Origin of the sequence: Lelliottia jeotgali (genome assembly GCF_016771845.1) — a bacterium.
GTDB classification, from domain to species: domain Bacteria; phylum Pseudomonadota; class Gammaproteobacteria; order Enterobacterales; family Enterobacteriaceae; genus Enterobacter; species Enterobacter jeotgali.
In genome coordinates this window covers 1-56058 of sequence record NZ_JAENMQ010000014.1, presented here as the reverse complement: position 1 = coordinate 56058, position 56058 = coordinate 1, and the positions used below count along the sequence as shown (strand labels likewise).

57 protein-coding genes and 1 tRNA gene (1 of these 58 only partly in view) are annotated in these 56058 nt (G+C 56.5%); 29 read left to right on the top strand and 29 right to left on the bottom strand.

What is annotated here, in order from left to right:
* Nucleotides 1–1401 carry the 3' portion of a putative transporter gene (locus JBO43_RS20120; RefSeq protein WP_103947838.1) on the top strand. It extends 261 nt beyond the left edge of the window, so only the last 1401 of its 1662 coding nucleotides appear in the window; its start codon lies beyond the left edge, outside the window; its stop codon occupies nt 1399–1401.
* Here JBO43_RS20120 and JBO43_RS20115 read toward each other — a convergent pair.
* Complete coding sequence (locus JBO43_RS20115) at nt 1369–2115, bottom strand: GntR family transcriptional regulator (protein ID WP_095280001.1); 747 nt, start codon at nt 2113–2115, stop codon at nt 1369–1371. The genes JBO43_RS20120 and JBO43_RS20115 overlap by 33 nt on opposite strands.
* Before the next feature lie 221 nt (nt 2116–2336).
* Between JBO43_RS20115 and JBO43_RS20110 the strand changes: the two genes are divergently transcribed.
* The 5 genes from JBO43_RS20110 to JBO43_RS20090 all read left to right on the top strand — a co-directional run bounded on the left by JBO43_RS20110 (nt 2337) and on the right by JBO43_RS20090 (nt 6504).
* Entirely contained in the window at nt 2337–3953 is a 1617-nt protein-coding gene (locus JBO43_RS20110) for an alpha-glucoside-specific PTS transporter subunit IIBC (protein ID WP_095280003.1), read from the top strand.
* Nucleotides 3950–5272: a 6-phospho-alpha-glucosidase gene (locus JBO43_RS20105; RefSeq protein WP_103950156.1), complete on the top strand. Its 1323-nt coding sequence runs from the start codon at nt 3950–3952 to the stop codon at nt 5270–5272. Before JBO43_RS20110 ends, JBO43_RS20105 begins: the two co-directional genes overlap by 4 nt.
* 77 nt (nt 5273–5349) lie before the next feature.
* Nucleotides 5350–5697: a YidH family protein gene (locus JBO43_RS20100; RefSeq protein ID WP_103950155.1), complete on the top strand. Its 348-nt coding sequence runs from the start codon at nt 5350–5352 to the stop codon at nt 5695–5697.
* A complete protein-coding gene (locus JBO43_RS20095; RefSeq protein WP_095280009.1) occupies nt 5687–6034 on the top strand; it encodes a DUF202 domain-containing protein in 348 nt (115 codons plus the stop codon). Before JBO43_RS20100 ends, JBO43_RS20095 begins: the two co-directional genes overlap by 11 nt.
* A gap of 152 nt (nt 6035–6186) precedes the next feature.
* Nucleotides 6187–6504: a radical SAM protein gene (locus JBO43_RS20090; protein WP_237730136.1), complete on the top strand. Its 318-nt coding sequence runs from the start codon at nt 6187–6189 to the stop codon at nt 6502–6504.
* On the opposite strand, the gene dsdA is transcribed toward JBO43_RS20090, so the two are convergent.
* Both dsdA and dsdX read right to left on the bottom strand, forming a co-directional pair.
* Complete coding sequence (dsdA, locus tag JBO43_RS20085; RefSeq protein WP_202674917.1) at nt 6490–7791, bottom strand: D-serine ammonia-lyase; 1302 nt, start codon at nt 7789–7791, stop codon at nt 6490–6492. The genes JBO43_RS20090 and dsdA overlap by 15 nt on opposite strands.
* 17 nt (nt 7792–7808) lie before the next feature.
* Nucleotides 7809–9146: a D-serine transporter DsdX gene (dsdX, locus tag JBO43_RS20080; RefSeq protein WP_095280013.1), complete on the bottom strand. Its 1338-nt coding sequence runs from the start codon at nt 9144–9146 to the stop codon at nt 7809–7811.
* 215 nt (nt 9147–9361) lie between these two features.
* On the opposite strand from dsdX, the gene dsdC reads away from it, so the two are divergent.
* Nucleotides 9362–10288, top strand: a complete 927-nt coding sequence (gene dsdC / locus JBO43_RS20075) for a DNA-binding transcriptional regulator DsdC (RefSeq protein ID WP_095280015.1) — start codon at nt 9362–9364, stop codon at nt 10286–10288.
* Between the two features lie 86 nt (nt 10289–10374).
* Nucleotides 10375–11463 carry a cellulase family glycosylhydrolase gene (locus JBO43_RS20070; protein ID WP_095280017.1) on the top strand — a complete coding sequence of 363 codons (1089 nt, stop codon included), beginning with the start codon at nt 10375–10377 and terminating at the stop codon, nt 11461–11463.
* On the opposite strand, the gene emrD is transcribed toward JBO43_RS20070, so the two are convergent.
* Together emrD and tisB are read right to left on the bottom strand one after the other, a co-directional pair.
* Nucleotides 11366–12550 carry a multidrug efflux MFS transporter EmrD gene (gene emrD, locus JBO43_RS20065; protein ID WP_095284134.1) on the bottom strand — a complete coding sequence of 395 codons (1185 nt, stop codon included), beginning with the start codon at nt 12548–12550 and terminating at the stop codon, nt 11366–11368. The genes JBO43_RS20070 and emrD overlap by 98 nt on opposite strands.
* Before the next feature lie 230 nt (nt 12551–12780).
* Complete coding sequence (tisB, locus tag JBO43_RS20060) at nt 12781–12870, bottom strand: type I toxin-antitoxin system toxin TisB (RefSeq protein ID WP_095280019.1); 90 nt, start codon at nt 12868–12870, stop codon at nt 12781–12783.
* Between the two features lie 523 nt (nt 12871–13393).
* On the opposite strand from tisB, the gene ivbL reads away from it, so the two are divergent.
* The 12 genes from ivbL to JBO43_RS20000 all read left to right on the top strand — a co-directional run bounded on the left by ivbL (nt 13394) and on the right by JBO43_RS20000 (nt 24915).
* Entirely contained in the window at nt 13394–13492 is a 99-nt protein-coding gene (ivbL, locus tag JBO43_RS20055) for an ilvB operon leader peptide IvbL (RefSeq protein WP_100778255.1), read from the top strand.
* Between the two features lie 102 nt (nt 13493–13594).
* Nucleotides 13595–15283 (top strand): acetolactate synthase large subunit, encoded by a 1689-nt coding sequence (gene ilvB, locus JBO43_RS20050; protein WP_202674916.1) that lies wholly within the window; start codon nt 13595–13597, stop codon nt 15281–15283.
* A gap of 3 nt (nt 15284–15286) precedes the next feature.
* The gene (gene ilvN, locus JBO43_RS20045) at nt 15287–15574 is read left to right on the top strand and encodes an acetolactate synthase small subunit (RefSeq protein WP_095280025.1); all 288 of its coding nucleotides are present in this window, start codon (nt 15287–15289) and stop codon (nt 15572–15574) included.
* Between the two features lie 135 nt (nt 15575–15709).
* A complete protein-coding gene (uhpA, locus tag JBO43_RS20040) occupies nt 15710–16303 on the top strand; it encodes a response regulator transcription factor UhpA (protein WP_095280027.1) in 594 nt (197 codons plus the stop codon).
* On the top strand, nt 16300–17799 hold the full coding sequence (uhpB, locus tag JBO43_RS20035) for a signal transduction histidine-protein kinase/phosphatase UhpB (protein ID WP_103950150.1): 1500 nt from the start codon (nt 16300–16302) through the stop codon (nt 17797–17799). Before uhpA ends, uhpB begins: the two co-directional genes overlap by 4 nt.
* 9 nt (nt 17800–17808) lie before the next feature.
* Nucleotides 17809–19137, top strand: coding sequence for an MFS transporter (uhpC, locus tag JBO43_RS20030; protein ID WP_202674915.1), 1329 nt, complete (start codon nt 17809–17811; stop codon nt 19135–19137).
* 137 nt (nt 19138–19274) lie between these two features.
* Nucleotides 19275–20666 carry a hexose-6-phosphate:phosphate antiporter UhpT gene (uhpT, locus tag JBO43_RS20025; protein WP_103947827.1) on the top strand — a complete coding sequence of 464 codons (1392 nt, stop codon included), beginning with the start codon at nt 19275–19277 and terminating at the stop codon, nt 20664–20666.
* Between the two features lie 206 nt (nt 20667–20872).
* Entirely contained in the window at nt 20873–22411 is a 1539-nt protein-coding gene (locus JBO43_RS20020) for a phosphoethanolamine transferase (RefSeq protein ID WP_202674914.1), read from the top strand.
* A 91-nt stretch (nt 22412–22502) separates the two neighbouring features.
* Complete coding sequence (locus JBO43_RS20015) at nt 22503–22955, top strand: DUF1198 domain-containing protein (protein WP_202674913.1); 453 nt, start codon at nt 22503–22505, stop codon at nt 22953–22955.
* Between the two features lie 186 nt (nt 22956–23141).
* On the top strand, nt 23142–24332 hold the full coding sequence (nepI, locus tag JBO43_RS20010) for a purine ribonucleoside efflux pump NepI (RefSeq protein ID WP_202674912.1): 1191 nt from the start codon (nt 23142–23144) through the stop codon (nt 24330–24332).
* A 69-nt stretch (nt 24333–24401) separates the two neighbouring features.
* A complete protein-coding gene (locus JBO43_RS20005; protein ID WP_095280041.1) occupies nt 24402–24656 on the top strand; it encodes a type II toxin-antitoxin system Phd/YefM family antitoxin in 255 nt (84 codons plus the stop codon).
* The gene (locus tag JBO43_RS20000; RefSeq protein ID WP_095280043.1) at nt 24649–24915 is read left to right on the top strand and encodes a Txe/YoeB family addiction module toxin; all 267 of its coding nucleotides are present in this window, start codon (nt 24649–24651) and stop codon (nt 24913–24915) included. The genes JBO43_RS20005 and JBO43_RS20000 overlap by 8 nt, the downstream gene beginning before the upstream one ends.
* On the opposite strand, the gene JBO43_RS19995 is transcribed toward JBO43_RS20000, so the two are convergent.
* The 6 genes from JBO43_RS19995 to JBO43_RS19970 all read right to left on the bottom strand — a co-directional run bounded on the left by JBO43_RS19995 (nt 24906) and on the right by JBO43_RS19970 (nt 30835).
* A complete protein-coding gene (locus JBO43_RS19995) occupies nt 24906–25808 on the bottom strand; it encodes an EamA family transporter (RefSeq protein WP_202674911.1) in 903 nt (300 codons plus the stop codon). The two genes, JBO43_RS20000 and JBO43_RS19995, sit on opposite strands and share 10 nt — an antisense overlap.
* A gap of 132 nt (nt 25809–25940) precedes the next feature.
* Nucleotides 25941–27320, bottom strand: a complete 1380-nt coding sequence (locus tag JBO43_RS19990; RefSeq protein WP_103950146.1) for a carbohydrate porin — start codon at nt 27318–27320, stop codon at nt 25941–25943.
* Between the two features lie 146 nt (nt 27321–27466).
* The gene (locus tag JBO43_RS19985; protein ID WP_202674934.1) at nt 27467–27769 is read right to left on the bottom strand and encodes a PTS lactose/cellobiose transporter subunit IIA; all 303 of its coding nucleotides are present in this window, start codon (nt 27767–27769) and stop codon (nt 27467–27469) included.
* Between the two features lie 6 nt (nt 27770–27775).
* The gene (locus JBO43_RS19980) at nt 27776–29164 is read right to left on the bottom strand and encodes a 6-phospho-beta-glucosidase GmuD (protein WP_202674910.1); all 1389 of its coding nucleotides are present in this window, start codon (nt 29162–29164) and stop codon (nt 27776–27778) included.
* Between the two features lie 21 nt (nt 29165–29185).
* Nucleotides 29186–30508, bottom strand: coding sequence for a PTS sugar transporter subunit IIC (locus tag JBO43_RS19975; protein ID WP_095280052.1), 1323 nt, complete (start codon nt 30506–30508; stop codon nt 29186–29188).
* 12 nt (nt 30509–30520) lie between these two features.
* A complete protein-coding gene (locus tag JBO43_RS19970; RefSeq protein WP_095280054.1) occupies nt 30521–30835 on the bottom strand; it encodes a PTS sugar transporter subunit IIB in 315 nt (104 codons plus the stop codon).
* 293 nt (nt 30836–31128) lie between these two features.
* Here JBO43_RS19970 and JBO43_RS19965 point away from each other — a divergent pair, with 293 nt between their 5' ends.
* Nucleotides 31129–32079, top strand: coding sequence for a LacI family DNA-binding transcriptional regulator (locus JBO43_RS19965; RefSeq protein ID WP_103950144.1), 951 nt, complete (start codon nt 31129–31131; stop codon nt 32077–32079).
* A gap of 27 nt (nt 32080–32106) precedes the next feature.
* Here the strand turns inward: JBO43_RS19965 and JBO43_RS19960 are convergent, their stop codons facing one another.
* From JBO43_RS19960 to JBO43_RS19940, 5 genes are all read right to left on the bottom strand, one after another.
* Complete coding sequence (locus JBO43_RS19960; RefSeq protein ID WP_095280057.1) at nt 32107–32403, bottom strand: YicS family protein; 297 nt, start codon at nt 32401–32403, stop codon at nt 32107–32109.
* Nucleotides 32404–32561: 158 nt separating this feature from the next.
* Nucleotides 32562–33926 (bottom strand): efflux transporter outer membrane subunit, encoded by a 1365-nt coding sequence (locus JBO43_RS19955; RefSeq protein ID WP_202674909.1) that lies wholly within the window; start codon nt 33924–33926, stop codon nt 32562–32564.
* Between the two features lie 2 nt (nt 33927–33928).
* Nucleotides 33929–37036 carry an efflux RND transporter permease subunit gene (locus JBO43_RS19950; protein WP_202674908.1) on the bottom strand — a complete coding sequence of 1036 codons (3108 nt, stop codon included), beginning with the start codon at nt 37034–37036 and terminating at the stop codon, nt 33929–33931.
* Nucleotides 37036–38157 (bottom strand): efflux RND transporter periplasmic adaptor subunit, encoded by a 1122-nt coding sequence (locus tag JBO43_RS19945; RefSeq protein ID WP_202674907.1) that lies wholly within the window; start codon nt 38155–38157, stop codon nt 37036–37038. The genes JBO43_RS19950 and JBO43_RS19945 overlap by 1 nt, the downstream gene beginning before the upstream one ends.
* A 145-nt stretch (nt 38158–38302) precedes the next feature.
* The gene (locus JBO43_RS19940; RefSeq protein WP_202674906.1) at nt 38303–38872 is read right to left on the bottom strand and encodes a TetR/AcrR family transcriptional regulator; all 570 of its coding nucleotides are present in this window, start codon (nt 38870–38872) and stop codon (nt 38303–38305) included.
* 198 nt (nt 38873–39070) lie between these two features.
* Between JBO43_RS19940 and JBO43_RS19935 the strand changes: the two genes are divergently transcribed.
* The 4 genes from JBO43_RS19935 to nlpA all read left to right on the top strand — a co-directional run bounded on the left by JBO43_RS19935 (nt 39071) and on the right by nlpA (nt 41255).
* The gene (locus tag JBO43_RS19935) at nt 39071–39490 is read left to right on the top strand and encodes a GNAT family N-acetyltransferase (RefSeq protein WP_202674905.1); all 420 of its coding nucleotides are present in this window, start codon (nt 39071–39073) and stop codon (nt 39488–39490) included.
* A gap of 71 nt (nt 39491–39561) precedes the next feature.
* The gene (locus JBO43_RS19930; RefSeq protein ID WP_331251906.1) at nt 39562–39891 is read left to right on the top strand and encodes an antitoxin; all 330 of its coding nucleotides are present in this window, start codon (nt 39562–39564) and stop codon (nt 39889–39891) included.
* 2 nt (nt 39892–39893) lie between these two features.
* On the top strand, nt 39894–40292 hold the full coding sequence (locus tag JBO43_RS19925) for a type II toxin-antitoxin system VapC family toxin (protein ID WP_202674904.1): 399 nt from the start codon (nt 39894–39896) through the stop codon (nt 40290–40292).
* Nucleotides 40293–40445: 153 nt separating this feature from the next.
* Nucleotides 40446–41255: a lipoprotein NlpA gene (gene nlpA, locus JBO43_RS19920; protein ID WP_202674903.1), complete on the top strand. Its 810-nt coding sequence runs from the start codon at nt 40446–40448 to the stop codon at nt 41253–41255.
* 121 nt (nt 41256–41376) lie between these two features.
* On the opposite strand, the gene JBO43_RS19915 is transcribed toward nlpA, so the two are convergent.
* The 11 genes from JBO43_RS19915 to JBO43_RS19865 all read right to left on the bottom strand — a co-directional run bounded on the left by JBO43_RS19915 (nt 41377) and on the right by JBO43_RS19865 (nt 49593).
* Nucleotides 41377–42336, bottom strand: coding sequence for a YbgA family protein (locus JBO43_RS19915; protein ID WP_202674902.1), 960 nt, complete (start codon nt 42334–42336; stop codon nt 41377–41379).
* Complete coding sequence (locus JBO43_RS19910) at nt 42333–42878, bottom strand: DUF3833 domain-containing protein (protein ID WP_095280073.1); 546 nt, start codon at nt 42876–42878, stop codon at nt 42333–42335. The genes JBO43_RS19915 and JBO43_RS19910 overlap by 4 nt, the downstream gene beginning before the upstream one ends.
* On the bottom strand, nt 42875–43360 hold the full coding sequence (locus JBO43_RS19905) for a DUF2878 domain-containing protein (protein WP_103950243.1): 486 nt from the start codon (nt 43358–43360) through the stop codon (nt 42875–42877). Before JBO43_RS19905 ends, JBO43_RS19910 begins: the two co-directional genes overlap by 4 nt.
* Complete coding sequence (locus JBO43_RS19900; protein WP_202674901.1) at nt 43357–44577, bottom strand: SAM-dependent methyltransferase; 1221 nt, start codon at nt 44575–44577, stop codon at nt 43357–43359. Before JBO43_RS19900 ends, JBO43_RS19905 begins: the two co-directional genes overlap by 4 nt.
* A complete protein-coding gene (locus JBO43_RS19895) occupies nt 44574–45296 on the bottom strand; it encodes a DUF1365 domain-containing protein (RefSeq protein WP_202674900.1) in 723 nt (240 codons plus the stop codon). Before JBO43_RS19895 ends, JBO43_RS19900 begins: the two co-directional genes overlap by 4 nt.
* Nucleotides 45293–46549: an NAD(P)/FAD-dependent oxidoreductase gene (locus JBO43_RS19890; protein WP_202674899.1), complete on the bottom strand. Its 1257-nt coding sequence runs from the start codon at nt 46547–46549 to the stop codon at nt 45293–45295. Before JBO43_RS19890 ends, JBO43_RS19895 begins: the two co-directional genes overlap by 4 nt.
* The gene (locus JBO43_RS19885; RefSeq protein WP_202674898.1) at nt 46546–47265 is read right to left on the bottom strand and encodes an SDR family NAD(P)-dependent oxidoreductase; all 720 of its coding nucleotides are present in this window, start codon (nt 47263–47265) and stop codon (nt 46546–46548) included. Before JBO43_RS19885 ends, JBO43_RS19890 begins: the two co-directional genes overlap by 4 nt.
* The gene (locus JBO43_RS19880; RefSeq protein WP_095280084.1) at nt 47262–47687 is read right to left on the bottom strand and encodes a nuclear transport factor 2 family protein; all 426 of its coding nucleotides are present in this window, start codon (nt 47685–47687) and stop codon (nt 47262–47264) included. The genes JBO43_RS19885 and JBO43_RS19880 overlap by 4 nt, the downstream gene beginning before the upstream one ends.
* A gap of 182 nt (nt 47688–47869) precedes the next feature.
* Entirely contained in the window at nt 47870–48280 is a 411-nt protein-coding gene (gene uraH, locus JBO43_RS19875) for a hydroxyisourate hydrolase (RefSeq protein WP_095280086.1), read from the bottom strand.
* Between the two features lie 97 nt (nt 48281–48377).
* Nucleotides 48378–49106 carry a MerR family transcriptional regulator gene (locus JBO43_RS19870; protein WP_095280087.1) on the bottom strand — a complete coding sequence of 243 codons (729 nt, stop codon included), beginning with the start codon at nt 49104–49106 and terminating at the stop codon, nt 48378–48380.
* Nucleotides 49107–49158: 52 nt separating this feature from the next.
* Nucleotides 49159–49593 (bottom strand): hypothetical protein, encoded by a 435-nt coding sequence (locus JBO43_RS19865; protein ID WP_202674897.1) that lies wholly within the window; start codon nt 49591–49593, stop codon nt 49159–49161.
* A gap of 138 nt (nt 49594–49731) precedes the next feature.
* On the opposite strand from JBO43_RS19865, the gene JBO43_RS19860 reads away from it, so the two are divergent.
* Entirely contained in the window at nt 49732–50730 is a 999-nt protein-coding gene (locus tag JBO43_RS19860) for a class I SAM-dependent methyltransferase (RefSeq protein ID WP_202674896.1), read from the top strand.
* A 76-nt stretch (nt 50731–50806) separates the two neighbouring features.
* Here the strand turns inward: JBO43_RS19860 and JBO43_RS19855 are convergent, their stop codons facing one another.
* Nucleotides 50807–51097, bottom strand: coding sequence for a SymE family type I addiction module toxin (locus JBO43_RS19855; RefSeq protein ID WP_103947697.1), 291 nt, complete (start codon nt 51095–51097; stop codon nt 50807–50809).
* A 137-nt stretch (nt 51098–51234) separates the two neighbouring features.
* Here JBO43_RS19855 and JBO43_RS19850 point away from each other — a divergent pair, with 137 nt between their 5' ends.
* Nucleotides 51235–51426, top strand: a complete 192-nt coding sequence (locus JBO43_RS19850; RefSeq protein ID WP_103947757.1) for a toxin-antitoxin system HicB family antitoxin — start codon at nt 51235–51237, stop codon at nt 51424–51426.
* A 372-nt stretch (nt 51427–51798) separates the two neighbouring features.
* On the opposite strand, the gene JBO43_RS19845 is transcribed toward JBO43_RS19850, so the two are convergent.
* Nucleotides 51799–51893, bottom strand: a tRNA-Sec gene (locus JBO43_RS19845).
* A 282-nt stretch (nt 51894–52175) separates the two neighbouring features.
* Between JBO43_RS19845 and JBO43_RS19840 the strand changes: the two genes are divergently transcribed.
* On the top strand, nt 52176–53570 hold the full coding sequence (locus tag JBO43_RS19840) for a glycoside-pentoside-hexuronide family transporter (RefSeq protein WP_095280111.1): 1395 nt from the start codon (nt 52176–52178) through the stop codon (nt 53568–53570).
* A gap of 12 nt (nt 53571–53582) precedes the next feature.
* Nucleotides 53583–55901 carry an alpha-xylosidase gene (gene yicI, locus JBO43_RS19835; RefSeq protein ID WP_202674895.1) on the top strand — a complete coding sequence of 773 codons (2319 nt, stop codon included), beginning with the start codon at nt 53583–53585 and terminating at the stop codon, nt 55899–55901.
* Nucleotides 55902–56058 lie beyond the last annotated feature (157 nt).

The window sequence follows — 56058 nt, the reverse complement described above, 5'->3', positions numbered from 1 at the left end:
GTCTCCGGCCTGCGCCTGAATCTCTTTGCCCTCGGCATTGTAGTAATGGGCGGTCTCGTCACCGCCATTTTGCACAAACTCTTCGAAATTCCGCTTCCGGTGGTACTGGGGATTTTCTCCGGCGCAGTCACCAACACGCCAGCGCTGGGCGCCGGGCAGCAAATCCTGCGCGATCTGGGCATTGCCCCTGGCGCGGTGGATCAGATGGGGATGAGCTACGCGATGGCCTACCCGTTCGGAATTTGCGGCATTCTGCTGACCATGTGGCTGGTGCGCGTGCTGTTTCGCATCAATGTCGATGACGAGGCGAAAAAGCATGAATCCACGATTACCAACGGCCACATGCTGATAAAAACTATCAACATTCGCGTCGAAAACCCCAATCTCAACCATATGGCGATTCAGGATGTGCCGATCCTGAACAGCGTTAATATCATCTGCTCGCGCCTGAAACGCGACGAGATGCTGATGGTACCGTCGCCTGGCACGGTGATTCAGCTCGGCGATTTACTGCATCTGGTGGGGCAGCCCGGCGATCTGCACAGCGCTCAGCTGGTGATCGGTCAGGAGGTCGACACTTCGCTCTCGACGCGCGGAACCGACATGCGCGTCGAGCGCGTGGTGGTCACCAACGAGCAGGTGTTAGGCAAAAAAATCCGCGATCTGCAGGTAAAAGAGCGCTATGACGTGGTGATATCACGCCTCAATCGCGCGGGCATCGAACTGGTCGCCAGCCCGGATGCCAGCCTGCAGTTCGGCGATATCCTCAATCTGGTGGGTCGCCCGTCCTCCATCGATGCCGTCGCCGATATGGTCGGCAACGCGCAGCAAAAATTGCAGCAGGTGCAGATGCTGCCGGTGTTTATCGGTATCGGGCTGGGGGTACTGCTTGGCTCGATTCCGCTGTATGTGCCCGGCTTCCCGGTAGCGTTGAAACTCGGTCTGGCGGGCGGTCCGCTGATTATGGCGCTGATTCTGGGGCGTATCGGCTGCATCGGGAAACTGTACTGGTTCATGCCGCCGAGCGCGAATCTGGCCCTCCGCGAGCTGGGGATTGTGCTGTTTCTGTCGGTGGTGGGGCTAAAATCCGGCGGCGATTTTATCCACACCCTGACGCAGGGCGAGGGAATCAGCTGGATTGGCTACGGGATTGTCATCACGGCGGTTCCGCTGTTGACGGTCGGGATACTGGCGCGGATGTTCGCGAAGATGAACTACCTGACCCTCTGCGGGATGCTGGCCGGGTCGATGACCGATCCACCCGCGCTGGCCTTTGCCAATAACCTGCACGCCACCAGCGGCGCGGCGGCGCTCTCTTATGCCACCGTCTATCCGCTGGTGATGTTCCTGCGCATCATCACCCCGCAGCTACTGGCTGTGCTGTTCTGGGGGATAGGCTAAAAGTTCGTCCGGGTGGATGCGCCGCAGATGGTAGTCCACCTGATAATCACTGGTGTTTCGGAACATCACCGAATAATTAAGGAACTCGCCGCTGTCGTTGTAGGAAAGGGAGGTTATGCGCAGCAGCGGCGTCTGTTCCGGTAAGTTCATCAAACTCGCCATCTGGCGGTCCGCCAGCACCGGCGTCAGGCTCTCGTAATTCCCGCTGATGGTGATCCCGCACTCCTTCTCGATGTAGTCAAACTTCGACCCCTCAAGATGCGCCAGCGACAGGTTGCGAAACAGCTTCACGGGCATAAAGCTGTCCTCCAGCATCAGCGGCTTTCCTTCAACGTAACGCACCCGGCGCGAAAAGTAGATCCGCTCATCAATCTGGATGCGCAGCTGGCTGGCGATAGCGGGCGGGGCAGGCATCACTTCAAACTGCAACACCTTGCTCTGGACCTCTTTTCCCTGCTGGCGCAGCACCTCCACCAGCCCGGTCAGATTGGTGGTTTCGTGGTGCACGTCTTTGCGCGCCACAAAGGTGCCGCTGCCGTGACGGCGCACCACCAGCCCCCAGCCGACCAGCAAATCGATGGCCTTGCGAACGGTCATTCGCGCCACGCCAAACTCCTGCGCCAGCGCTTTTTCGCCGGGCAGCGGGCTACCGACGTTGTAATCAGACGAATTGAGCCGCAGACGTAATCTGTCGGCTATGGATTTGTAGATCACCTGTAGACCTCTCTGCACTGATTCATGCGGGCATCGCGTCTTAACATGTCCATATTTTGAACTGAAAGTAGACCTCAGTGAGCAAATTAAAACCATGAATGCGATCACGGAACGCAGCGGGACGCGGTGTTAGCCGATGAGTAACTTCTTATCCTCAGTTCAGGCCAGCACAAAACCAATAAGGCCAAACCCCCTACAGGTTGTTACATGAGGATTTAAAGATGCTCAGTCAAATACAACGTTTTGGCGGCGCCATGTTTACCCCGGTGCTGTTGTTCCCTTTCGCGGGCATGGTGGTCGGAATCGCCATCATGCTGCGCAATCCGCTTTTTGTGGGCGAAGCCTTAACCGCACCCGATCATCTGTTCGCGCAAATCGTCCACATTATTGAAGAGGGCGGCTGGGCGGTCTTTCGTAATATGCCGCTGATTTTCGCCGTCGGTTTACCGATTGGTCTGGCAAAACAGGCGCAGGGCCGAGCCTGTCTGGCGGTGCTGATTAGCTTCCTGACCTGGAACTACTTTATTAACGCGATGGGCATGACCTGGGGTCAGTTCTTTGGCGTGAACTTCATGGCTGAACCGACGGCGGGCAGCGGGCTGGCGATGATTGCCGGGATCAAAACCCTCGACACCAGCATCATCGGTGCGATTGTGATTTCCGGGCTGGTGACGGCCATCCACAACCGCTATTTCGATAAACAGCTGCCGGTCTTCCTGGGCATCTTCCAGGGCACCTCGTTCGTGGTGATCATCGCCTTCTTCGTGATGATTCCGTGCGCCTGGCTGACCCTGCTCGGCTGGCCAAAAGTGCAGATGGGCATCGAGTCGTTGCAGGCATTTTTACGCTCTGCCGGGGCGCTGGGCGTATGGGTTTATACCTTCCTGGAACGCATTCTGATCCCAACCGGCCTGCATCACTTCGTCTACGGTCCGTTTATTTTCGGCCCGGCGGCGGTGGAAGGCGGCATCCAGGTTTACTGGGCGCAGCATTTACAAGAGTTCAGCCAGAGCACCCTGCCGCTGAAAACCCTGTTCCCGGAAGGCGGTTTTGCCCTGCACGGTAACTCGAAAGTGTTCGGCTCCGTCGGGATTGCGCTGGCGCTGTGGTATACCGCGTCGCCGGAAAACCGCGTCAAAGTGGCGGGCCTGCTCATCCCGGCCACCCTCACCGCGATGCTGGTGGGGATCACCGAACCGCTGGAGTTCACTTTCCTGTTTATCTCCCCGCTGCTGTTCGCCGTTCACGCGGTGCTGGCGGCAACGATGGCGACCGTGATGTACATCTTCGGCGTGGTCGGCAACATGGGCGGCGGTCTGCTCGACCAGTTCCTGCCGCAAAACTGGATCCCGATGTTCCACAACCATGCCTCGATGATGTTCACCCAGATTGGCATCGGTGTGTGCTTCACCGGACTTTACTTCCTGGTCTTTAAGACGCTGATCGAACGCTTCAACCTGAAAACGCCAGGTCGCGAAGAGAGTGAAATCAAACTCTACAGCAAAGCCGATTACCAGGCCGCGCGCGGGCAAACCACCGTCGCCGCCAATACCAGCTCGGGCCAGGCGGCAGGCTATCTACAGGCGCTCGGTGGGGCAGGCAATATCGAAAGCATCAACAACTGCGCCACCCGACTGCGTATCGCTCTGATCGACATGAGCAAAACGCAAAGTGACGACGTTTTCAAAGCCCTTGGCGCCCACGGCGTGGTGCGTCGCGGCAACGGGATTCAGGTGATTGTCGGGCTGCACGTACCACAGGTGCGCGACCAGCTTGAATCCCTGATGAACACTCCTTCTTTGACCCCATCATCTACCCTGACAGAGGCTGTATCATGAAAAAATTCTCAGTTGTTATCGCAGGCGGCGGCAGTACTTTCACTCCGGGTATCGTCCTGATGTTACTGGCGAATCGCGATCGCTTCCCGCTGCGCGCTCTCAAGTTCTATGACAATGACGGTGCACGTCAGGAAACCATCGCCGAGGCGTGCAAAATCATCCTTCAGGAGCAGGCCCCGGACATCGACTTCAGCTACACCACTGACCCTAAAGCGGCGTTTACGGACGTGGATTTTGTGATGGCGCATATTCGCGTCGGTAAATACCCGATGCGTGAGAAGGATGAAAAAATCCCACTGCGTCACGGCGTACTGGGCCAGGAAACCTGCGGACCAGGCGGGATCTCCTACGGCATGCGCTCTATTGGCGGCGTGCTGGAGCTGGTGGATTACATGGAGAAATACTCTCCGAACGCGTGGATGCTCAACTACTCCAACCCGGCGGCGATCGTTGCTGAAGCCACCCGTCGTCTGCGACCGCAGGCCAAAATCCTCAACATCTGCGATATGCCGATCGGCATTGAAGGACGGATGGCGCAGATTGTTGGCCTGAAAGATCGCAAAGAGATGCGCGTGCGCTACTACGGCCTGAATCACTTCGGCTGGTGGACGTCGATTGAAGATCTGAACGGGAACGATTTGATGCCGAAACTACGCGAATACGTAGCGAAACACGGCTATGTGCCGCCTTCTGATGATGTACACACTGAAGCCAGCTGGAACGACACCTTCGCGAAGGCAAAAGATGTGCAGGCGCTCGACCCGGACACTATGCCGAACACCTACCTGAAATATTACTTCTTCCCGGATTACGTGGTGGCGCACTCCAACCCGGAACGCACTCGCGCCAACGAAGTGATGGATCACCGCGAGAAGCATGTTTTCAGCTCCTGTCGTGCGATCATCGAAGCCGGGAAATCCTCCGCCGGAGAGCTGGAGATCGACGAACATGCGTCGTACATCGTCGATCTGGCGACCGCCATCGCCTTCAACACACAGGAGCGGATGCTGCTGATTGTGCCAAACAACGGCGCTATCCATAACTTCGATTCTGATGCGATGGTCGAAATCCCGTGCCTGGTCGGCAAAAACGGCCCTGAACCACTGACCGTTGGCGACATTCCGCACTTCCAGAAAGGGCTGATGGGCCAGCAGGTTGCGGTGGAAAAACTGGTGGTCGACGCATGGGAAGAGCGCTCCTACACCAAACTCTGGCAGGCGATTACGCTGTCTAAAACCGTGCCGAGCGCTTCGGTGGCCAAAGCCATCCTCGACGATCTGATTGAGGCCAACAAAGACTACTGGCCTGAATTGCATTAATCCCGCCGACCGGCATCCCAGATGCCGGTCAATTTACGCTATGCTGAAGCCTGCTTGCGGAATGACAAGGAGCCTTCATGAAAATTTCCCAGCTGGGCGAAGCGCCGGACTATCGGTTTTCTCTCGCCAATGAACGCACATTTCTGGCATGGATTCGCACCGCGCTGGGCTTTCTCGCCGCGGGCGTCGGGCTGGACCAACTCGCGCCGGATTTTGCCACTCCCCTGATTCGCGAAGTGCTGGCGCTGCTGCTGTGTCTGTTCGCCGGTGTGCTGGCGATCTACGGTTATCTTCGCTGGCTGCGCAATGAAAAAGCGATGCGCCTCAAGCAGGATTTACCCTATACGCGCGGGCTGCTGGCGATCAGCGTGATTTTACTTACGGTAGCCGGCGTGGTGATGGTGCTGGTGTTCTATGGCGGATAGTCGCAAAGCGCGGCGTGAAGCCGACCCCGGCCTGCAGCCTGAACGCACGTCGCTGGCCTGGCTGCGCACGCTGCTCGGCTACGGGGCGCTGATCGCCCTGGCGATTAAACACAACTGGCACCGCACCGGCCTGCCGTTCTGGATTTCGCTGGTGGTGCTGGCGCTGGTGGCGACCATTCTCTGGCGCTACACCCGCAGCCGCAATTTAATGGACGTGAATCGCAATGATTTCGTGCAGCCGAAAGCGGTGCGTGACAAATTCTTGATCTCTCTCGCAGTACTCTCCCTCGCATTACTGTTTGCTGTAACGCACCTACAGCAAATTCTGAATTTTTAGGGTCGTCAATGACAGGATGCCACGAAAGTATCCGTGTGGTTGCGGTGGATAGCTGCAACGCGCGTGAGCCAGGGAGGGTTTATCAGGCGTTACGTCAGAGCGGAAGTAAAAACCTCCATTTTTTACCCCAGACCGCGGGTGAAAAGCCGGTTATGCCTGAGATTTGGGGCCAGTTTTTAACGCAAATTTTTGCGATGTGGGTTCGGGAAGATATCGGGCAGATTTCAGTTCGCCTCTTTGACGACACGCTGAATGGCTGGTGCGGGAAAGAGATGTGCCAGAAGAAAGCGCTGGTGAAATGCCAGACTTGCCCTGGCCGCCGCCTGTGCACGGCGGCCAATGACGATGAGTTGTGTCAGGGCTATCTGGCTTTCTATGACTACAGCGCACCCTTTATGAAAGTGATGCGCGATTTGATGAAGCACAACCGCCCAGCGGAAGAGCTAATGGTTCTTTTACGGCAGAAGTGACGCGCGGCCCTTCGCCAGATATTTCGCCATCTCCTCTTCCGGCACCATTCCGCCGCCGGTTGCCCAGACGAGGTGGGTCGCATTGGTGGAAACAGGCACGCGCACCGGCCCGGCCATGCCCGCCAGCGCCGACGGCTCAAGACGGATGCCCTCCTCCTGCGCCAGCCAGCCCAGCATGTCGTACATGCTCTGATCGGACAGGGTATAGAACCCGTCCAGCAGGCGTTCCATCGCGCGGCCGACAAACCCAGACGCACGCCCTACCGCCAGACCGTCCGCCGCCGTGACGTTATCGATCCCCAGATCCTGCACCGCAATCTCATCGTGCAAACCGGTATATACCCCCAGCAACATGCACGGTGAATGGGTCGGCTCGGCGAAGAAACAGTGAACGTTATCGCCAAAGGCCAGTTTCAAGCCAAACGCCACGCCGCCAGGACCACCGCCCACGCCGCACGGGAGATAGACATACAGCGGATGATCCGCATCCACCACGCGGCCCTGCTCGGCAAACTGCGCTTTCAGGCGCTCACCTGCCACGGCATAACCTAAAAACAGGGTGCGGGAGTTTTCGTCATCGATAAAGAAGCAGTTCGGATCGCTCTCGGCGGCTTTGCGCCCTTGCTCCACCGCCACGCCGTAATCCTGCTCGTACTCCACCACTTCCACGCCGTGGCTGCGCAGTTTCGCTTTTTTCCACTCGCGGGCATCGGCCGACATATGCACCGTTACCTTAAAGCCAACGCGGGCGCTCATGATGCCAATCGACATCCCGAGGTTGCCCGTTGAGCCAACGGCGATGCTGTACTGGCTGAAAAAGTCCTTGAAGCGCGGCTCCAGCAGAACGCTGTAATCGTCGGTGAGCGACAGCAGCCCCGCTTCCAGCGCCAGTTTTTCGGCGTGGGTCAGCACTTCATAGATCCCGCCGCGCGCTTTGATGGAGCCAGAAATTGGCAGATGGCTGTCTTTTTTCAGCAGCAATGTGCCGTTAATCGGCGTCGTAAATTCCTTCGCCAGTCGGCTCTGCATGGCAGGAATAGCCACCACGTCGGATTCAATAATGCCGTTTTTAGCGGCGGTTTCCGGGAACGCTTTCGCCAGGTAAGGCGCAAAACGCGCCAGGCGAGCGTGGGCATCCTTCACATCCGCCTGCGTCAGCCCGACGTACGGCAACCCTTCGGCAAGCGAGGTGGTGCGCGGGTTAAACCAGGTGGTCTCTTTCAGCGCCATCAGATCCTCTACCAGAGGAAATTGGGCGGTTAAGGTGGTGATGTTTGCGTTTTCCATAGTACGTCTCTTCGCGCTTAGATAATGAAAGAAAGCAGGAACGTGCAGCCAAGTGCAAGTACCGAGGCGATAAATGTCGCCGTTGTATAGTATTTGAAAGTCTCATTCAGGGTCGCGCCGCAGTATTGCTTCACTAGCCAGAACAGAGAATCCGTCACGATCGTGCAGCCAATAGCGCCGGAACCGATGGCAATGGCGATAATCTCCGGGCTAACGTTGGGATAGAGCGGCAGCATCGGGGCCACAATCGCCGTCGCCCCCATCATCGCCACGGTGGCGGAACCGACCGCCGCATGCAGAATCAACGCCACTAGCCACGCCAGCAGAATCGGGTGCATGTGCATATTCGATAAAATCAGCGCCAGGGTATCGGCCAGCCCGCTGGTTTTGAGGATGGCGTTAAACGCCCCGCCCGCACCGATGATCAGCAGGATGTTGGCAATTGAACCAAAGCCGGTTTCCGTGTGCTTCAGTAGGGCGCTCATGCCGATATGCTGGCGAATCCCGAGCAGGTAATAGGCCACAAACACGGCGATAAACATGGCGGTGATCGGGTTGCCGATAAATTCCAGCAGCGTGTACAGCGAGCCAGTTTTGGCCATGTTCAGCTCGGCGATGGTTTTTACCAGCATCAGGCCAATCGGCAGTAGAACGGTAAACAGCGTGGCACCCAGCGTCGGCAGCGTGTGTTCTTCGCGCACTTTCAGGTCAGAAAATTCCGCCGGAACCGGCTTGAACGGCAGGCGATCGCCGAGCAGTTTCAGGAACAGCGGGCCACCCACTAGGGATGCCATCAGCCCGACCATCAGACCGTAAACAATCACCGTGCCCACGTCCGCGCCCAGTTTGTTGGTCACAAACAGCGCCGCCGGGTGCGGAGGCACCACGCAGTGCACCGCCATCAACGCGGTACACAGCGGGATCGCCAGTTTAAGCAGCGAGGTTTGGGTCTTTTTGGCAATCGAAAACGCCAGCGGGATCAGCAACACCACGCCCACTTCGACAAACAGCGTGATACCGCAGATCAGCCCAACCAGCACCATAATCACGTCGACGGAGAGCCAGCGGCAGCGCTGGAGCGTCAGGCCGATGCGCTCCGCCGCGCCGGACACTTCCATCATTTTGCCGAGAATGGTGCCCAGGCCAATCACCGCTGCGAGGAATCCTAGCGTGCCGCCGATGCCGCTCTCAATGGCGTTGACCATATCCAGCGGGCTCATACCCATCATCGCGCCGACAAAAAAGCTCGCCAGCAGCAGCGCCAGAAACGGGTGAAACTTCAGTTTTACGATGGTTAATACAATCAACACGATGCTTGCCAGCAGCGTCGCCACAACCCACATCTGAGATCCCATATCTCACCTCACCCTTAAGTTATCTGCGGCTATTGGACGAAAAAACGGCATCGGCTGACAAACGATATAAATTGCCGTTCAGGTGAGCCAGATTGGATCAAGTGAGTGACGTCGTTCTAAAAAGCGCACTTATTACGGGGTTGGTTCACATAAATTCATCCAGAAGCGGTATTCTGGGCGCAGTGAAATGAGTCTGGAGAGAGAAAAAAGTCGCCATGAACGATGAGAACGAGGTCGGAAATCGCCTGCTGAACGGCTGGCAGCTGTCGAAAATGTACACCTTTGAAGTGGCAGCCCGGCACGAGTCCTTCGCGCTGGCGGCGGAAGAGTTGTCGCTCAGCCCGAGCGCCGTCAGCCATCGCATCAACCTGCTGGAAGAAGAGCTGGGCATTCAGCTGTTCGTCCGCTCGCACCGCAAGGTGGAACTGACGACGGAGGGAAAGCGCGTGTTCTGGACGCTGAAATCGTCGCTGGATACCCTGAATCAGGAGATCCTCGACATCAAAAATCAGGCGCTCTCCGGCACGCTGACCGTCTATTCGCGCCCGTCTATCGCCCAATGCTGGCTGGTTCCCATGCTCGGGGACTTCACCCGCCGCTATCCGTCGATCTCCCTGACCATTCTGACAGGCAACGATTATCCGAATATGCAGCGAACGGGTATCGATCTGGCGCTCTATTTCGACGATACACCGCCAACTCAGCTTTCCCATCATTTTCTGATGGACGAGGCGATCCTGCCGGTCTGCACCCCGGAATACGCGCGCGAGCATGAGCTGATAAAAAACCCCGATAATCTCCGTCATTGCACGTTGTTGCATGACCGACAGGCGTGGAGCAATGACTCTGGTACCGACGAATGGTTTGGCTGGGCGCAGCACTTTGCGGTGAATCTGCCGCCATCGTCGGGTATTGGTTTCGATCGTTCGGATTTAGCGGTTATCGCGGCAATGAATCACGTTGGCGTGGCGATGGGGCGTAAACGGCTGGTGCAAAAACGCCTTGAGCGTGGGGAATTGATCGCGCCGTTCGGCGATAAAACCCTGAAATGCCATCAGCACTACTACGTCTCGACCCTCTCCGGCAGGCAGTGGCCCAAAATTGATGCCTTTATCGCCTGGCTAAAAAGTCAGGTGGGATGAAGAATTATTACGCTTCGCCTCTACACCAAACGGCGAAAAGCGTGCTAAATACAGCCTATTGCTTTCGATTTTTCGCAAGGTTAACCGTGTTAAAGCCTTTGATCGCCGCTGCGCTGATTTTCTCCTCTGGCTGGGTGTTTGCCGCTGAGCCTCCGCTGACGGCTGCGCGCTACGCGCAGCAGCTCGGCGTGGGTATCGACGTCGACTGGGCGCGCACCGAGCGCGGCATTCGTGAGTTCGACCCGCTGGAAGTGCGTGATTTTAAGGCCAAGGGCTTTACCCATGTGCGGATTCGCGTGGCCGGTGAGCCTACCGAAGCGCGGCTGATTCACCTGCGCAAACTGGTGGAAGCCTGCGACCAGTACGGCGTGATCCCGGTCATTGCCTATCAGGCGGATGAGTACAAAAACGACCCGAAAGCGGATAACGAAAAAGAGGTGGTGAACTGGTGGATTGCTGTGGCGCACTACTTTGAGAAAAGCTCGCCGCTGCTCGGGTTTGACCTGATCTACGAGCCGGCGGACAAGCTGAATCACAACATCGCGTCCCTCAACCGCGTCTACGATAAAACGATCAAAGCGATTCACGCCATCGATGCCGATCGCATGATTTTTGTCGCCCCGCGCCTGCGCGCGGCACCGGAAGATCTTACCAGCCTCAAACTGCCTGCCCACAGCCAAAATTATGTGTTGGCCGAATGGCACATCTTCCCGTGGGGACCGCTCAAGAACAACGGTAAATACCCCTGGACGTCAGGCACCGCCGCCGAGAAATCGGCGATTCGCAGCCGGATCAATACCGCCCTGCGCTGGCAGCAAAAAACCGGACACGTGAGCTGGGTTGGCGGCTGGGGCGTGGGAGAATCCAGCCGCGTGACGCCGACGGCACCGCAGATGGCATTCGCCAGTTTTATGGCCTGCGAGCTGCAAAAAGCCAAAATCCCGTACGCGATTAACGCAGATTTCCAGTTTTACGACGGGGAAGAAGGGGCGTGGCGAGCGGGGCCAGAGCCGTTGCTACAGGCCATGCTCACCCCGGTATGTGAAAAGCCCGACGAGAAGCCGGGCCATCATGTGATTAAATCGTCTGCTCGTGATGCGGCTCACGCGACGCCAGCGGCAGCCAGCACAGCAAAATCAGTAGCCCCATCAGTGTCATCAGCAGGCCAAGGCTAGCCTGACCGGTTTGCGGCATCATGGCGGAGAGCCAGGCCAGCGCGCCGGAACCGATGTTTTGCAGCCCACCGACCAGTGCGCCCGCAGTGCCTGCGAGGAACGGGAATGGCTCCATCGCGCCGCTGGTCGCCAGCGGGAAGAGCATCCCCGCGCCGAAGAAGAACAGTGCAGCCGGGATCAGCAGCGTCCAGACGGTCATCACGCCGAGCAGCCCCGGTACCCACATCATCACGCCAGCCAGCAGGCAGCTCATCACCGACTGCCACATCAGGGTGGAAAAACGTTTGTTTGGGCGACCGGCAAACCACGCGCCGAAGAACGCCGCCGGGATAGGCAGAATAAACAGAATACTCACCACCATGCTGCTCAGCCCCAGGCCCGCGCCGAGTAACACGCCAGAACAGGCTTCAAACACCGCAATCCCCGCCAGACCGCCAATCAGCATCAGCAGATAACAGGTGAATGCCCCGTTGCCGAACAGCGTTTTGTAGTTGGCGATAAGCTTCGTGCGCGGTGCGCCGGTCGGGCGCGTTTCCGGCATCCAGCGCGCCATGCTGAAGGTGACGATAATGCACAGCACCAGCAGGAAAGCGTAACAGGCGCGCCACGACCAGATGCTGTCCAGCACGCCGCCAATCAGCGGAGCCAGCAGCGGGCTGACCAGAATACCCATATTCAGCAGGCTGTTGGCATGGCGAAGCTGCGAGCCTTCGTACAAATCGCGCGGCAACGTTCGCGCCATCACCCCGCCGACGCCGGTCCCCATGCCCTGCAAGGCGCTGGCAGCAATCAGAATTGTCAGGTTGTGGGTGGTCATCGCAATCACCGTGGCGATCATGAAAATCGTCATACCGACCAGGATCACCGGGCGGCGTCCGACGCGGTCAGAGAGCGGACCGTAGAAAAGCTGCGAGACGCCGTAAGTCAGCAAATAGGCGGCCATCACGCTCTGCACCGCGCCTTCGCGGACGCTGAGCTCCTTCGCCATGTCTGCAATCGCCGGGATATAAATGGTCTGCGCCATCTGACCGACGGCCACCAGTAACACCAGCATCAACAGTAAATTAACGTTCCTTTGCTTTTTCATGTCGCTGAATACTTTTGCAAAAAGAGATAAATAAAGAATAAGTGACTGCGCATTACCATAAATGCGCGAGGAATCTACCACAAAGAGATGACAAATTAAGCATCTCTGAGGTGAATGGTTGAACGAAAACAGGCAGGATTTGTAAACGATCTCGGCAACTTATGTTGCCACTGTGCAGATGTTAAAGAGGGGCGGTTGCCCGCCCCTCTCTGGTGCGACTTGAACCCGATTTACCGCAGGTATTTCAGGACAGCATCAAGCAGTTGCAGTACTGCAACAATGAGTTTCAGGATAAGAATGATCGTATCCACGACGCCCATACGCGCCTCCTTCTGGCAGAAGGAGCACGATGCTGGCGTACCTCTCCGCCGCCTGTTGCCAGCACCTTTGTTGACGTAACACAGTGTGCTCATTTGGGGGTTAAGGCACTGACGGCACCACCCGTTTCAGCCAGGACTTCGTTGCGCCGGTTTACTGTTTGCGGCCCCCGTAACTCACTGCGAACAAAATCAGTATAGATAAATACTGGATGCATGAACAGTATTTTGTCGACAAATTCGGCGGGGTGACCCATACTCTGAATCATCAAAAAAAGTACCTAAAATTGCGCCTTCGTAGCCGATCGCGTATACTTCTTGCGTTGACGTAACACAGTGTGTTCGCGGAAACCAACCGCAAACCCTGAAAAAAAACCTCGCTCCGGCGGGGTTTTTTGTTTTCATCACTCGACAAACGAAACGTGATCCCTGACGCAAATTCAGGTGGATGAAAATATTTCCATTGTCAGGATCTGAAACCTGTGTTTGTATAAATTCTATCAATGATTCTAAACACAGGTCCTCAATGACAACTTCCATGATGGCGTCGACCCTACTAAAAACTGCGCAACCTGCCGCAGTGGTCGTCGTACGTGTGGTGGTGGTCGTCGGCAACGCGCCGTAGGGACTGGATCAACACACGAATCCAAAACCCCGCCGGCGCAAACCGGCGGGGTTTTTAGTTTAAGCCTCCCGGAAAGTCGGCTCAGAACAAAAGGACTGGAGCATGGCAAGTTCGGGCACAACATCTGGCAAGACGCGTTTTACCGGCGCGCAATTAATCGTTCATTTACTGGAACGTCAGGGTATTACCATTGTTTCGGGTATTCCAGGCGGTACGGTACTGCCGCTGTATGACGCGTTAAGTCAAAGCACGCAGATCCGCCACGTTCTGGCGCGCCACGAGCAGGGGGCAGGATTTATCGCCCAGGGCATGGCGCGAACTCAGGGCAAACCCGCTGTCTGTATGGCCTGTAGCGGACCGGGCGCTACCAACCTGGTCACCGCGATTGCCGACGCACGCCTCGACTCCATTCCGCTGATTTGCATTACCGGCCAGGTTCCTTCGTCGATGATCGGCACCGATGCGTTTCAGGAAGTCGACACCTACGGCATCTCTATCCCCATCACCAAGCACAACTATTTAGTTCGCGATATCGCCGAGTTACCTCAGGTGATCGCCGATGCGTTCCGCATTGCGCAATCCGGTCGTCCAGGCCCGGTGTGGATAGACATTCCTAAGGATGTGCAAACCGCTGAAATCGACATCGAGACATTCCCGGAGCCGGGTGACCGCGCTCCCGCACCAGCATTCAGCGCCCAAAGCGTGCAAGATGCCGCCGCGATGATCAACGCAGCGATTCGCCCGGTGCTCTATCTGGGCGGCGGGGCGATTAACGCCTCTGAACAGGTGCGTGAGTTTGCCGAAAAAGCGAATCTGCCGACCACAATGACCTTGATGGCGCTGGGTATGCTGCCGAAAGCACACCCGCTCTCATTGGGCATGCTGGGGATGCACGGCGCGCGCAGCACCAACTTTATTCTGCAAGAGTCTGATTTACTGATCGTTCTTGGCGCACGTTTTGATGACCGGGCGATTGGCAAAACCGAGCAGTTCTGCCCGAACGCGAAAATCATCCACGTCGATATCGACCGCGCCGAGCTGGGCAAAATCAAACAGCCGCACGTGGCAATTCAGGGCGACGTGGGCGAAGTGCTGGCCCAGTTGATCCCGCAAACCCACGCTACCGACAACGCCGAATGGCGCTCCCTGGTTTCTCAACTGCAACAGGAGTTCCCGAGCGCCATCCCAACCGAAGGTGACCCGCTGAGCCATTACGGCCTGATTAACGCCGTCGCCTCCTGCGTGGATGACAGCGCCATTATCACCACCGATGTTGGCCAGCATCAGATGTGGACCGCCCAGGCCTATCCGCTGAACCGTCCGCGCCAGTGGCTGACCTCCGGCGGCCTGGGGACGATGGGCTTCGGCCTGCCTGCTGCCGTGGGTGCGGCGCTGGCGAACCCGGATCGCAAGGTGATTTGCTTCTCCGGTGACGGCAGCCTGATGATGAATATTCAGGAGATGGCGACGGCGGCGGAAAACCAGCTCGACGTGAAAATCATCCTGATGAATAACGAAGCGCTGGGCTTGGTGCATCAGCAGCAGAGCCTGTTCTACAAGCAGGGCGTGTTCGCCGCGACCTATCCGGGGATGATCAACTTTATGCAGATTGCCGCCGGTTTTGGCCTGCATATCTGCGATCTGAACGCCGAAGAGGACGCGCAGGCCGCCCTGCAGGCGGCGATTTCCCGTCCTGGCCCGGCGCTGATTCACGTGCGTATCGACCCTGAACAAAAAGTGTATCCAATGGTCCCGCCGGGTGCGGCCAATACTGAGATGGTGGGAGAATAAGCCATGCAAAAACAATACGATAACGTCATTCTCGAACTCACCGTCCGCAACCACCCTGGCGTCATGACCCACGTCTGTGGCCTGTTCGCACGCCGCGCGTTCAACGTCGAAGGCATTCTGTGTCTGCCGATTCAGGGCAGCGATCAGAGCCGCATCTGGCTACTGGTGAACGACGACCAGCGCCTCGAGCAGATGATGGCGCAAATCGACAAACTGGAAGACGTTACCAAAGTGGTGCGCAACCAGTCCGATCCGACCATGTTTAATAAAATTGCGGTGTTTTTTGAGTAAATCGCTCAAGGCTTGAACGGCAACGCGCTTATCGTTAAGGTAAGCGGCTTTGCCGTAAAGCACTGCGCTGGACATTGCCGTTGTCGGCCTGACAAGCGCAGTGCCATCAGGCGTTTCAGGCATCAGGACACCCACATGACCACCATCGCCCTTATCGACGACCATCTTATCGTCCGCTCCGGTTTTGCCCAGTTGCTGAGCCTGGAGGCGGACTTTCAGGTCGTGGCTGAATTCGGTTCAGGCCGCGAGGCGCTGGCCGGACTGCCGGGGCGCGGGGTGCAGGTGTGCATTTGCGATATCTCGATGCCGGACCTCTCCGGGCTTGAGCTGCTCAGCCAGCTGCCGAAAGGGATGGCGACGATCATGCTCTCGGTGCACGACAGCCCGGCGCTGGTCGAACAGGCGCTCAACGCCGGGGCGCGCGGGTTTCTCTCCAAACGCTGCAGTCCGGACGAACTCATTTCCGCCGTGCGCACCGTTGCCACGGGCGGGTGCTATCTCACCCCCGATATCGCTATCAAGCTCGCCGCCGGACGCCAGGACCCGCTAACCAAACGCGAACGACAGGTGGCGGAAAAACTGGCGCAGGGGATGGCGGTAAAAGAGATCGCCGTCGAGCTGGGCCTGTCACCGAAAACCGTTCACGTCCATCGCGCCAATCTTATGGAAAAACTCGGCGTCAGCAATGACGTCGAGCTGGCCCGCCGCATGTTTGACGGTTGGCAATGAGTCCTTACTTCTCGCGGCTGGTCTCCGTCGTCGCCAGCTTTTTTATCTTCTCCGCCGCCTGGTTTTGCCTGTGGAGCATCAGCCTGCATCTGGTCGAGCGCCCGGAGCTGGCGGTGCTGCTGTTTCCGTTTGGCCTGCGTCTGGGGCTGATGCTGCAATGTCCGCGCGGCTACTGGCCCGTTTTGCTCGGCGCCGAGTGGATCATGCTGGTGTGGCTGGCGCAGGAAGTGGCGCTGGCGCATCTCCCATTATTGATGATCGGGGGCGTGCTAACGCTGCTCCCGGTGGCGCTGATTTCCCGCTATCGCCATCAGCGCGACTGGCGCACGCTGCTGCGTCAGGGCGGGGCGCTGATCGCCGCTGCGCTGTTGCAGTCTCTGCCGTGGATCGGCAAACCCGACACTCTCACGGCCCTGCTGCTGACCCTCACCGGCGGGCTGACGCTGGCCCCGACCTGCCTGGTTATCTGGCACTATCTCACCAGCACCGTCTGGCAACCGCTCGGCCCGGCGCTGGTCTCCCAGCCGGTGAACTGGCGCGCGCGGCACCTCATCTGGTATCTGCTGCTGTTCGTGGTCAGCCTGTGGTTACAGCTGGGCCTGCCGGCGGAACTCTCCCGCTTTACGCCGTTCTGCCTGGCGCTGCCGATTATCGCCCTGGCCTGGCACTACGGCTGGCAGGGGGCGCTGATCGCCACCCTGATGAACGCCATTGCGCTGATTGCCAGCCAGACGTGGCATGATCATCCCGTCGATTTACTCCTCTCGCTGCTGGCGCAAAGCCTGACCGGGCTGCTGCTGGGTGCGGGGATCCAGCGTCTGCGCGAGCTGAACCAGTCCCTGCAAAACGAGCTGGCCCGCAACCGCCGTCTGGCGGAGCGTTTACTGGAAACCGAAGAGAGCGTGCGCCAGGAAGTGGCGCGCGAACTGCACGACGATATCGGCCAAACCATCACCGCCATTCGCACTCAGGCGGGGATTGTTCAGCGGCTGGCCCCGGAAAATATCGGCGTCCGCCAGGGCGGGGCGCATATCGAACAGCTCTCGCTCGGCGTGTATGATTCCGTGCGTCGTCTGCTGGGTCGACTGCGCCCGCGCCAGCTGGACGATCTCTCCCTTGAGCAGGCGGTGCGTTCTCTGATGCGCGAGATGGAGCTGGAAGGAAGGGGCATCGTCAGCCACATTGACTGGGCGATCGACGAATCGGGGCTGAGCGAAAGCCAGCGCGTGACGCTGTTCCGCGTCTGCCAGGAAGGGCTGAACAATATCGTCAAACACGCCAGCGCCAGCGCGGTCACGCTTCAGGGCTGGCAGCAGGACGACCGCCTGATGCTGGTTCTTGAAGATGACGGCTGCGGCCTGCCACCCGGCTCCGGCCAGCAGGGTTTTGGCCTGGCGGGAATGCGTGAGCGCGTCACAGCGCTCGGCGGAACGCTGACGATCTCCTGCACCCACGGCACTCGCGTCAGCGTGAATTTGCCGCTGCGTTACTCGTAAGGACCGACGATGTTTACCTTTCTGAAAACGCCCGCCAGCGCCGCACCGATTGGCGACAAATGCGAGATCGATGCGCGCTACCGCTACTGGCGACGCCATATCCTGACCACCATCTGGCTGGGTTACGCCCTGTTCTACTTCACCCGTAAAAGTTTCAACGCCGCCGCGCCGGAAATTCTCGCCAGCGGTGTAATGACGCGCACAGACATCGGCCTGCTGGCGACGCTGTTTTACATCACCTACGGCCTGTCGAAATTTTTCTCCGGGATCGTCAGCGACCGCTCCAACGCCCGGTATTTCATGGGATTAGGGCTGATCACCACCGGGGTGGTGAATATCCTGTTTGGTTTTTCCACCTCGCTGTGGGCCTTCGCTCTGCTGTGGGCGCTGAACGCCTTTTTCCAGGGCTGGGGCGCGCCCGTCTGCGCGCGTCTGCTCACCGCCTGGTACTCCCGCAACGAGCGCGGCGGTTGGTGGGCGATCTGGAACACCGCCCATAACGTCGGCGGGGCGCTGATCCCTATCGTGGTGGGTGCGGCAGCGCTGCACTACGGCTGGCGCGCCGGGATGATGATTGCCGGAACGCTGGCGATTTTCGCCGGGCTGTTCCTGTGCTGGCGCCTGCGCGACCGGCCTGAAACCGTCGGCCTGCCGCCGGTTGGCGACTGGCGTCATGACGAGATGGAGATCGCCCAGCAGCAGGAGGGGGCGGGCCTGACGCGCAAGGAGATCCTCACCAAATACGTGCTCCTGAACCCGTATATCTGGCTGCTTTCTCTGTGCTACGTGCTGGTCTACGTGGTGCGCGCGGCGATCAACGACTGGGGCAATCTGTACATGTCCGAGACGCTGGGCGTCGATTTGGTGACCGCCAACTCGGCGGTGACGATGTTTGAGCTGGGCGGATTTATCGGCGCGCTGGTGGCGGGCTGGGGATCGGACAAACTGTTTAACGGCAACCGCGGCCCGATGAACCTGATTTTTGCCGCCGGGATTTTACTCTCCGTCGGCTCGCTGTGGCTGATGCCATTCGCCAGCTACGTGATGCAGGCGGCGTGCTTTTTCACCACCGGATTCTTCGTCTTCGGCCCGCAAATGCTGATCGGCATGGCGGCGGCGGAGTGTTCGCACAAAGAGGCCGCGGGTGCGGCGACCGGGTTTGTCGGTCTGTTTGCCTATCTCGGCGCGTCCCTTTCCGGCTGGCCGCTGGCGCGAGTGATCGACATCTGGCACTGGAGCGGTTTTTTCGCAGTGATCGCCATCGCGGCGGGGATTTCTGCCCTGCTGTTGCTGCCGTTTTTGAACGCTCAGGCTCCGCGCGAGACTCACGAAGCGTGATACGCCTCACCTTTTTGCCCCGAGTGGGGCAAAACTAGGAAATTTTCTCGGTTTCGCCTGGACGCTGTCTCAGGCCAACGCGACTGCTGATTTTTACAATGCCTGCCATTCGCAGGTATTCATATCAGGAGTTTTTGATGCTGGCCTTTCTCAACCAGGTGCGCAAGCCGACCCTGGATCTGCCGCTCGAGATGCGGCGCAAAATGTGGTTCAAGCCGTTCATGCAGTCCTACCTGGTGGTCTTCATCGGCTACCTGACCATGTACCTGATCCGCAAAAACTTCAACATCGCCCAGAACGACATGATCTCCACCTACGGGCTGAGCATGACGCAGCTGGGGATGATTGGCCTCGGTTTCTCGATCACTTACGGTGTCGGCAAAACCCTGGTTTCCTACTACGCCGACGGTAAAAACACCAAGCAGTTCCTGCCGTTTATGCTGATCCTCTCCGCCATCTGTATGCTCGGCTTTAGCGCCAGCATGGGCGCGGGCTCCGTCAGCCTGTTTATGATGATCGCTTTCTACGCCCTGAGCGGCTTCTTCCAGAGTACCGGCGGGTCGTGCAGCTACTCGACGATCACCAAATGGACGCCGCGCCGCAAGCGCGGAACCTACCTCGGTATGTGGAACATTTCCCACAACCTCGGCGGGGCGGGTGCGGCAGGCGTGGCGCTGTTCGGCGCCAACTTCCTGTTCGACGGTCACGTGATCGGTATGTTTATCTTCCCGTCGATTATCGCCCTGATTGTCGGCTTTATCGGCCTGCGCTACGGCAGCGACTCCCCGGAATCCTACGGTCTGGGCAAAGCGGAAGAGCTGTTTGGCGAAGAGCTGAGCGAAGAGGATAAAGAGGCCGAAGACGAGTCTATGACCAAATGGCAGATCTTCGTTGAGTACGTGCTGAAAAACAAAGTCATCTGGCTGCTGTGCTTCTCCAATATCTTCCTGTACGTGGTGCGTATCGGTATCGACCAGTGGTCCACCGTGTATGCCTTCCAGGAGCTGAAACTCTCCAAAGAGGTGGCGATTCAGGGCTTTACCCTGTTTGAAGTGGGTGCACTTGTCGGCACGCTGCTGTGGGGCTGGCTCTCGGATCTGGCGAATGGACGTCGTGCGCTTGTTGCCTGCGTAGCGCTGGCGCTGATCATCGCTACTCTGGGTGTCTATCAGCACGCCAGCAATCAGTACATTTACCTCGCGTCCCTGTTCGCACTTGGTTTCCTGGTGTTTGGCCCACAGCTGCTGATCGGTGTTGCGGCGGTTGGATTTGTGCCAAAAAAAGCGATCGGCGCTGCCGATGGAATTAAAGGCACCTTCGCCTATCTGATCGGCGACAGCTTCGCCAAACTGGGTCTCGGGATGATCGCCGACGGCACGCCAGTCTTCGGCCTGACCGGCTGGGCGGGCACCTTCGCCGCGCTGGACGCCGCCGCTATCGCCTGCATCTGCCTGATGGCGATGGTCGCAGTGATGGAAGAGCGCAAAATTCGCCGCGAAAAACGAATTCAGAAATTGAAAGCTGCTTGATTGATTGTGCAGGTAACTTTTTGCCCGGCTTAGAGCCGGGCTTTTTTATGTCTGGCGCTGCTCTCAACATTTATTGAATAGGGGCGCTGAACCATCGCATATTTATTTTAATGGCAATGTCATGATAGTTCCCATAACATATTGAGGAAAATCTTATTGATTTAACTTAAGTTGCATTATTTCGCCATTTCTGGGGCAAAACTCTAATGTCGTTGCGTGACAATATCAATCCTACTGGCATGTTCATTCTTGCGAACATGGTATTTGCGTTTCTTTTCAACTCTGCTTTTGGCTATGGTCTGGCTACGACATACAGTGTATTCACTTTTATTTTAATGCTGACATTAAAAAATAAAATTGTATATTCCGTCGTCTGCATGTCTGGGGCTGTTATCGCGTTCCTGTATTGTCCTGTCGGTTTAACGTTTGGCCCTCCAGACCTGAATGCCATGACCTCAATGGCCTACACCGACAAAGCTGAAACGTTAGAGTTTATGCTGTCAATTTCAGTGTGGAAGTGGTTGATTGCATTGTCTGTTTTGCTTTCTTCCTTGTCATGTTGTCTGCTGAAATCAAAAACCTCATTCGTGTTGCCACGTATCCTTTCTCTGGTCAGTATTATGTGCTTCTTTAGCACTCCGATTAAGGCTGCCTATCAAGAAAATAAATATTCACTGCTTGATTCACATTACCCTCCTATCCGATTCGTGAATGATGCTCGCAACGCCTATAACCAAGTAAATGCGGATAAAAAATTTTATGAACAGAATGTGAAAACCCCCGATGACTGGATAAATAACATCCATGGCAATAGCTATGAAACTGTAGTTATTATTATCGGGGAAAGCGTTCGTCGTGATTTTATGTCAGCTTATGGTTTCCCTGTAAATAATTCCACGTTTATAAAATCAACCCCCGGAATCATTTTTACTGACTATATTTCAAGCGGTCCAGCAACAGTACTGTCTTTAACTCATTCGTTGTACCGATTTAAAGACGGGAAAATTGAATACAATAACAGCATTGTCAGATTGCTCGACAAAAGCGGTTATCACACCAGCTGGATTTCCAATCAAGGAGTGTTTGGCAGCTCAGACAGTCCTGTTTCGCTCGCAGGAAAGCAGGCTGATGAATACCATTTTATTAAGAATGGTTCTTCAAACAAGTTTCTCTACAGCCCGGATGAGAAGATCCTGCCTCTGGTGTCAGATGCCCTACACCGCAAAGGGAAAAAAGCGATATTTATCCACCTGATGGGCTCGCATCCCGTCGCCTGTGTACGCACCAACGGCCAGTACGAGACGTTCTTCCGCTCGAAAGAAGAATCTTGCTATGTCCAAAGCATCAAGAATACCGACGCGTTGCTTAGCCGTGTTTATGCGATGCTCGGCCAAAACTCCAACAGTTGGGCAATGATGTATTTTGCCGATCATGGGCTGATGGTCGTCGATAAGGGGGCAAGCGAGGAGCGTCTGCAGCACGCGGATAAGTATCAAAATAATTATGATGTCCCGCTTTTCGTGACAACCTCAAGTATGAAAGAGAGTCAGAAAATTACCGCGCCGCGCTCAGGTTTCGATCTCATTCCCCTTGTTACGCAGATGGTGGGTATCACAGAACCTTCTATTGATATTAAGTGCAACCTGTACTCGAATGAGGCATGTAGCAATGACCGCATGGTCTTGAAGAAAGACGGTACCCTCGTACCCTATAACTCATTAGCCAGGGAAGAAACTCTCTATTAGTCGGCTATTTTACGGCTGAGTTTATCGTGTAGTCTGCTGTCAGCCCCGCGCGTTTCCCGATATCATGAGCGGCTTACATTAAGGAGAGCGCATGGTCTGGATAATGCTGGCCACCCTGGTTGTGGTGTTTGTTGTCGGGTTTCGCATTCTGACGTCCGATTCGCGCCGCGCGATCAAACGTCTCAGCGAACGCCTGGGGATTACGCCGGTTCCGCTGGAATCGATGATTGACCAGTTTGGCAAAACCGCAGGCAATGAGTTTATCCGCTATCTGGAACGCCCGGACGAGGCTCATCTGCAAAACGCCGCACAGGTGTTGCTGATCTGGCAGGTCTGCATCGTCGATGGCAGCGAAGAGAACATGCACACCTGGCACCGGATTTTGCGCAAAGCACGTCTGGCAGCGCCCATTACCGACGCGCAAATCCGCCTGACGCTGGGTTTTATGCGTGAGATGGAGCCGGACCCGCAGGAGTTCAACGCCTTCCAGCTGCGCTATAACCAGCTGTTCCTGCCGGAAGGGGGCGTGTTCTTTTTACACTGAGTTATTTCGCTGCGGCTTGCTGCCCGGTGGCGCTGCGCTTACCGGGCCTACCGATCCCGTAGGCCGGTGCAAGCGCAGCGCCACCGGGCACAAAAACCCACAAAAGTTGTCAAAACGTTAAATCCGTCACAGTTATGATGATAAACTGCGCGACTTTCCCTCACGTTTTTATCCTCAGGTGACGCCATGACAGAACAGATCCACTCCACGCCCACGACTCACACCAGTGAGGTGCTGCGACCAAACTGGTCGGCAGTTTTCGCCGTGGCGTTTTGCGTCGCCTGCCTGATTACCGTGGAGTTTCTGCCAGTGAGTCTGCTGACGCCAATGGCCCAGGATCTGAGGATTTCCGAAGGCGTGGCGGGCCAGTCCGTCACCGTCACGGCGTTTGTCGCCATGTTCTCCAGCCTGTTTATCACCCAGATTATCGGGACCATTGACCGCCGCAAGGTAGTGATTCTGTTCGCCGTGCTGCTCACCCTTTCCTGCGTACTGGTCTCTTTTGCCAATAACTTTACCCTGTTACTGCTGGGCCGCGCCTGTCTGGGTCTGGGGCTGGGCGGATTCTGGGCGATGTCGGCCTCGCTGACTATGCGTCTGGTGCCTGCGCGCAAAGTGCCGAAAGCGCTGTCGGTGATCTTTGGAGCGGTGTCGATTGCGCTGGTGATCGCCGCGCCGCTGGGCAGTTTTTTGGGCGGGATTATCGGCTGGCGCAACGTTTTCAATGGCGCAGCGATCATGGGCATTCTGTGTATTTTCTGGGTGTGGAAAGCGCTGCCGTCCCTGCCGGGGGAAGCGGCGCATCATAAACAGAACATGTTTAGCCTGCTCAAACGCCCCGGCGTAATGGCGGGGATGACCGCCATCTTTATGGCGTTTGCGGGTCAGTTTGCCTTCTTCACGTACATCCGCCCGGTGTTTATGACTATGGCCGGTTTTGACGTGGATGGCCTGACGTTGGTGCTGCTGAGTTTCGGGATTGCCAGTTTTGTCGGCACATCGCTCTCGGCGCAGTTCCTGAAACGTTCGCTCAAGATTGCGCTCGCGGGTGCACCGCTGGTGCTGGCCGTAAGTGCCGCTGTGTTGATTTTCTGGGGCAGCGATAAGTGGGTGGCGTCGACGATTGCGATTATCTGGGGCTTTGCGTTTGCGCTGGTGCCAGTAGGCTGGTCAACGTGGATCACCCGCTCTCTGGCCGATCAGGCGGAAAAAGCGGGGTCCATTCAAGTGGCGGTGATTCAGCTGGCGAACACCTGCGGGGCGGCGATCGGTGGCTACGCGCTGGATAATCTGGGGCTGCTGTCGCCGCTGGTCTTATCCGGCACGCTGATGCTGTTGACTGCCTTGCTGGTGGCGGGGAAAGTGAAGTCTCAGTGAGACTGTTCGTTGATTGATAAATAACCACCCGCACCTTATACTTGTACCGTAAGTTGTACAGGAGGATTTATGCAGGTTGTGACTTTTACTGAAGCCCGTAGTCGACTCAAAGATGTGCTTGATGACGTGAATGAAAATGTGGAAACCACCATTATCAGCCGCCGTAACGGTGGTGATGCGGTGGTGATGTCCCTTCAGCACTACAACTCGATGATGGAAACCATCCATCTGATGAGTTCCCCGGCCAATGCCAGACGGCTGATGGATTCCATCGCTCAGGCAAACAGCGGTAAAACCAGCGAGAGAGATCTGATTGATGAGTAGGATGCTCACATGGACGGATAACGGCTGGGACGATTATCTGTGGTGGCAGGAGCAAGACAAGAAGACGCTTCGCAGAATCAACAAATTGATTGATGATGCGAAGCGTCAACCGTTTACCGGGCTTGGTAAACCTGAACCCTTGCGCGGGAACCTGTCGGGCTACTGGTCCCGGCGTATCAACGATACTGACCGCCTGGTTTATGGCGTCACGGACATTGCTCTGACTATTCTGATGTGCCGCTATCACTATCAGCCCTGATAGCTTCTTCTGCGTGAATCCATCGAAATCAGTACTACCGACGAGACAATCAGCAGTGTCCCCAGCCAGTCCGGCAGGGTAAACGCCACGCCCAGCAGCAGCACCGACAGCAAAGCGCTGCTCAGTGGTTCGGCGCAGCTTAGAATGCTCGCCTTCGGCCCGCCAATCATCTGCGCGCCCTTCAGATACAAGCTGAATGTCAGTGCGGTGCCAATCACCACCAGATAGAAGAAGGCCAGCAGCAGGCTGCCGTCGATCACGAAGGTGGTGCCGCGCCCGGCGTAGAAGGGCGTCAGCATCAGTCCTGCAATCAACATACTCCAGCCGACAATCGGCAGCGTGCCGTAGCGGGCGATCAGCGTCGACGGATAGGTGGTGTAAAACGCAGCGGCGAAGGCCGAGGCGATACCAAAGAACAGCGCCTCCGGAGAGATCGACAGCGACGTCGGATCGCCGTGGGTCACCAGTAAAAATGTGCCGATAAGCGACGTCAAAATCGCTGCGAGAACAAACATCCCAGGCCGTTTTTTCCGCGCCAGCGCAAACCAGGCCACGATAATGGTCGGGGAGAGAAACTGCAGGACCGTCGCGGTGGCGGCGTTGGATTTTTCAATCGTCAGCAGGAAGGTGAGTTGCACTGTGAGCGCGCCCACCAGCGAGAAAATTAGCAGGCTGATGGCATCTTTGCGATGTTTGATGACCGAGAAAATCTTGTCGCCGTGAACGAAAGAGAGCGTCAGTAAAATTACGCCGGTAAACAGCAGACGAATCATGGTCAGATAAGGCGAGGAAATCTGACTCTTCTCCATGATGTACTGCGCGCAAACGCCTGAACTGCCCCATAACACGGCGGCGATCAGGACATTCAGCATCCCTCTTTTTGTGGAACCCATGTTCTCCCCTGCATGCTCGTTTTTTTTCTAGCATATCATGGGAGCATTGCCCGGCGGCGCTGCGCTTGCACGGGCCTACGAAAATAGTAGGCCGGGTAAGCGCAGCGCCACCCGGCAAATGACAGCACGGTTTTAGAACCAGGCTTCCCACATCGCTCCAACGTTGAAATCGTCGAGCGTCTGGTCGTCGGTGCCATTCACGCGTGCAGTACGTTGGTTATCCACTTTGCCGCCGGTCACGTAGAAGCGCAGCATCGGACGGAATTCCGGGCCCATCGCGATAGACATGTTCTGCGACAGGGTCAGCTTCCAACCTTTGTTATCGCCGCCGTTGTCATAGTCAACATGCTGCCAGCCCGCTTCCAGCCAGGTCGAGTGAACGTCGTTCCACCAGTGCATAGGACGCACAATCGCGTTGTAGTTTTTGCGGTTGTCGGTGCTGTCGCGGCTGTTGTCATAGTCATGGAAGGCGAGGATGTACTCCACCTGCGTCTGCTGGGTGAACTTATGCAACCCTTCGAAGCTGGCGTAAACCGTGGTCAGATCTTCGGTTTTGTTGAACACGCTGTTGTCTGAGTTATCCGAGTAGCGGGCGATAACTTTGTTCACGCCGCTGTCGTTGGTGTGGCTCAGGACCACGCCGCCCTGCCAGGCATTCAAACGATCATCGCTTTCGATGGCTTTCGAATCGAAGCCGTAGTTGGCGTAGATTTCCAGATCCAGCGGACCAACTTTCATGCCGTGGATTTTAGAGGTCGCCGCGTAGTTGCCCTTATCGCCGGTGCCGGAGCCGCCGGTACAGGAGATGCGCGACGGGTTAGAGCCGTCGTTTTCCACTTCTGGGTTACAGGATTCAACCGCCGCGACGGTCGCCACATCAAACTGCACGCCGCCGATGTCGAAGTTTTTCACCCCCGCACCCTGGCCGTCGTGGTTCATCCAGAAGTAGTCGTTGATGCCCTGCTGTGGACGCTGGTGGAAGTCGCGTCCGGCCCAGAAATAGGCGTTCGGGTTGGATGACATAATGTTGGTCACCCCGGCGTAGGCTTTTTTCAGGTTAACTTCGTCGCCCCAGTGGTCGATCATTACGTTGACGTCCCAGATGGCGCCGTTCTCGCCCTTGAAAGCTTTGGAGAGCTGGAATTCCCCGCCGTTGCCTTCGTTACCCAGACGGCCAATTGCCGAGCCGCCGTTATAGGACCCATCGACCGCGACGTATTTCTGATCGGCGGCCTGGAAGTGCGCACCGTAGCGGGCATAACCGGTAAATTTAATGCCAAACGGAATGGCCAGATCCGGAGACTGCGCGGCGCTCTGTGGTTCGGTGACCACATCCACTTTTTTCGCCACCGCGGCGTCCATTTTTGCCTGACGATCTGCCAGGGCTTTATCCACCGCTTTGGCCACAATGGCGTCAATTTGCTCCTGCGTAAAATCTTGTGCGAGGACAGAAATTGGGCAAAGCGCGGCGACGACCGCCATTGTTAATGGAAGTTTTTTAATCATGTTCATGGTTATCTCAATAGTTATTTAAATTTTATTCAGACAATAACCACCCAGCTCCGATCTGACAGAATATGTCGCTATCATCAGAACAAGTTGATTTATATTTTTAGTGGTACAGAGGGTTTACTTTAACGTAATAATATCTCCCTTAATTATCTCTGGTAGAGATGAATAATCTCTTCGGACAATTCACGGGCTAACAGTGAATTCATTAAATGATCCTGGGCGTGCACCATAATTAAGGTCATCGGCTGGCGGGCTTCGCCCGCGTCCTGTTCGATGAGTTTAGTTTGCATATGGTGCGCCTGGCGCGCGTAGCCATCGGCTTCGCGCAGCAGGCTTTTGGCTTCGTCGAAGTTGCCCTGCCGCGCAGCGTGCAGTGCTTCAAAGCACAGACTGCGCGACTGACCGGCGTTGACGATAATTTCCATTACGGCGTCTTCTAATGCAATCATCATTCATTACTCTTTATCAAAGCTGTTATTTAACGAGGTGGCGGCGAACCACTCCCCGCTTTTCTTAATGGTGCGCTGTTGCGTATTTAAATCAAGCTGGATAAATCCGTAGCGGTTTTTATACGCATTACACCATGACCAGTTATCGATAAATGTCCACATATGGTAGCCAAGACAATTTGCGCCTTCGCTAATGCCTTTGTGGACCCATTTAAGGTGCTCGGAAATAAAGTCAATACGGTATTGATCGTTAATTTGGCCGTTTTCAATAAAGCGTTGCTCGTTTTCGACGCCCATGCCGTTTTCAGAAATAAAACAGCGCGGGTTGCCGTAATTTTCTCGCAGATTAACCAGAATATCGTAAATACCCGGCTCGTAGATTTCCCAGCCACGGTACGGATTCATTTTGCGGCCTGGCATTTCATAGTTATCGAAGAACCACTCCGGCATAAACGGCGCCTGAGGATTCACCGCGCTGTCACGACACTTCACGCGACGCGGCTGATAGTAGTTGATGCCCAGCAGGTCGATGGTCCCTTCGGCAATCAGCGCACTGTCTTCGGGCTGACAGGCAGGCAGCTGATCGTAGGCCTTCAGGAGCGCCACCAGATCCGCCGGATACTCCCCGCGCAGAACCGGGTCGAGGAAGCTGCGGTTAAACATCAGGTCTGCATAATGCGCGGCTCTCACATCCAGCGGATTTTGCGAGCGCGGATAGGACGGCGTCAGGTTCAGCACGATGCCTATCTCACCCGCATAATGCCCGGCGCGGAAGGCACGAACTGCCTGTGCATGGGCCAGCACGGTGTGATACGCCACGGTCGCTGCACGACGGAAATCCACCACGTTCGGATAATGGAAGTCATACAAATACCCGCCTTCCACCGGGACGATCGGCTCGTTAAAGGTAAACCAGTGCAGGACGCGATCGCCAAACAGCTCAAAGCAGATCTGCGCGTAGCGGCTGTACGCAGCCACGACGTCACGGTTTTCCCAGCCGCCGATCTCCTGCATCGCCATCGGCATGTCGAAGTGGAACAAGGTGATAAACGGCGTAATACCCTGCTCAAGCAGTTCGTCGAATACCTGATTGTAAAACTCCACCGCCTGCGGATTCACTTCACCGACACCGTCGGGGATCAGGCGCGCCCAGCTAATCGAGGTACGAAAGCTGTTATGGTTCAGCTGTTTCAGCAGCTGAATGTCCGCTTTCCAGTTGTGATAAAAGGTTGAGGTATCCTGCGGCCCCACGCCCTGATGGAAACGGTTTGGCTGATTGGCGAACCAGTGATCCCAGGTGGTCAATCCTTTGCCGCCGCCCAGGCTTTCCCCTTCGGTTTGCAGCGCGGAGCTGGCGCTGCCCCACCAAAAGTGTTCGGGAAATGAATATTTCATAATGCGTCCTCTTTGACGTTATTAACGTACAGCTTCAGCAGAACCGACGGTTGCCTGAGCTTTTTGCTCTTCGGTTTTCATTAACGAGCGCTCATAGGCACGCAGGAACGGCAAATACATGACTGCCGACATCACCATACAAATCACGCACATCACCACCGGGCTGAACGCCCAGTTCGCCGCCCATGACGCGCCAATCGGAGCCGGAGTGGTCCACGGTGTCAGGGAAACCACCTGCGCCAGCCAGCCGAGTCGGGTTGCAGCGTAGGCCAGGCAGGCATTTACCAGCGGCACGAACACAAACGGGATAAACAGCATCGGGTTCATGATGATCGGCGCGCCGAACAGAATGGGTTCGTTGATGTTAAAGAAGCTCGGCACCACGCCCATCTTGCCGATGGTACGCAGATGCGCCACGCGGCTACGCAGCAGCAGGAAGGCCAGCGGTAAGGTTGAGCCAACGCCGCCGATCAGCAGGTAGTGATCCCAAAAACCTTGCAGATAGACGTGTGGGAGCGCTGCGCCAGCGGCCAGCGCCGCCTGGTTTGCCGACAGGTTCGCCATCCAGAACGGGTTCATGATGCCGGTGACAATCAGCGAACCGTGGATGCCTGCGAACCAGAAAATCTGGCACAGCAGCACGGAGAGCAAAATCGCGGGCAGGGAGTCGGAGGCGGAAACCAGCGGCTCCAGCAGGTGCATAATCGCCTGCGGAAGAATCATCCCGGTTTGCGCTTCGATAAACAGGTTCAACGGATGCAGCGTGCCAATCACCACCAGCACCGGAATCAAAATCTCAAAGGAACGCGCCACGCCGGTCGGCACTTCTTTCGGCAGGCGAATGGTGACTTTTTTCTCCTTCAGCCACGCGTAAACGCGGGTGGAGTAGATGGCGGTAATCAGCGCGGTGAAAATCCCCTGGCCCGACAGATATTGGGTGGAGATTTTGCCGTCGGCATAAGGGGCGGCCACCAGCAGAAACGCCATAAACGCCAGCAGGCCGGACATCACCGGATCGAGATTAAACTGGCGGCCCAGGCTCGCACCGATACCCACCGAGATAAAGAAGGTCATCACGCCCATGCTGAGGTTAAACGGCAGCATCAGCTGTTCGCGGTAAGTCTGGGAGAAATCCAGCCAGCCGCGGGCAAAACTGTTGGTGGTATCCGCCGAGAACGGCGGGAAAATGAACACCAGCATGAACGAGCCGATTATCATAAACGGCAGCGCTGCGGTAAACCCGTCACGGATCGCAATCACGTACTTTTGCTGTCCGAGCTTGGCCGCCAGCGGGGTAATGGACTGCTCAATAACGGCAACCATTGATTGATATAACGAACTCATGAGAACACCTTCTTAGTGTGCCGCGTCGATGAGCGACAGAGCATAGTCCAGTACCTTATCACCACGCTGCATCCCGTAATCCATCATGTCGATGGCTTGTACCGGAATGCCCTGCGTAGCAGCCTTGTCTGCCAGTGTCTTTAACATGTATTTCACTTGCGGTCCGAGAAGAACGACCTGGTATTGCGGAAACTGCGTATCAAATTCGGAAACACCGTACGCATCTATCGTCACCGGTAAACCGCGTTCTTCTGCCACTTCAACCATTTTCCTCACCAGCAGGCTGGTGGACATCCCGGCAGAGCAGCACAGCATAATCTTGAACATCGACAACCATCCTCAAAGTGTAAAAAGTTATTGCGGGGATGATTGGATATCATATGGAAACCGGTTTCCATTTATAAAAGACAGAAGTGTGACACTCATCAAGATCCAGTAGTTACGCGGCTAATTATCACGATGTGGGTCACGAAATTTGGCGTTTTGGACATCAAATGGAGTGGAAACGGAAAATCGGTTTCCATAGAAAACGGAAACGGATATACTGCGGATTGGCTATAATGTGAGCCGAAGCGGTAATGGGAATTACAGGGCTGCGTGAGTCCTGTCAGGGGAATATGATGTCTACAATCAACGATGTATCACGTCTGGCCGGGGTGTCCAAAGCCACGGTGTCACGGGTGTTGAGCGGGTCGCGCGGCGTGAAGGAAGCCAGCCGTGAGGCCGTACTGAAAGCGGTGGATGAGCTGAATTATCGGCCCAACGTCATTGCGCAGTCGCTGCTGAGTCAGTCTACGGGGTGTATCGGCGTGATTTGCGCGCAGGATAATATCAACCAGACCACCGGGTATCTTTACGCGCTGGAAAAACAGCTCAGCCAGCATCAAAAACACCTGCTGCTGCGCTTCGCCAATACCAAAAGTGAAGTGCTCAACGCACTCGATGAACTCTCCTGCGGACTCTGCGACGACATCCTGATTATCGGGGCGCGTTTCCCGCTGCATATCGATCAGGAAAACGTCATCCTGGTGGACTGCATGGAGTCCGATAACCCCAACAGCATCCAGTTTGACCACGCCTTTGCTGCCGAAACCGCCTGTAATTATCTCACCAGCCAGGGCCGTCGGCAGATTGCCTTAATTCAGCCGCAAGGCAGCGGATTCGCCGATCAGGTACTGCTTGGCTACAAACACGCGCTGGAGAAAAACTTCCTGCCGTTTAACCGTAATCTGGTGTTTATGGATGCCACCTCGTCATCTGTGGCATTGCAGGAACTACTGAACAATGCGACCACCTTGAATTTCAATGCGTTGCTGGTGGCAGATGAGCAAGAAGCACAGCGCGTGATCCCGCAGTTGCAGGCGTTTAACAAATCGGTGCCGGAAGACATCATGGTCTTTAGTCTCGCCGGATCGCTGCATCTTCCGGGGATTCCGACCATTCCGGCTATCGAATATTCAATGGATGCGATGGCGGCGCGGATTGTGGCGTGGCTGAATGAAAAAACGCAGATGCTCGGTTCTTACGTGTTGCGCGGCGATTTGATTATCCCGGATATGCGCAAACGCTAATAAAAAAGCGTGAAGCTCGCTTCACGCTCAGTAATCTTCCATGCAATCCACTTTACCCACCGCTTCCCAGTAGTTGTCCAGGTTATCGCGCTCCGTCGCCAGTATCGCGTTTTTTATCAGCAATTTATTGGCCTCGGAGGACATGATCATTGCCTGCCACTCTTTGTCGGATTGTTTGCCCTGAGGTGAACACACTTTCTTGATATCTTTCATCACCGACTGGCGGATTTTTTCCGTTTTAACCGGATCCTGTGTCTCCTTCGCGTGGACGAAGGCGGCGAAAAGCAAACAGATAACCAGACAAAAAAGATGAGCAGCTTTCATAGAAACCCCCGGAAAAAAACACGCATTGTCTTTTGAAATATATCGTTACATTCATCAAAGCGATTCAAGCCGAAAGTATGATTCTGAGCAGACACAGGTATGAGACGTTTTAAGCGTAGCTGGAGTTTTTGCCGGACATCAGCGCCCGGCAAAAAGATTTATTGAATGCCGCCGCCGAGCGATTGCCACAGCGTGACGCGGTTGTTGAAGTCGGTTTGTTGCAGGGCAATCAGCGACTCCTGCGCCGACCACAGCGACCGCTGCGCGGTGAGTACCGTCAGATAATCACCCGCACCGGCCTGATAGCTGCGCGTGGCCACATCCAGCGTTTTTTGTTCCGCCGCCACGTATTCCCGCTGGGCATCCAGCTGCTCATTGAGCGTTTCCCGACGCGCCAGCGCATCAGCGACATCTTTAAACGCGCTCTGAATGGTTTTTTCGTAGGTGGCGATCAGCCCCTTTTTCTCCGCTTCGGCATAGCGCAGCTGCGCCAGATTGTTACCGCCGCTGAACAGCGGCAGGGTGATCGACGGGGCAAACGACCACACTTTCAGGCCGTGGCTGAACAGGGACGACAGGGAGTCGCTCCCGACTCCGGCGCTGGCGGTCAGGGAAATCGTCGGGAAGAAATTCGCCCGTGCCGCGCCGATACTTGCATTGGCGCTCAGCAGATTGTGCTCGGCTTCCTGAATATCCGGGCGGCGCAACAGTGCGCTGGAGCTAACGCCCGCCGGAATCAGGGTGATGGCGTTGTCGCTCAGGCTCTCCAGCGTGCCGGGTAGTAAATTATCCGGCACCGTGCCGCCCGCCAGCAGATTCAGCGCATTTTTGTCCTGCATCACCAGCGTCTGATAACTCGCCACGCTGGCCCGTGCCTGCTGATACACCGCCATCGCCGCGCTGACGTCCGTTGCCGCTGCCACGCCCACTTCCTGCTGACGTTTGACGATTTTCAGCGAGTTCGCTGCGCTTTCCAGGGTGGATTTCGCCAGCGCAAGATTGCTGTTATCCGCTGCCAGCGTTAGCCACGCGGTGGTCAGCTCGCCGATCATCGTCAGGCGCGTATTCTGGGCGGTGAACTCGCTGGCAAGCCAGGTTTCACGCGCCGCGCGCGACAGGCTTTGATTGCGGCCAAACAGATCCAACTCAAAGCTCGATACCGCGCCGTTGGCCTCGTCGCTGGTGGCGACCCCGCTCGCCAGCGTGCGGCTGCGGGTGTGGCTCAGTTCGGCATCGACCGTCGGGAACAGGGACGAGCGCGTTTCACCATACAGGGCGCGGGCGGCGTCGATATCGGCAATCGCTTTTTGCACGTCGCGGTTGCTGTTAAGCGCCATCGTCACCACTCCTTTCAGCCGGGCGTCGTTCATCACATTCTGCCACTGGCTCACGACCGCGCTGGCTTCGCCGTGGCTGCCCGGCAGCGTCGCCGGGATGGGGGAATCGGGGCGCTGGTAGCTGGGGTCCAGCGAAACACAGCCCGCGCTCATCAGGGCGAATACTAAAACAGAAACACGAAACATGATTACCTCCGGATCGCGTGTTGACCGGAGAACAGACGTTTCACCAGTACAAAAAATAAGGGAACAAAGAAAATTGCCAGCAGCGTGGCGGCAAGGGTTCCGCCGATGATGCCGGTGCCGATCGCGACGCGACTGTTGGCGCCGGCCCCGGTGGCGACCGCCAGCGGCGTCACACCGGCGATAAAGGCCAGCGAGGTCATGATGATCGGGCGCAAGCGGGTCTGGGCGGCGCGCAGGGCGGCGCGTGTAAGGGAGTACCCTTCCGCTACTTTGGCTTCGGCAAACTCAACGATCAGAATGGCGTTTTTCGATGACAGGCCGATGGTGGTCAGGAGTGCTACCTGGAAATAGACGTCGTTGTTTAGGCCGCGCATCGTGGCGGCCAGCGCCGCGCCCAGCACGCCGAGCGGGATAACCATGATCACCGAAATTGGTACCGACCAGCTCTCGTACAGCGCAGCCAGGCACAAGAACACCACCAGAATCGACAGGGCGTACAAGCTCATCGCCTGGCCGCTGGCCAGTTTTTCCTGCAATGACAGACCGCTCCACGCCCAGGTAGTACCCGCCGGGAGTTTATTTGCCAGCTGTTCCATCGTGGTCATCGCGCTGCCTGAACTGGACCCGCTGGCGTTCTCACCCTGAATCTCGTACGCCGCCGAGCCGTTGTAACGCACCAGGCTTTCCGGGCCGTATTCCCAGCGGGTGGTAGCGAAGGCGGAGAACGGCGTCATGCTGTCGTCGCTCCCGCGCACGAACCATTTGTTGAGATCCGACGGCGCGGCGCGGTAATCGCTATCGCCCTGGATGTAGACTTTTTTGACGCGACCGCGATCGATAAAGTCGTTCACGTAAGTTCCGCCCCAGGCGCTGGAGAGGGTGCTGGTGACGTCGCTCAGGGCGAGGCCCAGAGAGACGGCTTTGTTGTTGTCGATATCGACCTGTAGCTGCGGCATTTGCGGCAGATCGTTGGCACGTACCGCCTGCAGGGAGGCGTCTTTATTCGCTTCGCCAATCAGTTGGTTACGCATTGCGAGCAAGGTATCGCGATCCGTATTGCCGGTCGCCATCAGCTCAAAGGTAAAGCCGTTGCTCTGACCGAGGCCGTCGACGGACGGCGGCGTCATGGCGAACACGGTGGCATCGCGAATGCCGCCCAACTCTTTGCTGGCGCGCAGGGCGATCGCCTGGGCGGTGTTTTCGCTGCCCTTACGCTCGGACCAGTTTTTCAGCGACACAAACGCCATCCCGGCGTTCTGGCCGCTGCCGCTGAAGCTAAAGCCTTCGACGGTGAAGATCACGTTGGTGTTGTCTTTCTCTTTGCTGAGGAACCAGTCGGTGACCTGACGGCTCACCTCGGCGGTGCGCACGGCGGTGGCACCGGCGGGCAGGGTGTACTGCACCATGATTTCGCCCTGATCTTCCGTCGGCAGGAAGCTGCCCGGCAGTTTCCACATCGTCAGGGCCATCGCGCCGCACAGGACCGCGAAGATCGCCATCACGCTGCCGGAGCGGCGTAACACCCGCAGGACTTTGTGTTGGTAGCCCTTTTCCGTTTTGCTGTAAAAGCGGTTAAACGCACCGAAAAAGCCTTTCTTTTGCGGCGGCGTGTGGCTCAGTACCGTCCCGCACAGAGCCGGGGTGAGGGTCAGGGCGACGACTACCGAGAGGATCATCGCCGAGATGATGGTCACGGAGAACTGGCGGTAAATCACCCCTGTCGAGCCGCCGAAAAATGCCATCGGCAGGAACACCGCTGACAGTACCAGGGCAATCGCCACCAGTGCGCCGGAGATCTCGCCCATCGATTTTTCGGTCGCTTCGCGGGCGGGCAGCCCTTCGTCGCGCATGATGCGCTCGACGTTTTCCACCACCACGATGGCGTCATCCACCAGCAGGCCGATCGCCAGCACCATCGCGAACAGCGTCAGGGTGTTGATGGAATAGCCGAACAGGGCCAGCACGCCAAAGGTGCCGAGCAGCACCACTGGCACCGCCAGGGCGGGGATCAGCGTGGCACGGACGTTTTGCAGGAACAGATACATCACCACCACCACCAGAATGATGGCTTCGAACAGGGTCTGAATCACATCCTCGACGGAGATTTTGATGAACTCGGTGCTGTCTTTCGGGTAGGCAACGTCATAGCCTTCCGGCATCGCGCGTTTAAATTCAGCGATTTTCTCTTTCACCGCCGTCGCCGTGCTGAGCGCGTTGGCCCCTGGCGAGAGCATCACCGCCACGCCCGCCGCCGGATGGCCGTTCAGTTTGGCTGTTGCCGTGTAATCTTCGCTGCCCATCTCGACGCGCGCGATGTCACTCATGCGCACCACCGAGCCGTTAGACTGGCTCTTGATGATGATATTTTTAAACTGATCGACGGTTTGCAGGCGCGACTGGGCGCGAACGGTGGCCGTCAGCTGCTGCGCATTTGACGACGGCAGCGCGCCAATTTTCCCGGCGGAGACCTGCACATTCTGCGCTTCAATCGCGCTCTGCACGTCGGACGGCATCAGCGAATACGAAGCCAGCTTCGCCGGATCGAGCCAGATGCGCATCGCGTATTCCGCGCCGAACACCTGCAAACTGCCTACGCCTTCGACGCGCGCCAGCGGGTCCTGGACGTTACTCACCAGCCAGTCGGCGATGTCCGAGCTGCTGGCCTTGTCGGTTTTGTCGTACACGCCCATGATCAGCAGGAAGTTGCTCTGGGATTTCACCACCGTAATGCCCGACTGCTGCACTTCGCTCGGCAGGCGCGATTCGGCCTGCTGCACTTTGTTCTGCACCTGCACCTGAGCTGTGTCCGGGTCGGTGCCCTGTTCGAAGGTAACGTTGATGCTCACAGAGCCGTCGGAGCTGCTGGTGGAGGTGAAATAGAGCAGGTTATCCAGGCCGGTCAGCTGCTGTTCGATCACCTGAGTGACGCTGTTTTCCAGCGTCTGGGCGGACGCGCCCGTATAGGTGGCGGAGATTTTGACCGACGGCGGTGCCACGTCCGGATACTGCGCCACCGGCAGAGTGCGGATCGCCAGCATCCCGGCGAGCATAATCAGAATGGCGATCACCCACGCAAACACCGGGCGACGCACGAAGAAACGGGAAAACATCAGGCGTCTCCTCCGTCGGTTTTGACCGCTTCGGCTTTCACTTCCTGACCGGTGGTCACTTTCCCTGAGCCCTCGACGATCAGCTTATCGCCCGCGTTCAGCCCGCTCAGCACCAGCCATTTGTCGCCGTAGGTGTCGCCCGTTTGCAGCGTGCGCTGCTCGACTTTGTTACTGGCGTTCACCACCAGCGCGGTGGCGTTGCCTTTGGCGTCGCGGGTGATGCCCTGCTGCGGCGCCAGAATCGCATCGTCCATGATGCCCTCATCCACTTTGGCGCGAACGAACATGCCGGGCAGGAGCTGCTGTTTTGGATTGGGGAACACCGCGCGCAGGGTCACGGAGCCGGTGGACTCATCCACAGCGACTTCCGTCAGCGCCAGACGGCCCTTTTCACTGTAGGTACTGCCGTCTTCGAGGATCAGTGACGCGCTCAGGGTATCGCTGTTAGTCGACAAAGTTTGCTTGCGTAATCGCAGCAGATCGGCGCTGGAACGGGTGAGATCGACGTACATAGTGTCTAACCCGCGAATGGTCGCCAGCGCCGTATCCTGCTGAGCGGTGACCAGCGCACCCGGGGTGACGGACGATATCCCGATGCGACCGCTAATCGGCGCGGTGATGGTGGTCCAGTTCAGGCTGATACGCGCGCTCTCCAGAGCGGCTTTTTTGGACTCGACGCTGGCTTTGTCCTGCGCACAGGTGGCCTGCGCATCTTCCGCATCCTGACGCGATACGCCGTCGTCCTTCACCAGTTGAGCATAGCGCTGGGCCTTCTGGCAGTCGGCCTGCACCAGCGACTGGGCCTGTTTCAGCGCGGCGGCGGCTTCGTCGTAGCTGGCCTTAAAGCTGGACGGATCGATCTGATACAGCGCCTGTCCGGCTTTGACCGTATCGCCTTCGTTAAACAGCCGTTTTTGAATGATGCCGCCGACTTGCGGACGCACTTCCGCACTCAGCGCAGCGCTGGTGCGCCCGGTTAACTCACTGACCAGCGGAACGGGCTGGCTCATGAGCGTGACGATCCCCACTTCCGGGAGTGGGCCTGCTGGTGCGGATATTTGTGCATTATCACAACCGGTCAGGAGAAATAATGCCGCGATGGAGGTTGTTCTGATTTTCATACTTTTTCCAGGGTGAACGATGCCTGTCCCGTTAATCGCTTAACGAGATGAAATTTTTTTAAGGCACAGGGATGCCGCATCTCCGCGACTCGCGGAAATGAAAAAACGGGAAATGGCTATTTCCCGATGTTTAATTCAGATTTAATTAATTCACAATGAGAAGCATATTGAGTATTTCCCGATAAATTTTCTCTAATTCAGATGCTGACACTTTTTGTGGGGTTAACCGACGATAGATGGAGCCTTCCATCATCACGGCGATAATTTCTACGCAGCAGCGGATGCGTTCTTCGCTCAGGTGCGGGCACTGTTTTTTCAGGTGCTCGCAGGCGTTGGCAAACATGCGCGCGTCAGCTTCGACCAGCATCCCCGCCACCAGCGGGTTGCGGGTGGCTTCGGCAGACATCTCCAGCATCAGCGCGTCGTCGTCTTCGCTCAGGGTCTGGCGCCAGGCGAGGATCTGCGGCATGCGGTCGGTCTGGGTTTTGCCTTCCATCTCCGCGATACGGTAGTCGATGATGCGGCGGATCATCTCTTCGATGATGGCGTCTTTGTTGCTGAAATAGCGGTAGATCTGCCCGACGCTGAGCTTCGCCTCGCTGGCGATTTGCGACATGCTGGCACCGTGAAACCCGCTCGCGCGGAAACAGCGCCGCGCCGCAGTGATAATCTCGTCCTGCCGCTGTTTCTGACGTTCTTCAAGCTTTGTGCTCATCGTTTTCCCGCCGCGCTGAGAGTGAGAATGATCGTTCTCATTTTTGGTTATTATACGTTTCAGGAAGGTATTGGAAAGCGCTTTTTTATTTACATATTGAAAGGATATTTCCACAACGAAATAAAGGAGAGAATAAGGAGTTTTTATGAAGATAAAGCTGTGAGATAGTCAAATTGCGCTGAAAATAAGGAGAACAAAATGCAATTGAGCGTCACTAATAACATCACCGAAGATGATAAAGCAGAGCTTTTGAATGGGCTGAGATCCCATAATCGACAGTTTATTGATTTTTCCACGGTCGGTGGCGATATCGCTGTTTATGCACGTGACGACAATGGCGTGATGACGGGCGGGTTGATCGGCAACCGCAAAGGGGAATGGCTGAACATCGACTATTTGTGGGTGAATAGCGATGTGCGGGGTTGCGGATTGGGCGGCAAGCTGATGAGCGCCGCCGAAGAACAGGCCAGACAACAAGGTTGCCTGCACGCGCTGGTGGATACGTTCAGTTTCCAGGCGCGGCCCTTTTATGAAAAGCAGGGCTATCAGCTGCAAATGACGCTGGAGGATTTTCCCCTCAAAGGTATGCAGCGGCATTATCTGGCGAAAAAACTGTAACCCCTGATGCCCGGTGGCGCTGCGCTTACCGGGCCTACTATAAGATGCGAGCCGCTTTCCTAATTTGAGTCATGATGCTTGTCTTCCTGTCCCTCGATGGCTCATTCTTTGGCCTGGTCAATAAACCCGCAGAGGTGGCAATGGAACGCACAGTAAAAATCTTCAAAAAGGGCCGCCGTCAGGCCGTCAGATTACCCGCAGATTTTGAATTTGATACGGATAGTGTCTACATCCGCAGAGATGAGTATGGGAACGTGGTGCTATCTGTAAAAACTCATCGTGAGTACCACAGAGATATATTTTTAAACCTGTTAAAGCTAACGGATGTCCCGGAATCATTCCTGAGTAAAGAGGAGCGCAATCAAGGGTTCGCAGACAGGGACCCTTTCGAAGGAATGTAGAAATGCGGCATATGCTTGATACTAATATTGTGAGCTATATCGTCAGAAAGCATCCAGATGTGCTTAATAAATATTCATATACGGCGCTCGAAGATATTTGTATTTCCAGCGTCACTGAAGCGGAACTGCTTTACGGCGTGGCCAAAAAGCAAAGCAGTTCATTAACCGCAAAAATACTGGAGTTTCTGAATACGGTTACCGTATGTAACTGGGATCGTGAAGCAGCGGAAAGCTACGGCATACTTCGAGCCTCAATGGAAAAAGAAGGAAAGGTTATGGGGGCGCTCGATCAGCTGCTTGCCGCCCATGTGGTGAGTCGCGGTGCTACGTTTGTCACTAACGATCGCGCCTTCGCTATGGTGCAGGGATTGAACGTGGAAGACTGGACTGCAGAGCAGTAACGCCTGACGCCCGGTGGCGCTGCGCTTACCGGGCCTACAATGTCGTCAGCACGCACATATAACTTTTCCTTCTGGTTGATTCTTTTTCGGTTTTTAGCGTACCGCTTCGTTGTCGATATAGTCGTTTAAACGTTTATCAAAAGGATCTGTCTCGTGAAACTTTCTTTACCTCGATTTGGTGCATTAGTTCTTACGGGTCTGCTGCTGGCGGGCTGTGACCAGGGCGGCAGCGATGCCAAACACATTAAAGTCGGCGTGATTAACGGCGCTGAACAGGATGTGGCGGAAGTCGCCAAAAAAGTGGCGAAAGAGAAATACGGTCTGGATGTCGAACTGGTCGGTTTTAGCGGCTCGCTGCTGCCTAACGATGCGACCAACCACGGCGAACTGGATGCAAATGTGTTCCAGCATCGCCCGTTCCTGGCGGAAGATAACAAAGCGCATGGCTATAAATTAGTGGCGGTCGCTAACACCTTTGTCTTCCCGATGGCCGGTTATTCCCGCAAGGTCAAAGCCGTATCAGAGCTGAAGGATGGCGCAACCATTGCCATACCTAACGACCCGACCAATCTTGGGCGCGCGCTGTTGCTGCTGCAAAAAGAGAAGCTGATTACGCTGACACCGGACGTCGGCCTGCTGCCAACGGCGCTCGACATCACCGCCAACCCGAAAAAACTGAACATCATGGAGCTGGAAGGCGCACAGCTGCCGCGCGTGCTGGACGACCCTAAAGTGGACGTGGCGATTATCAGCACCACCTATTTGCAGCAAACCGGGCTGTCACCGGTGCATGACGGCGTGTTTATCGAAGATAAAAACTCGCCTTACGTGAATATTGTGGTAACGCGCGAAGACAACAAAGACGCTGAAAACGTGAAGGAATTTATTCAGTCGTACCAGTCGCCGGAAGTGGCGAAAGCGGCGGAAAAAATCTTTAACGGCGGGGCGGTGCCGGGCTGGTAAAGTGCGTGGCAAAGCAGGCCTCGGCCTCGAATAAACAAAAAAAAGACGACAGTGAGGTTTGTCGTCTAAAAACGGGGTGCGTGTAAGGACCTTTTGGGCTAAAGGTCTCTCGTTTTGAAAATCAGGTAATCGCCAGCCGCAGCCCCAAATCCTGCGGGTACGGGTCGAAGTAGTTTTGCGTCAGAAGATAGTTGTCAGGATGTTCGGCCAGATAATGCTTGAGCAGCGTGAGCGGGGCGAGGATCGGCAACTGTCCGGCGCGGTAGTTAAGTATCACTTCGCGCAGCTCCAGGCGCTGGCGGGCGTTGAGCTGTTCGCGGAAATAGCCCTGAATGTGCATCAGCACGTTGGTGTGGTTTTTACGTGAGGCGGGCTGCTTCATGATCGCCATCAGCTTGTCGCGGTAGGCGACAAAAAACGCCTCCAGATCCTGCCACTCGTGCATCGACGCCACGAACGGGCCGATTTCGCGGTACGCCGCCTGGTTATGGGCCAGCAGCTGCAGTTTGTAGCGGCTGTGATACGCCAGCAGCGCGCGGCGCGTCAGGCCTTTGGCGCGGATCGCATTCAGCTCGTGCAGGGCAAAAATCCGCGCGATGAAGTTCTCGCGCAGGACCGGGTCGTGCAGCCGACCGTCTTCCTCCACCGGCAGCCACGGGTATTTTTCCTGCATCGCGGCAGTGAACGCCCCGCTTCCCTCCTTCTGGCCGGGATTGCCTACTTCGTCGTAAATCCTCACGCGTTCCATGCCGCAGCTCGGGGATTTGGCGCAGACGATAAAGCCGTCGTAACCGGCGATCCCCGGCAAATAACCCGCAGCGAAATCAGCCATTTTGTCGGTCACATCTTCGTGCGGCGCGAAGGTAAAGCGCACGCGCATGTCGCCGTCGGGCGCTTTCACCAGACGCAGCGCCGGGCGCGGAACGGGCAGGCCAATCGCCATTTCCGGGCAGACAGGTTTGAACGTCACCCACTGCGCCAGGGCATCCATTAAAAAGCCCATCCGTTTATGCCCACCGTCAAATCGCACGGCTGAGCCCGTCAGACATCCGCTAATACCGAGCGTGGGTTTGGTGTTCATGGTGTTGCTCCCTTACTGTCTTTCCGGGTGAAGAAAAGCGTGACGGTGCCGACGTTGAAACCAAACTTCGTCATCGCGGTTTTATTGAAAAGATGTGTGTCGTCCTGCAAATACATCCAGTCGTCGAAGTGCAACAGCCAGGTTTTGCCGTCGGCTTTGACGTTCATGCTGTAGCGCCAGTTGAAGGCGTTTCCTGCCGCCTGGCCGGTCGCCACGCCCTCGATATCTCCCGCACGACCTTCATAGCGATCGGCGCTGACGCGCCGGATGTGCCACACGCGCTGCTGTTTCTCGCCGTCGTCATACACGAACTGCTCGCTCAGGGTCAGGGTGTCGGCCTGCACTTCGCCATTTAACGCCACGTGGAAGCGGCGGATCTGCTTCCCGCTGCGGTCCTGCACCATGCCGAAGGCTTCGGTCTGGCCCTGAAAATAACGGAAGATATCGAGTTTTGGCGTTTTGCCCTGATACTCGCTGATATTTGTGCTGCAGCCCGCCAGCAGCATCAGCGCCGCCAGACTTACCGCCAGAAAACGTTTCATGGTTGCCTCCCGACCAGCAGGTGGAAAAAGAGGATCAGCACCAGCCATCCCATCGCCATCCAGCTCAGGACGATGAAGGCCGGGGCCTGAAAGACGATTGCATCCAGACGCTCGCCGAGAAAATAGGCCACCGGGCCACCTGCGGTACCCATCAGCACCAGCAGCCAGCGCGGCAGAGCGGTGGTGGTGGTGAGCTGGGTCCAGACGCAGGCAAACATCAGCCACAGGGCCATCATCCACAGTGGCAAAATCCCTTCGCCGTTAAAACGCAGGAGCCCGGTTAGCGACCAGAGCGTATCCAGAGAACTCCCCGCAACCGCCAGCAGAATGGCGTACAGTCGCTGGATCGGTTTCAACATCAGGCAGGCCAGCAGCGCCAGCGCGAGCCACACCATCACCCCGCGTTCGCGAAAGAAAACCACCATCGTCCAGTAAAAATCGAACGCGATGGCGAGGACGAAGACCTGCACGTGGCGGTTCATACGCGCTCTGCCATCAGCTGCACCACGCTGATGGTGCGGGCGTTGAACCCCGCTTCGCAGTACCCCAGGTAGTAGAGCCACATGCGACGGAAGCGTTCGTCGAAGCCGAGTTTTTCAATATCCTGCCAGGCGTGGAGGAAGCGCGTGCGCCAGTGCGTCAGGGTGCGCGCGTAGTCCGGGCCCATGTCGAACAGGTTGCGCACCACGAAATCCGTGTGGCGCGTCATGAGATCGCTCATCGCCGTGATGCTCGGCAAAAAGCCGCCGGGGAAGATGTAGCGCTGAATGAAATCGACGCTTTTGCTGTAGCTGCGGTAGCGCTGGTCCTGAATGGTGATCGCCTGAATCGCCATTTTGCCGCCGGGGCGCAGCCGCGCCTGGCAGGTGCGAAAGAATTCCGGCAAGAAGGTTTTGCCGACCGCTTCGATCATCTCCACCGACACCAGCTTGTCGTATTCCCCGGTTAAGTCGCGGTAATCGCAGAGCAAAACCTGAACCTTGTCCTGCAACCCGGCGCGGGCAATTCTTTCCTGCGCCCAGCAAAACTGCTCGTAGGACAGCGTGGTGGTGGTGACCCGACAGCCATAGTGGCGGGCGGCAAATTCGGCCATCGCGCCCCAGCCGGTGCCAATTTCCAGCAGGTGATCGTCCGGCGTCAGCGCCAGCTGTTCGCAGAGTCGCGCCATTTTGGCCTGCTGCGCGGTCGTCAAATCCTGATCGGGCGAGGCAAACAGGGCGCTGGAGTAAAGCAGCTCTTCGTCGAGGAACTGGGCGTAAAAGGTGTTGCCCAGATCGTAATGGGCGGCAATATTTTCCCGCGCCTGCTGGCGGTGGTTGCGCCGCGTCCAGTGGCGTAGCCGTTCGACAGGCCTGCCCAGCAGCCGAAATCCGCTCTCCAGCCGGGCAAGGGTTTTGCCGTTGAGGGCCAGAATGTGCAGTAGTGTGGTGAGCTGAGTTGTCTCCCATTCACCGTCCATCCAGGCTTCGGCGGCGGCAAGACTCCCGCCGGTCAGCAGGCGTCGGTAAAGCGTCGAGGAAAGGACGTCCACCTCGGCGTGCAGGGCCGCACTGGTATCGCCAAAATGGAACGTTTGGTTACCCTCGCGCACGGTCAGCGACCCCTGTTGCAAATCTCCCATCAGGCGGAACAGTAGCCAACGGGCCAGACGTGCGTGGCGCGGGCATTCTGGCTCAAGTGCATAAACAGGATCGGTCATGAGCGTTCACTCCTGCTGGCAGGATGGTTGTGAATAGGCACGCGTTTGAGCCACAGGCGCAGCGCCTGCCAGTAAATCGCGAGGACGGTTTTGAGCGTCATCAGCGGGATGCGCCACAGGAGCGAACGCAGCACGGAGCGGGTCAGGGGCTGACGGGCCAGCATCAGCGTGGCATCAAACACTTTGGTTTCCTGATGCGTTTCAATGTGCATGTGCAAGGTTTTTGCCGGGCAGTTGAAGCGCCAGTGGTAGACCATATCCATCGGATTAAACGGTGAAACGTGGAAGGCTTTCGCCATCGGGCGCGCCTCCTGGCCGTTCACCGCGTAGTAATGCCGCTCGTTCCACGGCGTGTTGCGCACTTCGGCGAGCACCCAGCGCAGTACGTCCTGGCGGTCGAAGCAGTAGTAAAAATTGACCGGATTAAAATGGATGCCGAAATAGCGCAGCTGGGTCAGGAGCATCACCCGCCCGTCGGGGCGTTCGCCGGTCAGCGTCTCCAGCCTGGCGAGAGCCTGCGCTTTGAGCGGCTCGCCCAGCGGATAATCGCGGTCGTAAAACGACGCTGCGGCAAAGCGATTGCGGCGAATACCCACTGATGGCAGGCGTTCCAGTTCGTCGAGATCGAGCCACGCCATAAACAGGCTGTAGCGGAAATGGTGTGGCCGGGGCAGCAGGCGGCGATGACGCAGCACGCCCTGATAGAGGCAACTGTTCATGTTCCCGCCCTCGCGATCCCCGCCACCACGTCGAGCGCGCTGCGCACGCCATCTTCGTGAAAACCGTTGTACCAGTAAGCGCCGCAGAACCAGCTTCGCTGCTGGCCGTTGATCTCGGTGCGACGCGACTGTGCGCGCCAGCTTTTGGGATTAAACAGCGGATGTTCATACACAAATCGCTGCCAGACATCGCGCTCGTTGATGGGGGCATCCGGATTGAGGGTGACGCAGAACAGCGGCGCGCCCTCTGGCAGACTCTGCAAAATATTCATGCTGTAGGTGACGCAGGCGCTGTTTTGTTCCTGGTCGCTCAGGCGGTAGTTCCAGCTTGCCCAGGCGCGCTCGCGTACCGGCAGCCAGCGTCGGTCGCTGTGCAGCACCACCTCGTTACGCTGCCAGCCGATGTCGCCGAGGATCTGTTTTTCCGCAAGGCTTGGGTTATTCAGCAGCGCCAGCGCCTGCCCGGAGTGACAGGCGAAAATGACCTGATCGAAGCTGTGTGTTCCGTCGGCAAGCTCAATGTCCACGCGGTGGGGATGGCGGATCACCTTCTGCACCGGCGCATTCGTGCGCAGCGTCAGGCGATCGCCCAGTTGCGTGACGAGGGCGCGGACATATTCGCGCGATCCACCGGGCACCACGTACCACTGGGGACGATGGGTGATGTCCAGCAGCCCGTGATTCTCAAAAAAGCGTAAAAACAGCGCCAGCGGAAAACGGCGCATCTCCTGCAACGACGAGGACCAGATGGCCGCGCCCATCGGCAGGATGTAGTGCCGGGCGAAGAACGGGCTAAAGTGATGCTGTTCCAGGAACGTTTGCAACGTGTGGTTATTGCTGGAGCCTTCGCGCAGCGCCTGCTTCGCCAGTGTGTTAAAACGCACGATCGATCTGAGCAGCCGCCAGAACGTGGGGCTGACCAGATTACGCCGCTGGGCAAACAGGGTAGAAAGCGTGTGGCCGTTATATTCCAGCCCGCTCACTGGATTGTGGACTGAAAAACTCATCTGCGTTTTCTGTCCGCTGAGGCCTAACTCGCTGAGCAGGCCCATAAAGCGCGGATAGGTGCGGTCGTTATAGACAATAAATCCGGTATCGATAGCAAACTGGCCCGACGGCGTGGTGACATCGACCGTGGCGGTATGGCCGCCGACGGTAGGGGCCGCCTCGAACAGCGTCACCTGATGGTGCCCGGCCAGCCGCCAGGCGCAGGTCAGCCCGGCGATGCCGCTGCCGATGATGGCGATGTTCATGAGCGCACCATCCGGCGCAGCAGCGCGTTCTGCATAAACTGAGGCAGTGACGCCAGCAGGCGCAAAACCAGACTGAATCCGCTGGGGAAGGCGATGTGCGCTCGGCCTTTCGCCACGCCTTGGCGGATGGCGGCCACGGCCTGCTCGACGCTCACTTTCGCGGGCATCGGGAAATCATTTTTGCGCGTCAGGGGCGTGTCGACAAAGCCTGGGGAGACGACCGTCACGGCCACGCCTTTTGGCTCCCAGTCCAGACGCAAACTGTTGGCAAACCACGTCAGCGCCGCTTTGGACGCGCCGTATGCCTCCGCGCGCGGGAAGTGCAGCCAGTGCGCCATCGAGCTGACCAGCACCACGCGGCTGCCGGGCGCGAGTATGTTCTGCAACGCAGCCAGACAATTTATCGGTCCAGTAAAATTGGCGCTCATCACCCGCGCGATCAGATCGACGTCGATCACCCCATGATCGAGATATTCGCAGGTTCCGGCGCACAACACGGCGAGATCCACGCGGCAATCGGCCAGCGCCTCGCGACAGGCCTGCGCGTCGGTCATGTCAAACTGACGCAGAGAGATCAGCGGGCTGTACTGGCGCAGGGCCTCAAGGCGGGCAGCATCCCTGCCGCAGGCAATGACGCGGCAGCCGTCATCCGCCCAGGACTTCGCCAGTCCCTCGCCAATCCCTGAGCTGGCGCCGGTGATGAGGACAGTCATCATGGGCGCACCCTCCTTTTCACACCGCGCACCGCCCAGCCGAGGACGGGCAGGTGTTCGTAAATCATCTCTCCGGCATCGTAATAATCCCGCTGACGTTTCACCGTGCCGTCCTGGATTTCCACCACGGAACAGCCCGGCAGCGCCAGCGTCTCGCCGTCCGTCAAACGCGGATGCGACCAGTGCATGGTCCAGGTGAGGGCGAAACGGTCGCCGTCGATGAACGGCTTATCGATCGAGAAATGACATTTGTCGACGTTGGCCAGCAGATGGGTGAAGTAGCGCTGGATCGCGAACAACCCCTGATGCTCACCGAAGGGATCAATCAGCACCGCTTCAGGGTGATAGAGCGCAGGCAGCGCCGATGGCGGCTGGTTTTCCAGCCCGGCGTAGTAACTCATAAACCGATCGATGACGGCGCTCATTGTTTCACCCTTGCAGTGGACGATCCTGGAAAAAACGTATAATTAAAACTTACACAAACACGCATATTTGTCCAAGTTTGATTCGAGTTATTTTTTATTTATGATTTATTTCAGATGGATAGGTTGAGTGTTTTTGTCCGGTAAAATGCGCTCCCGATAGCGGGGCGGGAGCGCGAGACGGGTCAGCTACCCTTGTAGGTGGAGTAGCCGTACTGGCTCAGCAGGAGTGGGATGTGCAGTTTTTCGTTGGTTTTGGTGACGGTGAACAGCACCGGGACCTCCGGGAAAAACGTGGCCATTTTCTGGCTCTGGAAGTAGTCGCCGGTTTTAAAGGTCACTTTATACACGCCGGGCTGCATATCCTGATCCTCTGGATACAGCGACTTAATGCGCCCGTCGTGGTCAGTTTTGCCGCTCGCTAGCATGGCCCAGTTGCCCTGCTGCTGTTTTTCCAGTGTGACTGTGACATCTGGCGGTGGGGTGCCCGTTTGCTGGTTGAGAATATGCACGCTCAGGGTCCCCATCGGCGCGCTAAAGGCGAAAGGTGCAAAGGCGATGGAGGATAAAAGCAGTAGGCCGGAGATTTTATTCATGTTGTTTTCCTGTTTAGTGGTGAATACAGGAAACGTTAGCATTCTGGCGGCAGGAAAATATTCAATCTTTCGTGATAACTCGCGTAGGGAATATTGATTACAGGGTAATCATTTCCAGAGAAATAACCTGCTGCTGCCACTGCTCGACCTGTTTTTTACGCGCAGCAGTTAATTTACCGGTAGTGACAAGTAGCCATTTCCGATCCGGGAAAATCTCCGGTGCCAGCGTAGCAGGCGGTATAGGGAGCACGTCAATGCGATGACCTTGCCCGGTGCGTTTGAGCGCTTCGAGCCAGATTTCACACGGGTCGTTTAGATGCCAGCCGGTTAACAGATAATTATCGCCCGGTGCGCGTTTATCCCCTTCGAGGCAAAATGAGGTATAGGAAATAATAATTCCATCGAGGATTTCACGCAGAGTCATTATTGCTGGAATATTCGCTGACACCTGACTTCGTAGCGGGCGCAATACTTCGGTGACTAATTCCGGGCGTGGTGATTCACGGCCTGAATCGTATATCAGCTGACGCAGAGATTCGATTTTGCCCTCTTTGAGGCGCTGTAACATGCTCTCTTGCAGAGTGAGCCAGTTATTGGTGCGGCGCGCGCCGGGCCGTGCCAGCAGTGGCTTGACCTGGCTGACGGGAACGCCTTTTTTCACCCAGTCGAGAATTTTCAGCGCTTCCTGCACGTCGGCATCGCTGTAAAGACGATGTCCGCCGTCGGTGCGAAGGGGTTTCAGCAAGCCATAGCGGCGCTGCCACGCCCGCAGCGTGGTGGCGGTGATGCCGCAAAGTCGGGCGAATTCGCCGATGGAGTAAGACATGGGGTACGCCTGCTGATCAAGATGACTCTCAATATACTACGAATTTTGACTGTCAGGAGCACATGTGATTGAACGGTCCCGGCGGGCAGGGGCGCAGGATGGTGTGGATGCGCTCCTCTTTGAACGTATACATGCCGCCGGAGAACGGGTCGACGATGAACCAGCCCGGCACGCCGAAGAAGATGATATTGCCAAAGGTGTACCAGCGGCTGAAGCGGTACTCCAGCGGCATCATCGTCGAGTAGTAACCCTCCTGTTTGAGCGTCAGCGTGTACTCCCGTTTGCCGAAATAGCTGCCGTCCGATTTCTTTAGCACCACGGATTGCGGCGTCTGACCGGTGGCGATCATATTGCCGTCGCGGTCGATAATCGCATAGTACGCAACCGGGTTGCTGTCGATATACACCGTCTCTTCGCTGCTGCCGACAAGGCTGGCACAACCCGTCAACAGCAATGGCAACAGCAGCTGCCAAACCTTTTTCATCATCCTGAACGCTCCCTTTCGTATATCTTTTCAGAGCGGCACAGGTGAGCAGAAAATTAAGGCATATCGTGCATTTTTCGTAGGGCAATGCCGTCCCGTTTGCATAGACTTCCGTTTAGGGTCGAACGGGGGGATGACGAGATGAAATGGCAATCTTTTCGCGGTGATGCACCGGCTGATATGACGATTTATAGCGCATCGTTCCCCGATATTAGCGACCAATGGCCGATGAAAGACGATGTCACGCGAGAGATCAATGCCCTCAATCAGGCCATGAAAGCCAACCCTGAACTGCTGCCCCCCCTGCTCGAAGAGGGCGAAAACGGCCTACCGAGGTTGATCCCGCAGCATCTCCATTCCGACCAGGCATACCGCACGCGGCCTGCAATGGCGGCCTGGCGTGCGCGGCTGGTGCCCTCCGCGCTGGCGCTGTTTGTGGTGCAAAATCCGCTGGAAGAGCGCCTGCCCGAAGGTACGCGGATGGACAGCGAAAGCCGCCAGTGGTTTATCCACGCCAACGATGCCATCGGCGTGCGATCCCGCGCGCAGGTGCTGGGCGCGTTGGTGGACAAATACATCCGCAATGAGATTGAAAGCGACTGGATAAGCCTGGCGAGCGGCGCGGCGATCCCGGTGCTGGAGGCCCTGCGCACCGCGAAGCTGGACGGGCAGAAAGTGCATCTCTCGCTGGTGGACGACGACCCCGTCGCCCTGCGTTGGGCAGAAACGATGGCGGCACAGGAGGGGCTAAACGTCGGGGAACAGCTGACGCTGCTCAAGCGCCATTTGGTGCATACCCTGATCCGCAGCGACGATTTAGTGCTGGAGCTGGGCGAACATCAGGCTGAACTGGTCGACGCGCTGGGAATTTTTGAATATTTCAACGACGTGGACGCGGTGATTTTCCTGCAACGCGCCCTGCGGCTGGTGAAGCCCGGCGGGGCGGTGATTGTGTCGAATATGCTCACAACCAGCCCGCAAATCGACTTCATTCTTCGCTGCATCGGCTGGGCGCACATCTTCCCGCGCTCGTTGCAGCAGTTGCAGGATATCCATCTGGCGGCAGGAATTCCGGTTGAGAATGTGACGGTGATTGTGCCGAAAGATGGGGTGTATGCGGTGATGGAGATTAGGGTTTAATCGGTTTTTTAGCTCGATCGGTCCCCTCTCCCCTTTGGGGAGAGGGTTAGGGTGAGGGGAAAATCCCGCACCAAACCTAATGCACCCCAACCAACGCCCCTTCAATCCCTTTCAACTTCGCCTGAGCCTGTTTTAATTCGTCCAGCAGCCGCTGTTCCTGCTCGCTGTACGCCACCAGAACAATGCACCCGTCCATGACTTTAACCGTCAGCTGTTGCCCGGTTTCAAACCCCGCAGTGCGAAGCCACTTGCCCGAAAGAATGATGTTCGGTGTGGTTTTGTCGAGAACATTTGGACGATATCCCACAATTATCGTGCGCTCGGTTCCGGTTGCGCCGGTGTCTGGGGTAGAATGCGAATCAGCCATAATCAACTCCTTGATAGTTGGTGAGGTTAGCTCTCGTCAGGTATTGCGAGTACTGGACGAGGGCGCTAAAAATTCAGGACGACTTGTTGTGTAGGTACGTACCTGTGTGGTTGAACTTTACTCTTATAGGTACGTACATGACAACTGCCAAACGTGATAAAGACCAGTCAAAGTCCGGAAAAGCACCTACCTTTCAGATGCGCATTACACCTGAGTTGAAGGCTCAGTTTGAAGAAGCTGCAAAAAGGGAGGGGATGAGTTTAGGGAATTGGCTCAAAACGCTAGGTAGAAAAGAGTTGCAAAATTTAGGTATTGAGCTGAAATTGTAATTATTCAGAGTTGAATGATTTTGATATTTATTAAAAGTCGAAAAAATAACACCCACATTTAATACCACTTCGTCTGAGAAAATATTAACTAATGATTTACGTCTCTGTTGATTGAAATATTCATCTGCTCATGAGTTGCAGGAATGAAAGTTGCATTTTATAAATGGTCTTATCGAATCCATAGCCTATATCATCTATCTTAGCAGATAGAATATATATAGAAAACGATCGCTGCTTTGATTCTGAAACACTTCACTACTTTCATTATTTTGGTAATGAGTACAAAAATGAGTAAAGTATTCTTTCAATGCATTGCGAAAATCTTTTAACTCTATTTAGAATTTAAGGAAAAAAACTGAATGGAAAACAAATTGGCGGAAGATCACAGGAGTCGAACCTGCCCGGGAACGCTGGCGTCCCCAACTGGATTTGAAATCCAGCCACCTCACCGGAGATGACGATCTTCCGCGCCTCGATTGCTACATGGAGGCGGTGCGCATTATAGCTACTTTCAGGCATTTACCACATCATTTCGCACAGTTTTTTCATCCTTCCTTGACCTGAATTATCCACTTTCACTTAAATCCTAAGAAAATCCTCAGGTTAGATTTTTTCTGCAACTTCTACGGCGATCACAAAAGAGAAGAAACGTAAGCAGCTAACCAGAAAACAGAATATCCGCTCCAGCGGGGATCGTTTACAACATCTGAAACCGGTCTCAGCGCCCCTACAGCGTCCAAGGATAAAAAATAATGAGCGAAATATTGTCTGTTAAGGAGAAGATTGGCTACGGCATGGGTGATGCCGCAAGCCATATCATCTTTGATAACGTCATGTTGTATATGATGTTTTTTTATACCGATATTTTCGGTATCCCCGCCGGATTTGTCGGCACCATGTTCCTGCTGGCGCGTGCGCTGGATGCGATTTCCGATCCGTGCATGGGGCTGCTCGCTGACCGTACTCGTAGTCGTTGGGGGAAATTCCGTCCGTGGATCTTATTTGGCGCGATCCCGTTTGGCATTGTCTGCGTGCTGGCGTACACCACGCCGGACCTCAGCCTGCACGGCAAAATGATTTATGCCGCCATTACCTACACGCTGCTGACCCTGCTCTACACCGTGGTGAACATCCCTTACTGCGCGCTCGGCGGCGTTATCACTAATGACCCGACGCAGCGAATCTCCCTGCAATCCTGGCGCTTCGTGCTGGCGACGGCAGGCGGCATGCTCTCTACAGTTTTGATGATGCCGCTGGTGAAACTGATTGGCGGCGAAGACAAAGCTTTTGGCTTCCAGGGCGGGATCGCCGTGCTGTCGGTCGTCGCATTCCTGATGCTGGCGTTCTGCTTCTTCACCACCAAAGAACGCATCCAGGTGCCGCCGAGCACCACTTCCATGCGTGAAGACTTGCGCGACATCTGGCACAACGACCAGTGGCGTGTCGTCGGCGTGCTCACCATCCTCAACATTCTCGCCGTCTGCGTACGTGGCGGCGCAATGATGTACTACTGCACCTGGATTATCGGCTCGCCAGAAATCTTCGTCGCGTTCCTCACCACCTACTGCGTCGGCAACCTGATCGGCTCTGCGCTCGCTAAACCGCTCACCGACTGGAAATGCAAAGTCAGCATCTTCTGGTGGACCAACGCCCTGCTGGCGGTGGCGAGTGTGGCGATGTTCTTCGTGCCGATGCATGCCACGTTCATGATGTTCAGCTTTATCTTCGTGATCGGTGTGCTGCACCAGCTGGTGACGCCAATCCAGTGGGTAATGATGTCCGACACCGTCGATTACGGCGAATGGACCAACGGCAAGCGCCTCACCGGGATTAGCTTTGCAGGCACGCTGTTTGTCCTGAAACTGGGCCTGGCGCTGGGCGGCGCGTTGATTGGCTGGATGCTGGCCGGCGGTGGCTACGATGCCGCAGCCAAAACCCAGAACAGCACCACCATCAGCATCATCATTGGTCTGTTCACCCTGGCCCCGGCGATCTGTTACGTGCTGAGCGCGATTATCGCCAAACGCTATTACACGCTGAAAACCCCGTTCCTGACCAAAATTATGGGCGAGCTGGCGCAAGGTGCGCGCCGCAACCAGCATGAGTTCGAGACTCTGCCGGTCAGCAAAGAATTGCAGAACTAAGAGGATGAAAGTATGAAAATCAGTGACGGAAACTGGCTAATCCAACCGGGTCTGAATGTGACTTACCCGGTGCAGGTGTTCGATGTTGAGCAGCAGGGAAATGACCTCGTGGTATACGTTGCGCCGCGCGATGTACGCGAACGCACCTGGCAGCTCGACACATTGATGTTTACGGTTCGCCTGTTCTCGCCGCAAGAAGGCATCGTCGGGGTGCGCATCGAGCATTTCCAGGGCGCGCTGGACAACGGCCCACACTATCCGCTCAATGTCCTTAAAGACGTTAATGTCCAGATTGAAAACACGGCGGAATTTGCCGAACTGAAAAGCGGCAACATCAGCGTGCGCGTCACCAAAGGTGAGTTCTGGGCACTGGATTTCCTGCGCGATGGGCAACGTATCACTGGCAGCCAACTGAAAAACAACGGCTACGTGCAGGACGGCAATACTGACAGCAACTACATGTTCGAGCGCCTGGATCTGGGCGTCGGCGAAGCGGTGTATGGCCTCGGCGAGCGCTTTACCGCCCTGGTGCGCAACGGCCAGACGGTTGAAACCTGGAACCGCGATGGCGGTACCAGCACCGAGCAGTCGTACAAAAACATTCCGTTCTACCTGACCAACCGTGGCTACGGCGTGCTGGTAAACCATCCAGAAAACGTCTCGTTTGAAGTCGGCTCGGAGAAAGTCTCCAAAGTGCAGTTCAGCGTGGAAGGCGAGTTTCTGGAATATTTTGTGATCGACGGCCCGACGCCGAAAGACGTTTTGAATCGCTATACGCAGTTCACCGGCCGCCCGGCGCTGCCGCCTGCGTGGTCGTTTGGCCTGTGGCTCACTACCTCGTTTACCACCAACTACGATGAAGCGACGGTGAACAGTTTTATCGACGGCATGGCGGAACGCGATCTGCCGCTGCACGTCTTCCACTTCGACTGTTTCTGGATGAAAGCCTTCCAGTGGTGCGACTTCGAGTGGGATCCGGTGACCTTCCCGGACCCGGAAGGGATGATCCGCCGCCTGAAGGAAAAGGGGCTGAAAGTCTGCGTGTGGATCAACCCGTACATCGGCCAGAAATCGCCGGTATTCAAAGAGCTAAAAGAGAAAGGCTATCTGCTTAAACGCCCGGATGGTTCCGTGTGGCAGTGGGATAAATGGCAGCCGGGTCTGGCGATTTATGACTTCACCAACCCGGAAGCATGTCAGTGGTACGCCGACAAGCTGAAAGGGCTGGTCGATATTGGCGTGGATTGCTTCAAAACTGACTTCGGTGAGCGTATCCCGACCGACGTGCTGTGGCATGACGGGTCCGATCCGCAGAAAATGCACAACCACTACGCCTATATCTATAACGAGCTGGTGTGGGACGTGATGAAAGAGACTGTCGGCGAAGAGGAAGCGGTACTGTTTGCGCGCTCCGCGTCAGTTGGCGCGCAGAAATTCCCAGTGCACTGGGGTGGAGACTGCTACGCCAACTACGAGTCGATGGCCGAAAGTCTGCGTGGCGGGCTGTCGATTGGTCTGTCGGGCTTTGGCTTCTGGAGCCACGATATCGGCGGGTTCGAGAACACCGCGCCTGCGCATGTGTATAAACGCTGGTGCGCCTTCGGGCTGTTCTCCAGCCATAGCCGCTTACACGGCAGCAAATCCTACCGTGTGCCGTGGGCGTACGATGATGAGTCCTGCGACGTGGTGCGCCACTTCACCCAGCTGAAATGCCGGATGATGCCGTACCTGTATCGTCAGGCGGCGTTGGCTCGTGAGGTCGGCACGCCGATGCTGCGTGCGATGATGCTCGAATTCCCGAACGATCCGGCGTGCGATTATCTGGACCGTCAGTACATGCTTGGGGATTCGGTGATGGTTGCACCAGTGTTTAGCGAGGCAGGTGATGTACAGTTTTATCTGCCGGAAGGCCGCTGGACGCATCTGTGGCATAACGACGAAGTGCAGGGTAGCCGCTGGCATAAACAGCAGCACGACTTCCAGAGTCTGCCGGTGTATGTGCGCGAAAATACCCTGCTGGCGCTCGGCAATAACAGTCAGAAGCCAGATTACGCCTGGCATGAAGGCACGGCATTCCAGTTGTTTAACCTGACTGACGGGTGCACGGCGGTGAGTGAAATCCCTGCGGCAGACGGCTCGGTGGTGTTTACGCTGACGGCTTCTCGTCAGGGTGATACGGTGACGGTCAGAGGTGAAGGCAACGCGCAGGACTGGTCAATCTGTTTGCGCAACGTGCAGCAGCTCTCGGGCGTCAAAGGCGGGTCACATGCGGGCAGCGAATGGGGCGTGGTGGTGAAAGCGCAGGGGAGTGAGGTGATTATTCATCTGTGATGCTTTCCCCTCACCCTAACCCTCTCCCCATGTACGGTCCGGGGACATGGTAGACAGGTGTTCGGGGACATGGTGAACACTATTTAACATCCTTTACCCATGGTGATCGACTTTTTCTTCAGGTCGATCACCCCCACTTTCGTGCTGTACCACCACA

Bases quoted from the DNA above. Each gene is read 5' to 3' on its own strand.
- JBO43_RS20005 (WP_095280041.1), top strand. From the start codon at position 24,402: ATGCAGGTTGTGACTTTTACTGAAGCCCGTAGTCGACTCAAAGATGTG.
- emrD (WP_095284134.1), bottom strand. From the start codon at position 12,550: ATGAAAAAGCAAAGGAACGTTAATTTACTGTTGATGCTGGTGTTACTG.
- JBO43_RS19850 (WP_103947757.1), top strand. From the start codon at position 51,235: ATGACAACTGCCAAACGTGATAAAGACCAGTCAAAGTCCGGAAAAGCA.
- JBO43_RS20090 (WP_237730136.1), top strand. From the start codon at position 6,187: ATGCCTGAGATTTGGGGCCAGTTTTTAACGCAAATTTTTGCGATGTGG.
- ivbL (WP_100778255.1), top strand. From the start codon at position 13,394: ATGACAACTTCCATGATGGCGTCGACCCTACTAAAAACTGCGCAACCT.
- JBO43_RS19960 (WP_095280057.1), bottom strand. From the start codon at position 32,403: ATGAAAGCTGCTCATCTTTTTTGTCTGGTTATCTGTTTGCTTTTCGCC.
- dsdC (WP_095280015.1), top strand. From the start codon at position 9,362: ATGAACGATGAGAACGAGGTCGGAAATCGCCTGCTGAACGGCTGGCAG.
- JBO43_RS19955 (WP_202674909.1), bottom strand. From the start codon at position 33,926: ATGTTTCGTGTTTCTGTTTTAGTATTCGCCCTGATGAGCGCGGGCTGT.
- JBO43_RS19860 (WP_202674896.1), top strand. From the start codon at position 49,732: ATGAAATGGCAATCTTTTCGCGGTGATGCACCGGCTGATATGACGATT.
- JBO43_RS19975 (WP_095280052.1), bottom strand. From the start codon at position 30,508: ATGAGTTCGTTATATCAATCAATGGTTGCCGTTATTGAGCAGTCCATT.
- JBO43_RS19995 (WP_202674911.1), bottom strand. From the start codon at position 25,808: ATGGGTTCCACAAAAAGAGGGATGCTGAATGTCCTGATCGCCGCCGTG.
- uhpT (WP_103947827.1), top strand. From the start codon at position 19,275: ATGCTGGCCTTTCTCAACCAGGTGCGCAAGCCGACCCTGGATCTGCCG.
- JBO43_RS19940 (WP_202674906.1), bottom strand. From the start codon at position 38,872: ATGAGCACAAAGCTTGAAGAACGTCAGAAACAGCGGCAGGACGAGATT.
- JBO43_RS19890 (WP_202674899.1), bottom strand. From the start codon at position 46,549: ATGAACATCGCCATCATCGGCAGCGGCATCGCCGGGCTGACCTGCGCC.
- JBO43_RS20000 (WP_095280043.1), top strand. From the start codon at position 24,649: ATGAGTAGGATGCTCACATGGACGGATAACGGCTGGGACGATTATCTG.
- JBO43_RS20095 (WP_095280009.1), top strand. From the start codon at position 5,687: ATGGCGGATAGTCGCAAAGCGCGGCGTGAAGCCGACCCCGGCCTGCAG.
- JBO43_RS19865 (WP_202674897.1), bottom strand. From the start codon at position 49,593: ATGATGAAAAAGGTTTGGCAGCTGCTGTTGCCATTGCTGTTGACGGGT.
- JBO43_RS20105 (WP_103950156.1), top strand. From the start codon at position 3,950: ATGAAAAAATTCTCAGTTGTTATCGCAGGCGGCGGCAGTACTTTCACT.
- uhpB (WP_103950150.1), top strand. From the start codon at position 16,300: ATGAGTCCTTACTTCTCGCGGCTGGTCTCCGTCGTCGCCAGCTTTTTT.
- JBO43_RS19990 (WP_103950146.1), bottom strand. From the start codon at position 27,320: ATGAACATGATTAAAAAACTTCCATTAACAATGGCGGTCGTCGCCGCG.
- JBO43_RS19885 (WP_202674898.1), bottom strand. From the start codon at position 47,265: ATGATGACTGTCCTCATCACCGGCGCCAGCTCAGGGATTGGCGAGGGA.
- JBO43_RS20110 (WP_095280003.1), top strand. From the start codon at position 2,337: ATGCTCAGTCAAATACAACGTTTTGGCGGCGCCATGTTTACCCCGGTG.
- JBO43_RS19945 (WP_202674907.1), bottom strand. From the start codon at position 38,157: ATGAAAATCAGAACAACCTCCATCGCGGCATTATTTCTCCTGACCGGT.
- JBO43_RS19970 (WP_095280054.1), bottom strand. From the start codon at position 30,835: ATGTTCAAGATTATGCTGTGCTGCTCTGCCGGGATGTCCACCAGCCTG.
- JBO43_RS19915 (WP_202674902.1), bottom strand. From the start codon at position 42,336: ATGAACACCAAACCCACGCTCGGTATTAGCGGATGTCTGACGGGCTCA.
- JBO43_RS20100 (WP_103950155.1), top strand. From the start codon at position 5,350: ATGAAAATTTCCCAGCTGGGCGAAGCGCCGGACTATCGGTTTTCTCTC.
- JBO43_RS19985 (WP_202674934.1), bottom strand. From the start codon at position 27,769: ATGATTGCATTAGAAGACGCCGTAATGGAAATTATCGTCAACGCCGGT.
- JBO43_RS19950 (WP_202674908.1), bottom strand. From the start codon at position 37,036: ATGTTTTCCCGTTTCTTCGTGCGTCGCCCGGTGTTTGCGTGGGTGATC.
- JBO43_RS19925 (WP_202674904.1), top strand. From the start codon at position 39,894: ATGCGGCATATGCTTGATACTAATATTGTGAGCTATATCGTCAGAAAG.
- JBO43_RS19895 (WP_202674900.1), bottom strand. From the start codon at position 45,296: ATGAACAGTTGCCTCTATCAGGGCGTGCTGCGTCATCGCCGCCTGCTG.
- dsdA (WP_202674917.1), bottom strand. From the start codon at position 7,791: ATGGAAAACGCAAACATCACCACCTTAACCGCCCAATTTCCTCTGGTA.
- uraH (WP_095280086.1), bottom strand. From the start codon at position 48,280: ATGAATAAAATCTCCGGCCTACTGCTTTTATCCTCCATCGCCTTTGCA.
- nepI (WP_202674912.1), top strand. From the start codon at position 23,142: ATGACAGAACAGATCCACTCCACGCCCACGACTCACACCAGTGAGGTG.
- uhpC (WP_202674915.1), top strand. From the start codon at position 17,809: ATGTTTACCTTTCTGAAAACGCCCGCCAGCGCCGCACCGATTGGCGAC.
- JBO43_RS19880 (WP_095280084.1), bottom strand. From the start codon at position 47,687: ATGAGCGCCGTCATCGATCGGTTTATGAGTTACTACGCCGGGCTGGAA.
- ilvN (WP_095280025.1), top strand. From the start codon at position 15,287: ATGCAAAAACAATACGATAACGTCATTCTCGAACTCACCGTCCGCAAC.
- uhpA (WP_095280027.1), top strand. From the start codon at position 15,710: ATGACCACCATCGCCCTTATCGACGACCATCTTATCGTCCGCTCCGGT.
- JBO43_RS19870 (WP_095280087.1), bottom strand. From the start codon at position 49,106: ATGTCTTACTCCATCGGCGAATTCGCCCGACTTTGCGGCATCACCGCC.
- JBO43_RS19980 (WP_202674910.1), bottom strand. From the start codon at position 29,164: ATGAAATATTCATTTCCCGAACACTTTTGGTGGGGCAGCGCCAGCTCC.
- tisB (WP_095280019.1), bottom strand. From the start codon at position 12,870: ATGGGCGTCGTGGATACGATCATTCTTATCCTGAAACTCATTGTTGCA.
- JBO43_RS20015 (WP_202674913.1), top strand. From the start codon at position 22,503: ATGGTCTGGATAATGCTGGCCACCCTGGTTGTGGTGTTTGTTGTCGGG.
- JBO43_RS19910 (WP_095280073.1), bottom strand. From the start codon at position 42,878: ATGAAACGTTTTCTGGCGGTAAGTCTGGCGGCGCTGATGCTGCTGGCG.
- dsdX (WP_095280013.1), bottom strand. From the start codon at position 9,146: ATGGGATCTCAGATGTGGGTTGTGGCGACGCTGCTGGCAAGCATCGTG.
- JBO43_RS19930 (WP_331251906.1), top strand. From the start codon at position 39,562: ATGATGCTTGTCTTCCTGTCCCTCGATGGCTCATTCTTTGGCCTGGTC.
- JBO43_RS19855 (WP_103947697.1), bottom strand. From the start codon at position 51,097: ATGGCTGATTCGCATTCTACCCCAGACACCGGCGCAACCGGAACCGAG.
- yicI (WP_202674895.1), top strand. From the start codon at position 53,583: ATGAAAATCAGTGACGGAAACTGGCTAATCCAACCGGGTCTGAATGTG.
- ilvB (WP_202674916.1), top strand. From the start codon at position 13,595: ATGGCAAGTTCGGGCACAACATCTGGCAAGACGCGTTTTACCGGCGCG.
- JBO43_RS20020 (WP_202674914.1), top strand. From the start codon at position 20,873: ATGTCGTTGCGTGACAATATCAATCCTACTGGCATGTTCATTCTTGCG.
- JBO43_RS19905 (WP_103950243.1), bottom strand. From the start codon at position 43,360: ATGAACCGCCACGTGCAGGTCTTCGTCCTCGCCATCGCGTTCGATTTT.
- JBO43_RS19900 (WP_202674901.1), bottom strand. From the start codon at position 44,577: ATGACCGATCCTGTTTATGCACTTGAGCCAGAATGCCCGCGCCACGCA.
- JBO43_RS19935 (WP_202674905.1), top strand. From the start codon at position 39,071: ATGCAATTGAGCGTCACTAATAACATCACCGAAGATGATAAAGCAGAG.
- JBO43_RS19965 (WP_103950144.1), top strand. From the start codon at position 31,129: ATGTCTACAATCAACGATGTATCACGTCTGGCCGGGGTGTCCAAAGCC.